Raw genomic sequence first — 56858 nt, 5'->3', positions numbered from 1 at the left:
GTCGAATCCGTCGGCGCCGAGCGACGCGCTCGCGACATCCCCCGACTGGATGACGACGCCGTATCGCTCCACCTCCTCACGGCCGGCGGCGAGCAGGTCGAAGGGTGACCAGCCGTCGCGACCCAGGACGCCGTGCATGTGAGGCGCGAAGCGATTCCGCGGCTCGCCCGCGTCGAGCACGAGGACCTGACGCCGGGCGCGGCCCAGCATGAGTGCTGCGCTGAGTCCGGCGCTGCCGCCGCCGATGATGATGACGTCCCACGTGGTGTTGTGCATGGTCCGACTCTGCGGCTAACCTGCCACTAAGGCAACTCGAGTTGCCGGAACGGCAAAAGGAGCGACCGGATGCCCGATGAACTCGACCGCGTGCTCGACGGGGTCGCGCCGCGCCTGCGAGCCCTACGTGCCCGCCGCGGCCTCACCCTCGCCGAGCTCTCGGAGCAGACCGGGATCTCGGTGAGCACGCTGTCGCGGCTCGAGTCCGGCGGTCGCCGGCCCACGCTCGACCTGCTCATCCGCCTCGCGGGCGTGTACGGCGCCAGCCTCGACGACCTCGTCGGCGCCCCGCAGATCGCCGACCCCCGGGTGCATCCGAAGCCGTTCTACCGCGGCGGGCGCGCCATCATCCCGCTCACCCGCGACAACCCCGACGTGCACGCCTACAAGATGGTGCTCCCGGGGCATCCGCCCGAGGCGCCCGTCGCTCAGCGTGCCCACGAGGGCTACGACTGGATCTACGTGCTCAGCGGCCGCGTGCGGCTCGCACTCGGCGACGACGAGATCGTGCTCGAAGCGGGCGAGGCCGCCGAGTTCGACACCCGCGTGCCGCACGGCCACGCGAGCGCCTCGCTCGAGCCCGCGGAGATCCTCAACCTGCTCAGCCGCCAGGGCGAGCGCGTGCACCTGCGCGAGACCGGGTCGGCCTGAGCCACGGATGCCCCGGCACGGCGTCGATGGACGCCCGCGTCCCCGCCGCCCGCGGTCAGCGCTCCTCGGGGTCGGCGCCGCGCGCAGCGCGGCCCCCGTCGACCGGGATCACCGCGCCGGTGATGAAGCTCGAGGCATCCGAGAGCAGGAACGCCACGGTGCGCGCGACGTCGTCGGGCTCACCGGGCCGACCGAGCGGATGCAGCCGCCGCACCTCCGCCTCGAACGCGGCGCGGCTCCGGACGCCGAGTTCGGCGAGGTGGCTCGTGTATCGCTCGGTCACGATCGAGCCGAGCGCGACGCAGTTGCAGCGGATGCCGCGACTGCCGTAGTCCACCGCGATCGCACGCGTGAGGCCCTCGATCGCGGCCTTCGCCGTGGCGTAGGGCAGGGCGCCCCGGACGGCGCGCTGCGCCAGGTGCGACGACACGTTCACGATCGCACCCGGGACGCCGCTGCGCAGGAACTCGTCGACCGCGGCAGCGGCGCCGCAGAGCACAGGCCGCAGGTTCGCCTCGACGAGGCCGAGGGTCGCCGGGCCGCCCGCCTCGTGCAGCCACGCGTCGCGGAACACCGCGGCGTTGTTCACCCAGCCGCGCAGCTCGCCGAGCGAACGGGCGCGGTCGACCGCTCGCTCGAGCACCTCGAGGTCGCCGGCGTCGCCCACGATCGAGGCGCCCGCGGCATCCGCGAGCCAGTCGGCGGGCCGCACGTCGACCACGACGACCGCCGCGTGCTCGGCGAGCAGCACCTCGGCGATCCGCCGGCCGATCCCGCCGGCGGCGCCGGTGACGATGTGGACGCGCTCGTGCACCGCCATGCCGTCATCGTAGGACGCGCGCAGAGCCGCGGCATCCGGAAGCCGGACGACGACCGCCGAATTCGCGATCCGTCGGTGCGGCGGCGGGAAGGAATCCCTAGGCTGAACCCCGATCGGGTGCGTCGCCGTGACCGCAGCTCACCGGGGAAGGGGGCGGAATGTTGACCGACTGGTTCTACTCCACCGAGATCTGGATCACGTTACCGCTGTTCGTCGGCGGCTTCGTGGCGCTCTCGTGCCTGGTCGTCATCGGCCTGCGCCCCGTGATACGGAAGCTCGTCGACGACCCGCGGGAGTGGGATCACGCGCTCGCGCACGTGATCGGCACGTTCGGCGTGTTCTTCGGTATCCTGCTCGCGCTCGTGGCGGTGTCGGTGTACGAGAACTTCGCCGACACCCGTGTGTCGACGCTCGAGGAAGCCGCCCAGCTCACCGCCCTCTACCGGGGCACCACCGGCCTGCCGCAAGACGCCGGCGCACCCATGCGCGAGACGATCCAGGAGTACGTGCACACGGTCGTCGACCAGGACTTCCCGTCGCAGCGGCGCGGCATCCTGCCCGAGGGCAGTGCCGTGCTGGTGGACGACCTGGAGCGACTGCTGCACGACTACGAGCCGGCCGACCTCCAACAGCAGGCCGAGTTCATCCAGCTGCTCGCGACCTTCGACGACTTCATCGAGTCCCGACGCGCCCGCATCGATGCGACCTCGCTCGAGCTTCCGCCGCCGTTCTGGCTGGTCATCTGGGTCGGCGCCGCGGTGAACGCGGTGCTGATCGGGTTCATCCACGTGAAGAAGGTCGGCTTGCACCTGCTGATCGCCGGGCTGCTCGCGCTCTTCGTCGGCCTCGTGATCTTCGTCACGGCCGACATGGATCACCCGTACCAGGGCTCCATCTCGGTCGGGCCCGGCGCGTTCGAGCGCGTGCTGCAGCAGACGATCGACCGGCTCGGCAGCGAACCCTAGGTGGCGCGCCGTCGATCGACACGCGCGCGGGCGGCGTCGTGCGCGGCGCGCAGCAGCTGCACGACCGTGTCGGTGGTCTTCTCGGCGGGGTTGACGACGGCGATCCAGCCGAGTGCGCCGTAGACCGGGTGTGGATTCACCACGTCCGCGGTTGCGAAGTCGCGAGGTTGAGTGAGGCTGCGGGGTTCCTCCCCGGTGAGCTCCAGGAACGTGGCGCGGTCGACGTGGATGTTCACGCGCCAGCGGCCCGGACGGTCGAGGTCGGAGCCGGTTTCGTCGGGGTAGTCCTTGGTGACGATCGTCCCGTAGGGCTGGACGTGCTGAGGCATCCGGCCGTCTGGCGCGTAGTAGAAGAACGCGTCGCCCCACGCGATCTCGGGAACGTCGTCGCCCGGCTCCGGGGCGACCACGAACGCGCCGTCGAAACCTCGCACGGTCGCGATGATCTGTTCCATACTCATGGTTCAAGCATCACCTTCAAGTGCATCTGTGGGGTTGGATGATGGACGAGTCCGCGAGCGATTCGCAACCGGCGCCGCTCCGGACGGTCGACGTCGCCAGAGCATCGGGGTACTCGGCGCAACAGGTCCGGGACCTCGAACGGCTGGGGGTCATTCCGCCGGCTGCCCGCTCGGCGAACGGATACCGCTCCTACACGTCGATCCACGTGCACGCGCTCCGTGCCTATCGAGGACTCGCAGGTGCAGTCGGGCCGGTGGCAGCCCGGCAGCTGCTCGCGGAGCTGCGAACGGCCACGCTCGCCGAGGCGGCCGCGGCGATCAGCGCGGTGCACGTCGGTCTCGCGCGGGAACGGGACGAGGCGTTACGGGCCCAGGACGCGCTGCGTGCGATCCAAGCTGAAGCGACCGTAGGCGAGCAGGAGCGTGACGCGATGACGATCACCGAGCTCGCCGGAGCACTCAACGTGCGCCCGTCGACCCTGCGGTTCTGGGAACAGGAAGGGCTGGTCCTCCCCGAGCGGGTGACCTCGCTTCGGGCACGTCGGTACGGTCTTTCAGCCATCCGGGAGGCTCGAATCGTGGCAGCCCTCCGCAACAGCGGCTACGGCATCGCCGCCGTGCGTGACCTCATGGGCTCCCTCGGCAGCCTCGACGGGCTCGGCGAGACTCGGCGCATCCTCCAGCAACGCCTCGATCGGCTCGCCACACGGACGGTGGCGCTGCTTCGAGCCGGTTCAGACCTGGCGGCCGTCGTCATGGCGGCCGGGCAATGAGGACCGCCTGGCTCGATGCGCCGACTCATCCGCGCACCGAGACCCCGGCACTTCGGCACTCCGGCACTTCGGCGCCGGTCGAGTCAGAGGTCGACGGTCAGTCGCACGTCGACCGGGTCGCCCACGTCGAGCCCCTCGGCCTCGCGCACCCAGGCCTTCACCGGCACGATGTATCCGCCGTCCTTCGGCCAGAGCGACGTCGCCCAGTCGCTGCGGCCGATGCGCACCGTGACCGGGATCATCCCCCAGCCGTAGGTGACGGCCGGCGAGATGGCCTCGAGTGCGACGGCCTCATCGTGGGGAACCGTCACGAAGTGCCAGGGCGCGGGACCCCGCCAGAACCACAGCTCACCGCTGAACGCGAGTTCCATCGGCTCAGTCGGCGTCGGTCGCGCGGCCGGCGTCGGCCGCGCCGGCCGCGTCGGACTTCGGCGTGATCGAGTCCACGAAGGCGTAGGCGTCCGCGGCGACCGAACGCCAGCGATCGGCTCCGTCGTCGAACGGCACGACCGCCCACTCGCGCATCGGACTGCCGCGCATCACCATGTTGTCGAGCCCGAGCTCCTCGATGAGCTCGGCCGAGAGCTTCACCGTGAGCCGCCCGTCCTTCGCGACGAACGCGAACATCTTGCCGCGTACGGAGTAGCCCTCGGACCCGAACATGCGGCCGACCTCGACATCCGGCCGAGCCGTCAGCGCACTCGCGACCTCGGCCAGTCGCTCGCGCCCGCGCGTGCGATCATCCATGGGTCGACGCTACGACGGTGCCGTGTCGTGCGGCAAGCGTGCCGCCTTCCTCACCCACGGCGCCTGCACCCCGCCATGCGTCGAGGATGCGGTGCCGCAGCGCGTTCGACCGCTCGGCGAACCCGCGCTGCCGGCGCACGTACTCGGCCTTGCCCTCGCCCGTCTCGATGCGCACAGGGGCGCCGCCCCACTCCCGCATGTCGTAGGGCGAGGCCTGCATGTCGAGATACCGGATGTCCCGGGCCAGTTCGAACGCGTCGAGCAGCAGCTCGCTCGTCGCCAGCATCGGCGCCTTCTCGCGCTCCATCGCGGCGCGGTCGACGATGAGCCCGCGGGCCGTCGCACCAGGCGCGTACCAGCGCCAGTCCGCGCGAGGCGTGCCCGCGGCATCCGCCAGCTCGACGCCCGCGCCGGGGTGCCACCGGCGCAGCAGGCTCGGCGAGTAGGGGTAGTACGTGAACAGGAAGTCCTCGATCGGATGCCGCTCGCCCCGCGTCGCGCGGGCGCGATGCGCCGCGGTGAGCGCATCCGCCCGCTCCGCATGCGCCTCCTCGCGGGCGCGCCAGTCGCGTGCGTCGAGCACGACGGTTGCGGCGGTGGAGATGGCGGAGGGCACCCCTCGAGGATAGGTCGCCACGCGATCGAGAGGACGGGATTCGGCGGTGTCGGCGGTGGCGAAACGCCGAACCCGTCCTCTCGCCGGGGACGCCCGCGAGATCGGCAGATTTCCTCTAGCGCGCTCGGGCGCCGCCCTGTTAGCGTTCACATGTTAGCGCTCACAACGCACACGGCGCCGCATGACAGGCCGCAGACCCTCCGCGCCGTGGCGCGCACGAGCGCGCCCACTCGAAGACGAGAGAGAGGTCGATGATGACCAGGTCCAGCAGCACTGCTCCACCGTCGGTGGCCGAGCACCCGCCCCGGCGTCGAAGGATCGGCAGGCGCTCGGGCGTCGCGCTGTGCGCGGCGCTCACGCTCGCCCTGCTCGCCCCTGCGGGCGCCGTCGGATCGCCCTTCGCCTCACCGGCCGCCGCCGCGCCTGCAGACATCGCCGCGAGCGACGCGGCAGGCGTGGCGATCCCGAACCTCGACGACGTTCGCGGCAACATCACGCTCCCGGCGACGGGAGCCGGCGGCTCGTCGCTCACGTGGACCTCGAGCGACCCGGCCGTCGTCTCCACCGATGGACTCGTCGAGCGCCCGGCGCCCGAGTCGGATCCGGCCACCGTCACCCTCGAGGCGACCGCGACCTTCGACGGCGCCGTCGCGACGCACGACTACGTGGCCACGGTGACCCCGTCGCCGGTCGACGAGCCGCTCGCCGCCTACTTCTTCCCCCACTTCGTCGGCGAGTCCACCGCCGACGGTGAGGAGATCTACTTCGCCGCGAGCGTCGGCAACGACCCCGAGGAATGGATGAGCCTCAATGACGGCGAGTCCGTGCTCGCCTCGACGCTCGGCGAGCAGGGCCTGCGCGACCCGTTCCTCATCCGCTCACCCGAGGGCGACCGGTTCTTCCTGCTCGCCACCGACCTGAAGATATACGGCGGCGGCGACTTCGGCACGGCCCAGGAGACCGGCAGCCGCTCGATCATGGTGTGGGAGTCCGACGACCTCGTCACCTGGTCGGAGCAGCGCGAGATCGTGGTCTCGCCAGAGAAGGCCGGAAACACGTGGGCGCCCGAGGCGTACTGGGATGCCGCGAACGAGGAGTACGTCGTCTACTGGGCCTCGGCGCTCTACCCCGAGGACGTCCCCGCAGACCAGCGCGACATCGCGACGAGCTACCAGCGCATGATGTACGCGACCACGCGCGACTTCGTCACCTTCTCGGAGCCCCAGGTCTGGATCGACGAGCCCCAGGGAGCCGGTCGCGGCATGATCGACTCGACCGTCGCCTTCGAGAACGGCGCCTACTACCGCTTCACCAAGGACGAGTCCGACTTCACCGTCCGCGAGGAGAAGTCGACCGATCTGCGCCGCACGCAGGGCGTCGTCGACGGCGACGGCTGGGACCTCATCGCCGAGCAGGTCGGCGTGGGTCAGCCCAACCCCTGGGGCGGCACCTTCACCAACGGCGAGGGGCCCTCGGTCTTCAAGTCCAACACGGATGCCACGTGGTACCTGCTGCAGGACCAACCCTCGTACCACGGCGGCGAAGGCTACATGCTCTTCGAGAGCCCCGACCTCGCGAGCGGCGAGTGGACGGCGGTGCCCGAGGCGCAGCTCCCCGAGAGCCCGCGCCACGGCACCGTGCTGCCCGTGACGGCGAGTGAGTACCAGCGCCTCCTCGAGACCTACCAGCCCGACGCACTCGTCGAGGGCGTGACCGTGACGCCGGACTCGGCGACGCTGGCAGCGGGCGAGGCCGCCGGCTTCGAGGCATCCGTCACGCCCGTGACCGCTGAGGACCGCAGCGTCGCATGGAGCTCGAGCGACGAGGCCGTCGCGACGGTCGACGCCGCCGGTGTCGTGACCGCCGTCGCCGACGGGACCGCGACGATCACCGCACGATCGGTGCGCGGCACCGAGGGCACCGCCACCGTCACGGTCGAGACCCCCGCTGCACCCGAACTGCCCGCCGACGCGTGGGTCGACGAGTTCGACGGCGACACACTAGACGGCCGATGGGCGATCGAGGGTGAGGTGCCAGATGCGTGGTCGCTCACCGAGAACCCCGGCTCGCTCACCCTGCACTCGCAGAGCGGCGACACCTATCAGACCGCCAACACGGCGAAGAACGTGTTCCTCGTCGACGTGCCGGCGGGCGACTTCACGGCGTTCACCTCGGTGAGCGGCGCGGTCAGCCGCGACTTCCAGGGCGCGGGACTCTTCGTCATGAAGGACTTCGACAACTACGTGCGAGCGGGCCTGACGAACGTCAGCTTCGCGGCCGGCGGCCCGACGATCATCGAGAACGGCGTCGAGCAGAACGCGGTCTACGGCTCGACCTTCACCTCCCGCCCCGGCTCCACGCACGAGTACCTCCGCGTGCAGCGCACCGGTGACGAGGTCGTGACGAGCTACTGGACGGGCCACGACTGGGCCGAGGCCGCGCGCGCGACCGTCGGCTTCGACGCCGCCCGCATCGGCCTGTACGCGCTGGCGGCCGGCTCCGCGCCGAGCCACGAGGTGACCTTCGACTCCTTCGCACTCGTCGCGCCCGAGGGTGCCGACATCGTGCCAGAGGGCACGTTCACGTTCGAGGGCTCCGGCGACGAGCGGTACCTCACCGCCGGCGACGGCGGCACGGTCCGGCTCGACGGCACCCGGCCGCTCGAGCAGCTCGCGCTGATCGCCGACGAGGTCGACGCGGGCGAGGCCGGCGCCGAGGCATCCGCTGCCCGGCCCGTCGTGATCCGCGACTCGGGGAGCGATCGCCTGCTCGTCATCGACGGCGACCGCCTCGCGCTCGCCGCAGACGGCGCGGAGGCGACCGTGTTCCGGCTGACCGACGTCGGCGGCGGCAAGGCCGCCCTGCACACCATCGACGACCGGTACCTCGTGCTCGGTGAAGGCGGCGCGCTCGTCGTCGGCGACCAGGCGGACGCGGCTCGGCTCACGGTCGTGCCGGTCGAGATCACCGAGCACTCGATCGAGATCGACACCGACGCGCCCCGCACCGACATGAGCGACGACCTCTACGGCATCTTCTACGAGGACATCAACTACGCCGCAGACGGCGGGCTCTACGCGGAGCTCGTGCGAAACCGCTCGTTCGAGTTCAACACCGCCGACAACCGGGCGTTCACCGGACTCACGGCGTGGGAGGAGGTCGAGCGGGGCGCCACCGGCTCCATCGCCGTGGGCGCCGACCGGGCGCGCTGGCTGAACGACTCGAACCGGTTCTCGCTCACCGTGCAATCCGATGGCGCGGGCGTCGGCGTGCGCAACACCGGGTTCGATCGCGGCATCGCCGTGGAGGAGGGCGCGAGCTACGACTTCTCGGTCTGGGCGCGGTCGGCGACGGCGCAGCAGCTCACCGTGACCGTCGAGAACAGCACAGGCACCGAGCAGTATGCGCTCGGCACGGTCGACGTCGCCGGCGACGACACGTGGCGGAAGTACGACGTGCGGGTCACCTCGAACGCGACCACGGATGCCGGGCGCCTCGTGGTGCTCGGCGGTGCTGCGGGTTCGCTGCAGCTCGACATGGTCTCGCTGTTCCCGGTCGACACCTGGGTCGGTCCCGTGAACGGGCCGAGTGTGCTCCGCAAGGACCTCGCCGAGAAGGTCGCGGCACTCGAGCCGTCGTTCCTGCGTTTCCCCGGTGGGTGCGTCACGAACGTCGGAACCTTCAACACCTACCTCGAGTCGGACGGCCAGGACCGCCGGCGCACCTACCAGTGGAAGGAGACCATCGGACCGGTCGAGGAGCGGCCGGCCAACTGGAACTTCTGGGGGTACAACCAGTCGTACGGCATCGGCTACCTCGAGTACCTGAAGTGGGCCGAGGATCTCGGCGCGACGCCGCTTCCCGTGGTGTCCGTCGGCGCCAACGGCTGCGGCAGCAGCATCCCCGAGATGACCGACCAGGCGCGCATCGACCGGTGGGTGCAGGACACGGTCGACCTCATCGAGTTCGCGAACGGCGACGTGACGACCGAGTGGGGCGCGAAGCGCGCCGAGCTCGGACATCCCGAGCCCTTCGACCTGCGCTACATCGGGCTCGGCAACGAGGAGAACACCGACACGTTCCAGGCGAACTTCCCGAAGTTCCGCGATGCGGTCGAGGCGGCGTGGCCCGAGGTCACGATCATCTCGAACTCCGGACCGGATGACACGGGCGCGCGCTTCGACGAGCTGTGGGAGTTCAACCGTGCGCAGGGCGTCGACATGGTCGACGAGCACTACTACAACGACCCGTCGTGGTTCCTGCAGAACTCGGAGCGGTACGACGCGTACGACCGCGAGGGACCGCACGTGTTCCTCGGCGAGTACGCCTCGCGTGGCAACACGTTCGGGAACGCCCTCGCCGAGGCCGCCTACATGACGGGGCTCGAGCGCAACTCGGATGTCGTGGAGCTCGCCTCGTACGCGCCGATGTTCGCGAACGAGAACCACGTGCAGTGGGCGCCCGACATGATGTGGTTCGACAACGACGAGTCGTGGGGGTCGGTGAACTACTACACGCAGCAGATGTTCATGACGAACGTCGGCGACGAGGTGGTGCCCAGCAGCCACACGGAGGCCGACCGGGCGTCCGATCTCGACGGCGGCGTGTTCCTCTCGACGTGGCGCACGAGTGCGGCCTACGACGAGGTGCGGGTCACCGACAACGCGACGAGCGACGTGCTCTACGCCGAGTCGTTCGAGGGCCCGGATGCGACGTGGTCGCCCGTTGCCGGGTCATGGGCGCTCGCCGGCGGGGAGTACGTGCAGTCGTCGACCTCGGTCCAGGACGCGCGCTCGCTGGCTCCCGACGCCTATGCGCGGGACTGGTCGAATTACACGCTCGAACTCGACGCACGCAAGATCTCCGGGTCCGAGGGCTTCCTGATCGGCTTCGCGGCCGGGGCGCCCAACGACTTCTACTGGTGGAACCTCGGAGGGTGGAACAATACCCGCATGGCCCTCCAGCACGCCGCCGGTGGATCGGCGAACGAGGTCGCCGCCGTGGAGGGACGGAGCATTGAGACCGGGCGCGACTACCACGTGAAGATCGTGGTGGACGGCTCGACGATCGAGCTCTACCTCGACGGGGTGCTGCAGCTCAGCTACACCGAGCCGTCGGCCAAGGGGCTCTACCAGGTGGTCACGCGCGATACGGAGACCGGTGAGCTCGTGCTCAAGGTCGTCAACCCGACCGGGTCGACCGCCCGCACCGACGTGGCGGTCACCGGGGGGCTCACGATCGACGGCGACGTCGCGGTCACCGAGATGGTGGGCGCACCGGGCGACGTGAACACGAAGGCCGACCCCGAGCACCTCGTCCCCGTGGATCGGGAGTGGTCGGGCGGCGGCAACGAGTTCAGCTACGACTTCCCGGCGTACTCGATCACCTTCCTCACCCTCACCGAGGAGCCGCAGCCGCGCTGCGAGGTGACCTACGTGATCAACGGCGCGTCGAAGCAGTCCTTCTCAGCGGACCTCACCATCACCAACACCGGGGATGCGCCGTACACGGCGTGGGAGCTCGGCTTCGAGTTCCCCGGCACGCAGACGCTGCGCGCCGGCCACGACGCGTGGTGGCACCAGGACGGTGCAGCGGTGACGGCGGGCAACCTGCCGTGGAACGGCACGATCGAGCCGGGCCAGACGGTCGAGCTCGGATTCAACGGCAGGGTGAACGGGGGTGGGAATCTCGAACCCGGTTCGTTCAGCGTGAACGGCGATGCCTGCACGGTGAAGTAGCGGGTGAGCGCACGGCCCCGGGCGGAACGCCGCTCGGGGCCGTGTGCTCGCGCCTCGGCTGGCCGGGCGGAGATTATTGTGCGCGGGCAGCCGTCGCATCGAACGGTCGCACATCGTGCGTTGCACCCGCGATATGCGACGGTTCGGTGTGAGAGGCCGCCGGGGAACCAAGGCGCGAGGTGAGCGGATGCCGCGTCCGCGCGTCAAGGCCGCGCATCGGGATCTCGAGTTGCGGCTGGCTCGCCCGTCGCTCCTCGGCGGGCGGGGCTCAGTGGTAGCGGCCGCTGTACGCGTTGATGGCCGGCTGCCCGCCGAGGTGCGCGAAGAGCACGTTCGAATCGTGGGAGATCTTGCCGCTCGACACGAGGTCGATGAGGCCCGCCATGGACTTGCCCTCGTACACCGGGTCGAGGATGATGCCCTCGAGCCGGCCGGTGAGGTAGATCGCCTCGTCGGTCGACTCGACGGGGATGCCGTAGAAGTCGCCCGCCCAGCCGTCGAGCACGGTGATCTCGTCGTCGCGCAGTTCGCGGCCGACCTCGATGAGCGCCGCCGTGTTGCGGGCGACGCGCGCGACCTGGTCGCGGGTCTCGTCGATCTTCGCGGACGCGTCGATGCCGAGTACCCGCCGCGGCCGGCCGCCGAAGTTCTGCTCGAGGTCGGCGAAGCCGGCGATCATGCCGGCGTGCGTGGAGCCGGTGACCGAGCACACCACGATCGTGTCGAAGAACACGCCGAGCTCGCGCTCCTGTGCGGCGACCTCATGCGCCCAGTTGGCGAAGCCGAGGCCGCCGAGCGGATGGTCGGAGGCGCCCGCCGGGATGGCGTAGGGCGTGCCGCCGGATGCCTCGACATCGGCGAGGGCCTGACGCCACGACTCCTTGAAGCCGATGCCGAACCCGGCGGGGGAGAGCCGCACGTCGGCGCCCATGAGCCGCGACAGCAGGATGTTGCCGACCCGGTCGTGCACGGCATCCGGCCAGTCGACCCAGTGCTCCTGCACGAGCACGCACTTCATGCCGAGGTGCGCCGCGACCGCGGCGACCTGGCGAGTGTGGTTGGACTGCACGGCGCCGATCGAGACGAGCGTGTCGGCGCCCTTCGCGATCGCATCGGGCACGAGGTACTCGAGCTTGCGTACCTTGTTGCCGCCGAAGGCGAGGCCGCTCGAGACGTCCTCCCGCTTCATCCAGATGCGGGCGCCGCCGAGATGGTCGCTCAGTCGGTCCACCGGATGCACGGGACTCGGCCCGAATGTGAGCGAGTGACGGGGGAAGTCGGTGAGTGCCATGATGCGCTCCTCTCAGTGATACCGCGGCGGAAACCCCGTCACGGCGTTTCGGTCACGGATGCCGCACCGGCCTCCGCGTCCGCGTCGGCGTCGCGCTGCGGTTCGAGCTGCAGCAGACGCCCGAGGGTCGACCAGTTCTCGCGGGCTGCGACGCCGGCCTCGTCGGCGAGGCCGGCGCCGCACAGCGCGATGATGCGGTCGTGGTCGGCCACGGAGCCGCGGCCGGCGAGTGAGCCGAACCGCGCCCGCTCGACCCGGCGCAGCAGCGGCGTGACCTGTTCGAGCAGGCCCGGCAGCAGCGGGTTCGCGCTCGCGCGCACGGCGACGCCGTGGAAATCGTCGTCGGCCGCAATCGCGGCCTCGACATCGTGCGCCTGCAACGCGGCCGCGAACCTGGTGTTCGCCTCGCGCATGGCGTCGAGGTCGGCCTCGGTGAGTTGCGGCACCGCGTCGCGTACCGCGAGCTCGTGAAGGGCCGCGGCGATGCGCTGCGCCGCGAGCGTCGAGCGGGTGTCGAACGGCGCGACGAACGTCTGCTTCGCCCGCTCGGTGCGCACGAGACCGGCGATCTCGAGGCGTGCAATTGCTTCGCGAATCGGGGTGCGGCTGACACCGAGCCACTGCTCGAGCTCGGGGTCGCGCAGGCGCTCGCCGGGGGCGAGCTCGCCGCTGACGATCGCATCGCGCAACTCGCGATAGGCGTAGTCGCGCAGCGAGCTCGGGCGCTCCGCGCGGGACGGATTCAGCGGCATGCAATATATTGCACGTTACTAGGGTCCGGATGTCAAGGGCACCTGGTCCATTCGTCCCGAGTCGCGCCGCGTTCGCCCGACCCGAGTCGTGCCGCCTACGCGCGCCGGCGCCCGCTCGTGACGGGCAGCGCCGCCACCACGCGGTGGACGGTCGCCGGAATGAACTCGCCTCCGTCGTGGGCGATCCAGCGTTCGGCCACGAGGTCGGTCGGGTAGAGGAGCATCTTCGACCTGGGCTCGTGCAGGGCGAGCTCCGTACGGTGCCCGTCGTCGGCGATCATCCACCGCAGCTGCGTCCTCAGCACGAGGTGCTCACCCAACGCCGATCCGATCGCGTTGATCATCGGATGGGGATCCACTCGCTCCGGGGGATTCACCCGATGCCACTGGGTGACGGACTTCTCGTACAGGTCCCGGATCTGGCCGACGTCGCCGATGTCGGTGCCGGTGTCGGCGACGATGGCGATGAGGCTGTCGATCCACTCCTGCTCCACGTCGGTGAGCTCGCTCAACCGGGGCGGCGGCGAGGCCGCGTCGGTGCGCGCCGAACGCCGGGAGAAGAGAGCCATGCGAGACATTCTTCCGTGAGCGGGATGCGCACGTGACATCCGCTCATCCCGATTTCGGGGGACATGTCGATGAGGGGTGTCGCCGTTCGGAGCATGGGGGGAGGATCGGACTCGGAGAGGACGCAACCATGGGCCGCATCATCGCCACATTCCAGATGACGCTCGACGGCGTGTTCGACCACGTCGACGAGTGGTACGTCTCGGCCGATGACGAGCAGCGAGCGTCGCACGAGTTGTTGTTCGCCAGCGATGCGCTGCTGCTCGGCCGAGAGACCTACGAGGGCCTGTCGGCGTACTGGATGCGGCAGCACGACGCGCTCGGCTTCGCCGACCGGCTGAACGCGATCCCGAAGTTCGTCGTCTCGCGAACGCGCACCGGCCCGCTGGAGTGGAACGCCACCCTGATCGAGGGTGACGTCGAGGCGGCCGTCTGCGACCTGAAGGGCCGGTTCGACACGATCGTGTCGTACGGGTTCGGCGAGCTCGGCGCGTTCCTCGTCGAGCACGGGCTGCTCGACGAGCTGCGGGTCGGCGTGTTTCCGCACATCCACGGCGGCAGCGGCCTGCGATTGACGTCCCCCCGGCCGATCGGCCTGCGCGCGGCCGGCATGCACGTGCTCGCCTCGGGCATCACGATCCTCAGCTACGTGCCGCGCAGGACGTGAGCGCGGCCGCCTCATCCGCGACGGTGTCGGGAAACGGCCGGCGCGGGGACTACCCCCATCGCCGGCCGCCGTCAGGGCGAGCCGGGACTCAGCGGTCGAAACGGGCGCCGGCGGGACTGCTCGGCAGGGCGAGCAGGACGATCACGATGATGGGGCCGACGAATGGGATGAAGGCGAGGAAGTAATACCCACCCGAGCGATTCGTGTCATGCAGGCGCCGCCAGAAGATCGCGAGGAACGGTACGAGGAGCGCGAGGGTCACGATCAGGCTGATGGTCCAGACGGTCCAGTAGCCGGGCCCGTATACGATCTGGTAGTCCGCCGTCACGGTCACGTTCGTGATGCCGACGGCGCTCAGCGGGATCATGATCGCGACGCCCACGACCACGTAGGCGAGGTAGACCCACCAGAACTCGCTGCGGCTCGCGCGGCCCGAGAAGGTCGCGTACTTCCCGAAGAACCGCGCGATGGCCTGGCCGATCGTCGCGCCGTACAGCGGCTGGGACAGGGCGGCGGCCTTGGCGGGCTGGGAATCGACGGTCGGGGACTCGACGGCCATGGGGCTCCTCGGATTGGTGTGAAGGGGACGGATCGGGGGAGATCCGGACGCCATCATGGCGGTCGCGTGCCCGCTCGTGCAAGAGGGCATCCTGATGCGCCCCGGTGTCGGATGCCGGTGGCAGACTGGCCCCGTGCTGCTCGACGAGCTCGTGACCACGGCCGATGCCGTCGCTTCGACGCGATCGCGGCTGGCGAAGGTCGATGCGCTCGCCGGGCTGCTCGTGCGGCTCGAGCCCGACGAGATCGCGCCCGCCGTGGGCTTCCTCGTGGGCAAGCCGCGGCAGGGGCGCGTCGGGGTCGGATGGCGCGGGGTCGCCGCCGCGATGGGCGAGCCGGCCGAGTCGCCGACGCTCACCATCGCCGAGCTCGACGAGCTGCTCGACCGGCTGGCCGTGACCTCCGGAGCTGGGTCGGCGGCCGAGCGTGCCCGCGCGCTCCGCGAACTCACCGCCCGCGCGACCGAGCGGGAGCAGGGCTTCCTCGGGCGGGTGCTCCTGGGCGACATGCGCACCGGTGCCCTCGAGGGCGTGCTCACCGACGCGATCGCTCGCGCCGCCGACCGTCCGGGCGACATCGTGCGTCGCGCCGCGATGCTGTCGGGCGACCTCGGCGAGACCGCCCGGCTCGCGCTCACCGGCGACCCGGCAGAGCTCGACGCGGTCGGACTGGTCGTCGGCCGCCCGGTGCTCCCGATGCTCGCCGCGACCGCCCCGAGCGCGGCCGACGCGGTCACGACGACGGGCGAGGCATCCGTCGAATACAAGCTCGACGGTGCGCGCATCCAGGTGCATCGCTCGGGCGACGACGTGCGCGTGTTCACCCGCAACCTCGCCGACATCACGCATCGCCTGCCCGAGGTCGTCGACGTCGTGCGGCGGATGCCGGTGCGCGACGTGATCCTCGACGGGGAGACGCTGTCGCTCGACGAAGACGGTGGGCCGCGGCCCTTCCAGGAGACGATGTCGCGGTTCGGCGCCGAGACCGCGCGCGAGACGCTGCTGCATCCGTGGTTCTTCGACGTGCTGCACGTCGACGGGCGCGACCTGCTCGACGAGCCGCTCGCGACCCGCCTCGGCGAGCTCGAGCGCATCGCCGGCGAGCACCGCATCCCCGGCGAGGTGACGGCAGATCCCGAGGTCGCCGAGCGCGTCTCGCGCGACGCGCTCGCCGCCGGCCAGGAGGGCATCGTGGTCAAGGCGATCGGCTCGCCCTACGCGGCCGGCCGCCGGGGATCGAGCTGGATCAAGGTGAAGCCCGTGCACACCTACGACCTCGTGGTGCTCGCCTGCGAATGGGGGTACGGACGGCGCGAGGGCTGGCTGTCGAACCTGCACCTCGGCGCGCTCGACCCGACGGGCGAGTTCGGTGAGCCGGGCGACTACGTGATGGTCGGCAAGACGTTCAAGGGGCTCACCGACGAGCTGCTGCGGTGGCAGACCGAGTACTTCCAGCAGATCGAGGTGCGGCGCACCGGCAACACCGTGTGGGTCGCTCCGACCACGGTCGTCGAGATCGCGATCGACGGGGTGCAGCGGTCGACCCGCTATCCGGGCGGCATCGCACTGCGGTTCGCGCGGGTCAAGCGCTACCGCGACGACAAGCGCCCCGAAGACGCCGACACGATCCAGACGCTGCGGGGGATGCTGCGTGAGTAGTGCGTGTGCTCGACAGCGTGACCGTCAGGCCGTGACGGTCGCCCCGGGGCCCGGCACAGCGACGACATCCTCTGGGTCGAGCTCACCGCCCTCGCCGTCGAGGAACGCGAGCCGCACGGGGGCACCCGTCTCGCGCTCGGTGTAGATGGCCGCGGGGCCGAAGCCGCTCGGGCGGTACTCGTCGCCCCATGCGCTGATCGCGGCGAGCACGGGCTTGAGCGCCCAGCCTGCTTCGGTGAGCACGTACTCCACGCGCTCTCGTTCGCCGGCCTCGCGATAGGGTCTGCGCTCGAGGATGCCGGCCTCGACCAGCCGGGCGAGCCGGTCGGTGAGCACATCTGGTGCGACACCCAGTTCCGCGCGGAACTCGGCGAAGCGGGTGCGGCCGCGGAGGATCGCCTCGCGCAGGACGAGCACCGACCACTTCTGGCCGAGCACCTCCAGGCTGCGCGCGATGGAGCATCGCTCTGCGGTCTCCGCATTCTGTCGCATGACTCGATCATACCAACTGAGTTGGAGAATCCAACTCAGCCTGCTAGCTTGGTGATTCCAAGTCAGCTGCGAAAGGCAACACACCATGACCAATCTCCACCACGCCGTCGTCCTCATCACCGGAGCCAACGGCGGGCTCGGCACGGAGTTCGTGCGCCAGGCCCTCGAGCGCGGCGCCGCGAAGGTGTACGCCACGGCCCGCAACCCGCGCGAGTGGGGCGACGACCGCGTCGTGCCGCTCGCGCTCGACGTGACCGACGAGGCGTCCGTCGCCGCAGCGGCGGCCGCGGCATCCGACACCACCGTGGTGGTGAACAACGCGGGCGCCATCGGCGGTCAGCCGATGCTCAGCGTCGGTCTCGACGACGTGCGTTCGCTCTTCGAGACGAACGTGTTCGGTCCCTTGGCGGTGGCGCAGGCGTTCGCGCCGGTCCTCGTGGCGAACGGCGGAGGTGCCCTCGTCGACATCCACTCCGCGCTCAGCTGGCACGCCGGCGGCAATGCGTACAGCGCATCGAAGGCGGCGTTCTGGTCGATCACCAACTCGCTGCGGCTCGAGCTGGCGGGGCAGGGCACACAGGTCGTCGGTGCACATCTCGGGTACACCGACACTCCGATGATCGCGGACCTCGACGTGCCGAAGGAGCGCCCCGAGGTCATCGTCGCGGCCATCTACGACGGTCTCGAGGCCGGTGCGCACGAGGTGCTCGCCGACGACACGAGCGTGTACGTCAAGTCCGCGCTCTCGGGGGAGCTGGTCGGCCTCTATCCCGAGCTCGCCGTGCGGCGCTGACCCCGGGCGAGCCGGCGGCTCCGACACAGGGCGGATGCCGAGCCTCACACGCGGCATCCGCCCTCCCGCCCGATCTCGGAAGGGGCTTGCGTTGTCGAACCGGTTCGATTACCGTACAGTCTCGTACACACGGATTCAAGCCGCTCGTTCGACAGATCAACACGTAATGTTCGCGTTCGACCACACGAAACGGGCGAGAATCCGGAATAATCCGCAGAGAATCATCGAATCGGTTCGAAGAAGAACGGGACGACGTGGCAACGATCGGCGATGTAGCCAAGGCGGCGGGGGTCTCCCGCAGCACCGTGTCGTACGCCCTCTCGGGCAAGCGGACCATCTCCAGCGAGACGCGTGAGCGCATCGAATCCGCCATCCGCCAGCTCGGCTTCACCCCGAATGCCGGAGCACGAGCGCTCGCGACCTCGCAGACCAAGGTCATCGGCCTCTTCGTGCAGTTCTTCCGCGACGAGTTCTCGCCTGCCATGCTGCAGTACGTGCTGCCGATCTCGGATGCCGCGCGCGAGGCCGGCTACGACATCCTCATGGTCACCGAAGACGACGGCCCACGGGCGCTGCGCCGGATCACGGACTCCGACATGGTCGACGGCGTCATCCTCCTGAACGTCGCGCACGACGACGAGCGGGTCCCGCCACTGCGCGCCGCGCGGCAGCCAGGGGCGCTCGTCGGCCTCCCGAAGGACACCGAGGGACTCGACGTGTTCGACCTGGACTTCGGCGAGGCCGCGCGGATGCTCGTCGACCACCTCTATGAGCTCGGCCACCGCGAGATCATCCTGATCTCGCCGAACGAGCATGTGATCACCCGCGGCGGCGCCTACGCCTGGCGCTTCCGCGACGCCGCGCTCGAGCGCGCCGCGCGCTACGGACTGCGCATCCACCCCTTCTACGGCGAGACCCAACAGCCGGCGGTCACCGAGTCGCTCAACGCGATCCTCGACCAGCGGCCGACCGCAACGGCGATCATCGTGCACAACGACGCGATGATCGCCGGCCTGCCCCCCGTGCTCAACGCCCGCGGCGTTCGCGTCCCCGACGACCTCTCGGTCGTCGGCATCTACTCGGAAGACTTCGGTCGACTCTTCTCGCTGCCGTACACGGCCATCGAGACGTCGCCGGACAAGCTGGGCCGCGCAGCGGTCCAGGCGCTCGTGCAGCGAATGCAGGATCCGGACGGCGCCGGTGCGCCAGTGGTCCGATTCATCGCACCCGAACTGACGGATCGAGGCAGTACCCGCTGACCCCGTCCCGCATCCTGGCGGGACATCCGTCGGCTTGCGAGTCGAACCGGTTCGACAGACACCAAGAAGCACCACCCGCATCATTCAAGGAGGAATACCGTGGCAATTCAGCACAGGGCGCGCGTCTTCGGCGCCGCCATCATCACCGTCGGCGTGGCAGCAGCCGCGCTCACCGGATGCTCGACCTCGGGCGAGAGCTCGTCGGCGTCGACCGAGTTCACGCTGTGGGACCCGTACCCCGATCGCGATGCCGAGTCGACCTGGGCCAAGGCCATCGACGCCTGCGCCGCCGACCTCGACATCACGATCGAGCGCAACGCCGGCAACACCGGCGACACCGTCAAGGACCTCACCACGGCCGCAGGCAACCTGCCCGACGTCGCCATGGTCGACAACCCGAAGGTCTCGACGCTCGCGGATGCCGGCCTGCTCACGACGACCGATGACAACGGGTTCGACGTCTCGAACATCGAGGCGAACATCCTCAGCGCCGGCGAGATCGACGGCAAGGTCTACGGCGTGCCCGTCGGGGCGAACACCCTCGGCCTCTACTACAACCCGACCGTGCTCGAGGCCGCGGGCGTCGACATCGCCTCGGTGACCGACTACGCCTCGCTCACCGCGGCCCTCGAGAAGGTCGTCGCGTCGGGCAAGAAGGGCATCACGTTCTCCGCCGTCGGCACCGAGGAGGGTTCGTTCCAGTTCCTCCCGTGGTTCTGGGGAGCCGGAGCCGACCTCACGGAGCTCGACTCCGCCCAGGCTGAGAGCGCCCTCCAGCTGTGGACCGACTGGCTGAACAACGGCCTCGCCCCGAACTCCGTGATCTCGAACACCCAGGGCACCAGCTGGGACGAGTTCATGACCGGTGAGTACGCCTTCGCCGAGAACGGCTCGTGGTTCAAGTCCGCGGCCGACGAGGCCGGCTACCTGTCCGTCCAGATCCCGGGCATCGACGGCGGGGTCGCCCCCGCCCCGACCGGTGGCGAGTTCATCACGATCCCGGTCCAGAAGGACACCTCGCGCTACGAGACATCCGCTGCGATCGTCGAATGCCTGAGCTCCGGCGACACGGGCGCGACCGCGCTCGGGTACGTCGCGCCGACGGCCGACGGGCAGGCCGCCCAGCTCGCCGCCGACTCGTCGCTCGAGTTCTGGATCGGCGCCGTGGGTGACGCGAAGCCCCGCACGGCCGACAACCTCGGCATCTCGTACGGCGTCATCTCGGAGCAGCTCTACACCGCCGTGCAGAACGCCCTGAGCGGAGCGGCCTCGCCGGCCGACGCGCTCGCCGAGGCACAGGCTGCGGCGGCCGACAAGCTCAAGTAGCCGACAGCACACCCGCACCGCCCTTCGATGGAGAGAGAGTCAGATGACCGCGACGCAGACCACATCCAGGGTGGCGGTGCGCGACGACGCGGGGGAGGTGGCGCCGTCCATCGGCGCCATCTCCCCGGCTCGTCCGCTTCGCAGCCGACGGCGCCTTCGGGCGCAGCTGACGGCGTGGGCGTTCATCGCGCCCGTCGTCGTCTACCTCGTCGTCTTCTACGCGTATCCGCTCTACCGGAACCTCGACCTGAGCTTCCGCGACTACACCCTCCGTTCCTTCATCGACGGAACGGCGCCGTTCGTCTGGTTCGACAACTACGTCGAGGTCATCCAGAGCTCGACGTTCACGCCGGCGCTCATCAACACGGCGGTGTTCACGCTTGTGTCGATCGTGTTCCAGTTCGCGATCGGCCTCGCGCTCGCGGTGTTCTTCTTCAAGCGGTTCCCGCTTGCGGCCACCCTGCGCGCACTCTTCCTGGTGCCATGGCTGCTGCCGCTGCTCGTCTCCGCGTCGATCTGGGCGTGGATGCTCAACAGCGAGTCGGGCATCGTCAACGCGGGCCTCGAGGCCGTCGGCCTCACCCAGGTGAACTGGCTGACCTCGCCGCAGTGGGCCATGGTGTCGGTGCTCATCGCGAACATCTGGATCGGCATCCCGTTCAACCTCGTGATCCTCTACAGCGGCCTGCAGAACATCCCCGGCGAGGTCTACGAGGCCGCGGCGCTCGATGGCGCCAGCAGCTGGCAGACGTTCTGGCGCATCACCTTCCCGCTCCTCCGTCCGGTGTCGGCGATCACGATCCTCCTGGGTCTCGTCTACACGCTGAAGGTCTTCGACATCATCTGGATCATGACGCGCGGGGGCCCCGGCAACTCGTCGACCACGTTCGCGATCTGGTCGTACCGGCTCGGGTTCGGCGGCGGGTCGCCCGAGCTGAGCCCGGCTGCCGCGGTGGGCAACCTGCTCATCGTGCTCGCGTTCGTCTTCGGCCTCATCTACATCCGCACCCAGCGTCGATTGGAGCGCGCATGACCTCGACGAGGAGGATCGGGAACACCGTGCTCGGCGTGATCTTCACCGCGCTGATGCTCTTCCCGCTCTATTGGATGATCAACGTCTCGCTGACGCAGCCGACGGACCTGCGCAAGGACCCGCCGAACCTCTTCCCCGTGAACCCGACGTTCGACGGCTACTCGCGGGTGCTCAGCGAGCAGCTGCCCTACCTCGGGACGAGCCTCGTCATCGGGCTCGGTACCGTGGTCCTCACGCTCGTGCTGTCTGCGCCGGCCGCCTTCGCGCTCGCGAAGCTCCGCCCGCGCGGCGGCATGGTGCTCGACTTCGTGCTGCTCATCGCCCAGATGATCCCGGGCATCATCATGGCGATGGGGTTCTACCTGATCTTCTTCAACTGGGGCATCCTCGACACGATCCCCGGGCTGATCCTCGCCGACTCCACCCTCGCACTGCCGTTCGGGGTGCTCATCTTCACCGCGTTCATGGCGGGCATCCCTGATGAGCTGATGTCGGCCGCGAAGATCGACGGGGCGGGGCCGTGGCGCACGTTCCGCTCGATCGTCATGCCGATCAGCCGCAACTCCATCGTCACGGTGTCGCTGTTCACGTTCCTGTGGGCCTGGTCGGACTTCATCTTCGCCTCGACCCTGAACCGCGGCGGCGACCTGCAGCCCATCACCATGGGCATCTACAAGTACATCGGGAACAACACGCAGGACTGGAACGCCATCATGGCCACCGCGGTGGTGGCGTCGATCCCTGCGGCGGTGCTGCTCGTCGTCGCGCAGCGCTACGTCGCGGCCGGTGTCACGGCGGGGGCGGTCAAGGACTGATGCCGACCCTCGAATTCGCCCTCGACGAGGTGCCCTTCAGCATGCGCGGCTCGTGGTTGTCGGTGTCGCGCGTGGTCGGGCTGCATCGCTCGGCCGAGCTCGTCCACCTCGTCTCCCATCAGACCGGCATGCATCCCGTGCTCTCCTTCCAGCCACTGGCCCACGGTGCCGCCGTGGAGGCGACCGAGGTCGCCGCACCCGAGCGGCTCCGCTGGGTCGGGAGGGGCGGCGAGTTCACGGCCGTCTTCGCCGACGTCGACACCGTTCGGGTGCGCGGCTCAGGACTCGGCCTTCGCCTCGGGGATGCCGCTCGCGCACTGACCTCGTTCACGGGCACGTTCCTCTTCCGGGCGCCCCAGGATGGCGCCGCGGTGCTCACCTCCTACGAGACCGGACGGCGCTACCGCATCACCCCGCTCGCCGGCGAGTTGTCGGTCATCGGCGCCGAACGGCTCGGGGCGGGGGAACGGGCGATCGAGGTCGGCGGCGACGGAGGCGAGTGGGAGATCGCCATCGAGGAGGTGTTCTCGGAACCCCGCCCCGTTCGACCGTCTCGGGACTTCCACGCGGTGGTCGCGGAACGGGCCGCGGAGTTCACCGCGTTCGCCGACGCCGTCGCGCCGTGGCGCGACGAGCACCCGGGGGCGACGCTCGCGGCGTACGTGATCTGGTCGGCCACGGTGCGTCCGCTCGGGTTCGTGACCCGCGAGACCGTGCTGATGTCGAAGCACTGGATGGACAAGGTGTGGAGCTGGGATCACTGCTTCAACGCCCTGGCCCTCGCGCCGTCGCATCCCGAGCTCGCGATCGACCAGTTCCTCGTCGTGTTCGACCATCAGGTCGCGACGGGTGCCCTGCCGGATTCGATCACGCACTCGGAAGTGCTCTACAACTTCGTCAAGCCGCCGGTGCACGGGTGGATGTGGTCGGAGCTGCGACGGCGGCTCCCCGACGCCGTGCCTGCCGAGGTGCTTCGTGAGGTCTACCGACGGCTCGCCGCATGGACGCGCTACTGGCTGGACCATCGCCGTGGCACCGATGCCGTGCTGCCCTTCTATGAGCACGGCAACGACAGCGGATGGGACAACTCGACCGTGTTCGACCTCGACCGGGTCGTCGAGTCACCAGACCTCGCCGCGTTCCTCGTGCTGCAGCTCGACGAGCTCGCCCGCTTGGCCGACGAGGTCGCGCCCGGCGAAGCCGAGGGCTGGCGGCGGGAAGGGGAGCACCTGCTCGGAGCGCTGATCGGTGAGCTCTGGGACGGCCACCAGTTCATCGCGCGCTCCGTCGCCGGACGGCGAGCCGGAAGCACCTCGAGCCTGCTCACGGCGCTGCCGATCATCGCGAGCCATCGGCTCCCCGACGGGATGGCCGAACGGCTGGCCGAGAAGGTCACGGCGCACCTCACGGCGTTCGGACCGGCGACCGAGCTTCCCGATTCACCGCACTACGAAGCCGACGGCTACTGGCGCGGCCCCATCTGGGCGCCGTCGACGGTCATCGTCGAGGCCGGCCTCCGTGCGGCCGGCTACGACCGGCTCGCGGATGACGTCAGCGTTCGGTTCCGTCGCCTCTGCGAGCGCAGCGGCTTCGCCGAGAACTTCGACGCGCGCACCGGAGCGGGGCTCCGCGATCGCGCCTACACCTGGACGGCGAGCGCCTACCTGCTGCTTGCAGGCCAGGCATCCGATCGTTCGATGGTGAGCGACACGGCCGGGGGGACATAACAGGAACCGCGAGTAGAGCAGACCGCGCCCTCGAAGAGGAGCGCGGCGCACCGGTGTGCTCGAGCGCATGAAAAGCCCTGATCAGAAGCGATTTATTGTCCACTTTGCCCTTGACCTCGCCGGATGCTCCCCGCTACATTCGGCGTTCGAACCGGTTCGACAACGTCCGTCGATCGGCCCGAAGCGGGATGCGAGGAGGCAGACCATGAACCCTTCCAGTCGACGAAGCGGCGCCGTGCGGCGCGCGGCCATGGGAATGGGGGTGACGATCGCGGTCATCGGCTCGGGGCTCGCGCTGGGCGCGGCGCCGGCGACGGCCGCGGCATCCGACATCCCAGACGGACACCAGGTGGTGCACTACGCGTTCGACGACGCCGCCGGAAGCAGCGTGGTGGTCGACAGCTCAGGGAACAACCGGAACGCTACGCTGGTGAACCCCGCGACCGCGACCTCGGTCGAAGGCACCGACGGCACCAGGGCGCTCGGGCTCCCTGGCGGCGCATCCAATGCAGCGGTCGCCTACGTCGACCTGCCGGCGTCCATCCTGCAGGACCGCACGGACCTGACGGTCTCCACCCGGGTGAACTGGACGTCGTCGAACGCCGCCTGGCAGTGGATGTACGCGCTCGGCACCAACACGACCCGCTACCTCTTCAGCACCCCGCGCAACGGCGACGGCTTCCTGCGCTCCGCGATCACGACGAACGGCGGCGGCTCCGCCGAGAACATCGTCACGGGATCGGCCGTGCTTCCCGGTGGCGCCTGGAAGACCCTCACGGTCACCCTCGACACCACCGCCGACCGCCTGGCGACCTATCTCGACGGCGTCGCGATCGGCTCGGTGACCACTCCCATCACCGCCTCGAGCCTGCTCACCACGACCACGCGCTCTGGCTACATCGGTCGTTCCTTCTACCCCGACCCGTACTTCGCCGGCGCGGTCGATGACTTCGCCGTCTACGACCTCGCGCTCACGCCGGAGCAGGTCGCGGGACTGGTGGCATCGGTTCCGACGGTCACGGGAGTCGCCGACGACTCCCTCGAGGTGCGCACCGCGGTCGGCACCGCGCCCGCACTGCCGGCGACGACGCTCGCCCACTTCACCGACGGCTACGACCGCCCGGCACCCGTCGTGTGGGATGCCGTCGACCCGTCGGCCTACGCGCAGCGCGGCACCTTCGTCGTGAACGGCGTCGCGGCCGGTCAGACGGTCACCGCGACGGTCACCGTGTACGTCCCGAACGAGATCACGGTCGACCTCGGCAGTGACACGGGAGCGTTCCACGGCGGGGCATCCGGAACCCTCTACGGCGTCTACGGCGAGGACATCCCCTCGGACAACCTGCTCGAGGGCATCGACCTGCGCACCGTCTCGACGAAGGCCCAGGACGGGCCGCAGCACCCCGGTGCCGACGCGCTCGAGGTGGTGAAGCCGCTCGCCGACGCGACCGACGGCGACGTCTACATCTACATGACCGACATCCACCGCGGCTTCCCGTACGAGTGGGAGGGATCGACCCCCGAGGAGAAGCTTGCGATCTACTCCGACAAGCTCGCGAAGCAGGTCGACCAGGTGCTCGAGCTGCCGGCGGAGTACCAGGACAACATCGTCTTCGTGCCGTTCAACGAGCCCGAGGGCAACATGTTCGGAACCGGCACCTGGAGCCTCAACGGCGTGAGCTGGCTCAGCGACCCGACGCAGTACTTCGCCGCGTGGGACAGCGCCTACGACCTCATCAAGGGCAAGCTCCCGTCGGCCCGCATCGCAGGTCCGAACACGAGCGTGCTCTACACGCAGGTGAAGGGATTCCTGCAGCATGCCGTCGCCGCGAACACCGTGCCCGACGTCATCACGTGGCACGAGCTCAGCAATCCGGCACAGGTGCGCTCGAGCGTCGCGAAGTACCGCGGCTGGGAGGCCGAGGTCTTCGCCGGGACCGCGTTCGAGGGCGAGTCGCTGCCGATCAACGTCAACGAGTACGCGTTCAACTACCACACCTCGGTGCCCGGCCAGATGATCCAGTGGATCTCGGCCATCGAGGAGTCGAAGATCGACGCCGACATCGCCTACTGGAACATCGACGGCAACCTCAGCGACTCCGCGGTGCAGGCCAACCGTGGCAACGGCCAGTGGTGGCTGCTGAACGCCTACGCCCAGATGTCGGGGCACACCGTGTCGGTGACCCCGCCGTCGCCGAACACGAGCTACACCCTGCAGGGCGTCGCCACGCTCGACGAGGACAAGCGGCAGAGCCGGGTGATCATCGGCGGATCGACCGGCAACGCGTCCCTCGCCGTGACGAACGTGCCAGAGAGCGTCTTCGGCTCGACCGCGCACGCGCTCGTCAGGGAGATCCCGTGGACCGGTCAGCTCGGTGACTCCGCGGAGCCCGAGGTCATCGCCGAGGCCGACATCGCGGTCGAGGGCGGGACCGTCGACTTCGGATTCGGCTCGTCGCTGCCGCAGCTGAAGGAGAGCTCGGCGTACGAGATCATCCTCACGCCGGGCGGGCACTCCACCTCGCCGTCGGTCGCGACCAAGCTCTGGTCCGCCACCTCCGAGGCGGAGAACGCCACGCACTCGGGCTCCGTCTACTTCAGGAACGGCCCGGAGGGCACTCCGTCGAACGTGAGCAGGTTCTACACGTCGGGTCAGTACAACGTGGGCGGCCTTCGCACCGGCTCCGACACGGTGCTCGACTTCCCGATCACCGTTCCACAGGACGGCACCTACGACCTCTCCGTGTTCGCGAGCTCCCTCAACACGTTCGCGACCAACGCCGAGCAGGGGCCGACGAACGTCTTCCTCAGGGTCGACGGCGGAGCCGAGCAGGAGCTGTTCCTGACCCTCGGGTACAAGTGGGTGGTCTGGGATCACACCGACACCACGGTGGACCTCACCGCTGGCGCGCACACGATCAGCCTCGCGGCCCAGAGCCTCGACGGCGTCGGCGCCACCAAGGGCGACGCCATCATCGACAAGATCGACCTGTCGCTGGCCAACCCGGCCTCGGCGCCGATCTACGAGGCGGAGTACGCCGACCTGAGCGGCACCGTGCCGAGTTACGACCACGACGGGGCATCCGGTTCCGGCGCGGTGGCTCTGGGCGACGGCGACACGGCGACGCTCTGGGTGTACTCGCACGACGACGCTCCGGCCACGCTCGAGGTGCAGAGCCTCGGTGGCGGCACGGCGTCACTGGCGGTCAACGGCGTGGACGTGACGGATGTCGCGGCGACGACGCAGGTGCCGGTGTTCCTGTCGGGCGGCGTCAACAAGATCGTCCTCACGGGTGTCGATGGAACCGCGCTCATCGACCGCGTCGGCGTCGGCACGTCCGACGGCGTGCTCACGACGCAGCGCTACGAGGCGGAGGACGGCGTGCTCGCCGGCACGGCCCAGGTCAGCCCGCGGTCGCTGGCATCGGGTGGCGCGGCCGTCACCGGCGTCGGCGGTGAACCCGGCAACGGGAACACCCTGACGTTCGACGACGTCCAGGTCGCGAAGGACGGCACGTACGCGCTGACGTTCCGCTACTCCAACGAGGAGCAGTCGCCCGCGTCGCACTACAACCCCGACCCGCTCGCCCGTCACGCCGAGGTCGCCATCAACGGCGAGACGACTCGGGTGTGGTTCCCGCACTCGTTCCACCAGAACAACTTCTGGGAGCTCAGCGTGCCGGTGGAGCTCGCGGCGGGATCGAACACCATCGAGATCGCCTCGAGCGAGCTGCCGAACTTCGACGGCGAGACCTACATCTCGCAGACGTTCCCCGACGTGCTGCTCCGTTCGAAGCTCGCGCCGAACCTGGACTGGATCTCCGTGACCCCGTTCACCGCGACGGCGCCGACGGCGCCGGATGCCCCGACCGCCGCCAAGGCCACGGCGACCTCGATCGCCGTGCACTGGGCGGCGCCGGCCGATGACGGCGGCAGCGCCCTCACCGGCTACCGGGTGTACGAGAACGGCGGAACGGTGCCGGTCTGCGACGTCGCGGCATCCGTCACCGACTGCACCGTCGAGGGGCTCGCCCTCGCGACCAGCCACGCGTACCGGGTCGCGGCGGTCAACGCCGTCGGCGAAGGTGCGCGCTCCGACACCTCTGCGGTGGTGACGCTGCCGGAGGTTCCGGACGACGGCGCCGTCGCAGTGCCCGGCAAGGCGGTGCTGTCGGCGAGCAACGGCCCGAAGGACGGTGACTTCACGGTCGACATGAGCCTCAAGAGGGGCGAGAACGGCTCGCTGTTCAAGCTCTACGAGAACGGCGTGCTCGTGGCGACGCAGTGGCTCACGCCATCGAGCCCGAACCCGCAGAGCGCATCGGTCCATATCTCGGGGCTGCAGAACGGCGTGTACCAGTACGTCGGCGTCCTCGTGAACTCGAAGGGCCAGACCGAGACGAAGCCGCTGAAGGTGACGGTGACGAACGCCGGGTAGGAAACCGGGTCGCCGAGCGGCAGGTGGGGGTCCGTGGTCGAGCCGGCCACGGACCCCCGCCCGTGGGCGGTCGGGTGGGCGCCGCGTCAGGCGCGGAACCACTGGTGCTACAATGTAGAACATGAGTGAGGTCGGAATTCGCGCGTTGAAGCAGAACGCCTCAGCGGTCGTGGCATCGGTCGCCGAGGGGCGCATCGTGACCATCACCGATCGCGGGCGCCCGGTCGCGCAGCTCTCGCCGCTTCCCGCCGGCCGACTCGCGAGCCTGCTCGCAGCCGGGCGGGCGCGGGCACCCCGGCGTGAGCTCGTCGACCTCCCGCTCCCTTCGGTGTCCCCACACGGGGAAGCCGCGCTCAGCGACGAGCTGCACGAGGCTCGCGACGGCGAGCGCTACTGAGGTGGCGCACTACCTCGACACCTCGGCGCTCGTGAAACTCGTCGTCGCCGAGGCGGAATCGTCGGCGCTGCGCCAGTGGCTCCTTGCGCCGGGGCGCGAACCCGTGACATCCGACCTCGCACGCACCGAGCTCCTGCGTGCGGTGCGCCGGACGGCGCCCGACCGGGCGGTCGTCGCTCACGAAGTGCTCGAGGCGATGGTCGTGCTGACCCTCTCGACCGAGACCTTCGAGGCGGCGGCTCGTCTCGATCCGCCGGTCCTGCGCGCACTCGACGCGCTCCACCTGGCGGTCGCACTCGAACTGGGCGATGACCTCGACGGCATCGTGGTGTACGACGAGCGGCTCGCGGACGCCGCGAACGCGTACGGCATCCGCACGATCGCCCCTGCCTGAGGGCGGGTCAGCGACGCACCTCGAGGCCCAGCCACGACCCGAGTTGCTCCACCTCGTGGTCGACATCGCGGCGCACCTGCTGCGTGAACGGCACGTCCTCGTGGATCGCGTGCACGGCCAGCACGCCGCCCTTCCGGTCGGCCGCCGCATCGAGCTTGCCGACCAGCCGGTCGCCGTGCAGGATCGGCAGCGCGAAGTAGCCCCAGCGGCGCTTCGCGGCGGGCTTGTACATCTCGAGCGTGTAGTCGTAATCGAACAGCTCCACGGCGCGCGTGCGATTGTGCACGAGCCGGTCGAACGGTGAGAGCAGCGCGGTGCGGCCTTCGAACGGCTGTCCGAGCAGCGACGGGTCGACGCGCCACTCGCCGGCGACGCCCTCGACCACGGCGGGTTCGCCGGCGGCGCCGACATCCGCCGGCTCCATCGGCATCACCGGGGTCTTCGCGCGCGCGATGCCGAGCGACCGGAGACGACGTTCATCACGGATACGGCGGGCCTCGTCGGCCGGCACCGTGACGAGGTCGGCGGGGAAGACGCGTTCGGCGAGGTCCCACACGCGCTCGCGCCTGCGACGCGCGACGATGGCCACCTCGCCCCGCAGCCCCAGGTACTCGAGCATCTGCGTGACGTTGCGATTGCCGGTCCAGCCCGACGATGCCCACGGCACGACGCTCGTGTCGGGGATGTCGCGGGACGTGACGGGACCAGCCTCGCGCAGTCGATCGAGCACGTCGCGGCGGAAGGAGTCGTTGTCGCGAAGCCACTTGCGTGAGCGCGGATACTCGGGTGAGTTCGCCATGTCGGCGCGGTAGAGGCTGAGGTCCTCCATCGGCCGGATGAGCGCGTTGAGCTCGATGAGCGTGCGGTCCTCCTCGAGGGCGCGCACGAGATCGGCTGGCGCGTAGGCCGGCCCGAGCCGGCTCCAGGCCACGAGATCGGCGCTCGGCGCGATCGCCGCGGTCGGGTCGATCTGCAGGAACGTGAGGTGCCGCACCGCAGCGACCAGGTCAGTCGGGCGGTGCGCGTCGAGCAGCTGGGCACGGATGGCGATGCGTCGCGCCTGTGCGCGATCGAGGCGATGCGGCTCCACGCGTCCACGTTAGCGACGCGGCGAGGCCGTCATCCCATTGCGCGAACCCATCCCACGGGCACGGTCAGCGGCGGGTGGGTGCATGCAGCGCCGCCTCGAGCATCGTCACCAGCCACGTCCGGTACTCGTTGTGCGACCAGCCGCGCGAGGTGACAAGCGCGTCGTAATTGGCCTGCGCGCAGATCGTCCAGATCAGGTCGGCGGCGCGATCCACCGTGAGGCCGGGTGCGAGGTCGCCGCGCTCGAGCAGCAGTCCCGCGAGCCCCCGGAGCCCGACGAGCCGCTGGGCGTCGAGCTCCTCCCGGAGCGCGACGAGCGAGGCGTCGCTGTCGCCCGCGTCGGCGAGCACCCGCAGCAGCGGCCCGACCCGCGACCACACGCCGGGCTGCGTGGCGGCGTAGGCGACGAGGCGAGCGTGCGGCGAATCCGCCTCGATGACCCGTCGGATGCCGGGGCGCTCCGTGACCGGGACCTGCGCACGTTCCACGCCCCCGGCGAGCGCCGCCTGCACGGCGGTCGCGAGCAGCCCGGCCTTCCCGTCCGCTGCGCGGTAGACCGTCTCGACGGCGACGCCGGCGCCGGCGGCGATGCGGGGAATCGTCGCGTCGACGTACCCGTGCTCGAGGAACATCCGCTGCGCGCACTCGATGATCCGCGCCTTCGTGGTCTCGGCCTTGCGGCGGCGGTTGGTCGCGTCGTATCGACGGGTGGGTCTTGCGGTCTCTGACATTAAGTAGAATGATACTGTCATGAATTTGAGATGAGCGCCGACACGCCCACCTCCCAGCCCTGAGGAGGGACATCATGACCACCAACGCTCCAATCCCCGTCACCGAGACCGAAGACATCACCGCGGCGGCGCGCCGGGTGCTCGAGGAGATCTTCCCGGCCGACGACGAAGCGGCCATGCGAGCCGCCGTGACCGACGACTTCGTCAATCACGAATCACCCGAGGGCACGCCACCGGGGCCAGGCGGGGTGCTGTTCTACATGCACGCGCTCGCACGCGCGTTCTCCGACCAGCGATGGACCATCCATCGCACCGTGACCGAGGGCGACACCGTCGTCGTGTACTGCACCCACAGCGGCCGGCACACCGGCGACTTCTTCGGGCTCTCGGCGACCGGGCGTCCGTTCTCCTACAAGCAGGTGCACATCCTCCGCATGGTCGGAGATCGAGGCGCCGAGCACTGGGCGGTGCGCGACGACGCCACCATGATGCGGCAGCTCGGCGCGGAGCCTCGGCCCGCGGGGGTCCCGGTCGCTGCCGGCGGGTGACGGATGCCGCGGGCAGGTTGCGCCCGCGCCCGTTGCCTCGTTCCCGGACCCAATACAGGACGAGCCGGCCGGTGACGGATGCCGCGGGCAGGTCGCGCGCCCCCCGTTGCCTCGTTCCCCGGTCGAATGTAGGAAGACACGCCGTGGCGGCATCCGAAACAGGGTGGTGCGACGGCATGTCGCGTGAAAGTTCCTGCAGACGGGGCGGGGAGGTGTGCGCAGGCGGCGACGAGGTGCGCGCTGCGGCACGTCGCGCGCCCGCGCCCGGTGCCTCGTTCCGGGTCGAATGCAGGAAGACACGCCGTGGCGGCATCCGAAACAGGGTGGTGCGACGGCATGTCGCGTGAAAGTTCCTGCAGACGGGGCGGGGAGGTGTGCGCAGGAGGCCACAAGGTGCGGGCAGGTGTGCGCGGGAGGCGACAAGGGCGCGGGCCGCGGCACGGCGCGCCTGATGCCTCGTTCCGCCGGTCGCGGCGGCTCCCTCTTCCCAATGTTGACGTCAACATGTAAGGTCTATGCGGGGCGTGTTGACGTCAACATGCCCGCCTGACCGAAACGATCTCTCAACGGCGAAAGAGGACGACGTCAATGACGATGCACGGCAGACGGTTCAGACGGCTCACGCGGGTCACGGCACTGCTGACGGGCGGAGTGCTCGCGGGCGGTGCGCTCCTGGCGGCGCCGATCGGCGCGGCGGCCCCGGCGTCCGCGGCGGACGGCCTCACCATCACGCCGAACCCCGCCTACCAGGGCGAGGCGTTCGAGGGCTGGGGCACGAGCCTCGTCTGGTTCGCGAACGCGACCGGCGGCTACCCCGAGGAGCTTCGCGAGGAGCTCTACCAGGCCGTGTTCGGGGAGAACGGCCTCGACCTCAACATCGCGCGCTACAACATCGGCGGCGGCAACGCCTCGGACGTGCAGGACTACCTGCGTCCCGGCGGAACGGTCGAGGGCTGGTGGGCGGCGAACCCCGACGGCGACGCCGGCACCTACGGCGGGGTCGCGACGAACTACGCCGACCGGAATGCGCTGCTCGCCGAATGGGACGCCGACGACCCTGCGTCGTACGACTGGTCGGCCGACGAGACCCAGCGCTGGTGGGTCGAGCGCCTCGCCGCCGACGCGCAGATCACGCACTGGGAGACCTTCGCCAACTCCGCCCCTTACTTCATGACCGAGAGCGGCTACGTCTCGGGTGGCTTCAACTCGTCGGCCGAGCAGCTCAAGCCCGCCGCCGAGGCGCAGTTCGCGACGTACCTCGTGCGCGTGACCGAGCACCTCGAGGACCAGTACGGCATCGACGTCGACACCATCGACCCGTTCAACGAGCCGAACACCGGCTACTGGGGCACCACGCTGGTGAACGGCACACCCGTCGGCGGCCGCCAGGAGGGCATGCACATGGGCGCGGCCCGGCAGGTGTCGCTCATCGACGACGTACGCGCCGAGCTCGACGACCCCGCGACGACGACCGACGCCGGACTCTCGGCCATGGACGAGACCAACCCGAGCCGCTTCGCGACGAACTGGGCCGGCTATCCGGCCGCGACGCGCGACAAGGTCGACCGCATGAACGTGCACACCTACAGCACCTCGGGTCGGCTCATCGTGCGCGACCTCGCCAAGCAGGCCGACACCGACCTGTGGATGAGCGAGATCGAGGGCAACTGGGTCAGCGGGTTCAATCCGGTGAACATCGAGAACGGCCTCGGCATCGCCGGGCGCATCATGGACGACCTGCGCGAGCTGGAGCCGAATGCGTGGGTGCTCTGGCAGCCCGTCGAGGACCTCTACAACATGGAGCCGCAAGGCGAGAACCTGAACTGGGGCTCGATCTTCATCGACCTCGACTGCAAGCCCTACGAGGAGGCGGGCGGCACCGTGTGGAAGTCCGAGCGTCGCGTCGAGGACGCGGGCGACGACTCCACCGCCGTCGAGGAGTGCGGCGTCCAGGTCAACTCGAAGTTCAACACGATCCGCAACTTCACGAAGTCCATCCACGAGGGCGACCACCTGATGGCGGTCGACGACGGGTCGAGCACGGCGGCCGTGCGTGCGGACGGCACGGGGGCGTCCATCGTGCACCGCAACACCGCGGCATCCGAGCGGCAGGTCACGCTCGACCTCTCGAACTTCGGCGACATCGCCGAGGGCGCGACGGTCACTCCGGTCGTCACGACCCAGGCCGACTCGGCGGATGCCCCGACCGCGAACGCGCTCGTCACGGGGACGCCGGTGGCGATCGACCGCGAGGCGCGCACCGCCACCCTCACGGTGCCGGCGAAGTCCGTGACCACGTTCGTCATCGACGGCGTCTCGGGCGTCGCAGCCGACGCCCCCGCCCTGCGCGACGGCCACCGTTACCAGCTCGTCGGCTCGCAGAGCGGCAAGGCGCTCACCGCGAGCGGCACGGGTGCCGCAACGAAGATCACGACCCTGGGCACGGATGCCGCGGCCGCCGCTCCGCAGACGTGGACCGTGCATGAGGTGGCGGCGGGCAACCGCGAGGCCACCGAGCGCGCGGTGCTCGAGGCATCCGACGGCCGCGTGCTCGGCGCGACGAGCGCCGGCACCGACCTGCGCTCGGTGGGCGTCGACGCCGCAGCCGGCGACCCGGCCACGCGCTGGATCGTGAGCACCACCGACGGCCGCGCGTACACGCTCGTGAACGAGGCACTCGGGCTCTCGCTCGACGTGGGCGGCCAGTCGACCGCGGACGGCGCGACCGTCGGCGTCTACGGATCGAACGGCGGCGCGAACCAGTCGTGGGATCCGCGCGACCTCGCGCTGCTCGACGGCCAGACCATCGCGGCCCGTACGCAGGCGGGCGTCAGCCCCGTGCTCCCCGAGACGATCGTGCCGCGTTACACGTGGGGCGCGGGCGTGCCGGTGCCTGTCGCGTGGCAGCTGCCGGACGACACCTCGTGGGCGCAGACGGGGCGCGTCGAGGTGCCGGGCTCGGCGACCGACGTGTTCGGGCAGGCCGTCGCCGTGACCGCCCTCGTCGACGTCGGCGGGCTCACCGCGACCGACCCCGTGTCGGTCACCGTGGCCGTCGGCGCCTCGCTCGGCGGGGTGCAGTCGGCCGCGCCGATCGTCGTGCCGGCTCGCCTCGGCGCCTCGGAGAACGCGTTCGACGTACCCGTGACCTGGGACTGGTCGGGCATCACGGATGCCGCGTTCGACGAGGTCGGCGTCGTGCAGGTGCCCGGCGCGGCATCCGCCGACGGCGCCGAACTGCCCGCTCAGCTCGCGGTGCTCGTGACGGAGGGGACCCTGCGCAACTTCAACCCCGACGCCGGCACGACCGCGTCGGCGAGCTCGACCGAGTCGGGCTACCCGGTCGACCGCACCCGCAACGGCGTGCAGGGCGACAAGGGCTGGTCGAACTGGGTGTCGACGAACAAGCCGGCGCAGAGCACGCTGACGTACCTGTACGCGGTGCCGCACCAGGTGGAGAAGGTGTCGGTGCAGTTCTACCGCGACGGCACCACCAGCTGGGCGCAGACCATGCAGGTGCAGGTGCGCGGCACCGACGGCGCCTGGGTCGCGGCGCCGGGCTGGGAGACCGCGCAGCCCGTGGCCTCGCCCGCCGACGGCACCGCGCCGACGGTCGTGGCCGAGTTCGCCCCGGTGACGGCGACCGGAGTGCGGGTGATCATGAACGCCTACCCGAACACGCACCTCATCGTGTCGGAGGTCGGGGTGTTCGAGGCGATGGCGTCGCCGGCCGCCGTGGCCGACCTCGCGGTGCTCCGGCTCGACGGCGAGACGATCGACGGATTCGACCCGGCGCGCCACGACTACGAGGTCGACGTCGACGGCGGCCGCCTGCCGGTGGTCGACGCGATCGCGGTGGACTCGGCGGCGACGGTTCGGGTCACCCAGCCGTCGACGGAGAACGGAGGCGTCGCCAAGATCGTCGTGACGTCGGCGGATGCCACTGCGAAGGCCGAGTACGCGGTGACGATCCGGCGGCACGTGGTGATCGACGGGCTCGAACTCGCCGACCGTCCGCGCGTCGGCACGCCGGCGTCGGCGACGGGCACGCTCGACCCGAGCGATGGCGACATCTCCTGGCAGTGGCTCACCAACGGCGAGGAGATCGACGGCGCCACCGGGGCGATCTACACGCCCGTCACGAGCGACGCCGGCAAGCTGCTGAGCGTGCGGGTCACGGTGTCGGCCGACGGCGTCGCGCCCGCGACCGCCGAGACCGAGGCGCAGCGCATCCTCGCAGCGAACGCCGCGAAGCCGTGACGGCCGAGGCCCCGGGGTTCTTCCCTGGGGCCTCGCCTCACTCGACCGGAGCGGGTCCGCCGCGGCGCCGGTACCGATGCTCGGGACGCCCCGTCGTGCCGTAGCGGAGGGACACCTCGACGAGGCCCCGCTCGACGAGGGCGGCGAGGTGGCGCTGCGCGGTCGCGCGGGAGATGCCTGCGCGCTGGGCGGCCTCCGCCGCGGAGCACTCCGTGTCGGCGAGCTGGTCGAGCAGGAGCTCCTCGGTCGGTGAGCGCATCGCGGAGGGCGACGCACTCCCGTGCAGGATGCGGATGGCCCGATCGACCGTCTCCTGCTCGACCGGCTGGTCGCGGCGGAGCAGGTTGCGATACCGCACGAACGCGTCGACGCGCTCGGCGAGCTGCGCCGGCGGGAACGGCTTGATGAGGTAGCCGTGCGCGCCGGCACGCATCGCGCGGCGCACCGTGGCGGAATCCGTCGCCGCCGTGATGACGAACGCGTCGACGTCGAGCTCCCGCACGAGGCCGATGCCGTCGCCGTCGGGGAGGTACACGTCGGCGAGCAGGAGATCGGGGGCGTGATCGCGCGCCGCGGCGCGCGCCGCCGCGGCCGTGTGCACGGGCTCCAGCGTCTCGACGCCTGCCCGCCCGGCGACGATCTCACGGTGCAGCCCTGCCACGCGGAAGTCGTCGTCGATGATGAGCACGCGCAGTGGATCGCTCATGGTTCCTCCATCGGTGACATCACACCCGGCAGTCGTGCGCAGAAGGTCGCGCCGCTGGAGGTGCCGCCTGGATCGGCCAGCCAGACGTCGCCGCCGCGTCGTCGCGCGAGGTCGCGGCTGAGCGGCAGCCCGATGCCGTGGCCGTGCACCGCGTCGACCGGCTCGCCGCCGGACGGAGCCGCCTCGCCACCGGAGAACAGCCGGCCCGGCTCGGCCACGCCCGCACCAGAGTCGGCGACGGTGATCGCCAGCACATCGTCGTCGTCGAGCAGCTCGATCTCGACCCGCCTGGGCTCGCGATCGCCCGCGAGCGCGGCGCGCACTGCGTTGTCGATGAGGTTCCCCAGTACAGCGCCCACGTCCTCGGGAGCCGCCAGGCGGCCCCGGACGAACGTGCCCTCCGCAACCACGACCTGCACGCCGCGCTCGGCGGCCTCGATCGCCTTCGCGCCGACGATCGCCTGCAGCAGCGGCTCGTCGAGCCGCTCGACGTGTCCTCCGGGAGCGGCGATCGGACCACGACTGCGGAGCTCGTCGAGGAACGACCGCGCGTCCGCGATCCTGCCCGCATCGATGAGGCCCGCCGCCACGTGCACGCGATTGGCGAACTCGTGCCGTTGCGCACGAAGGGCATTCGCCATGGAGCCGACGGCGTCGAGGCGTTGCGACAGCGTCATCAGGTCGGTGCGGTCGCGCAGCACCGCGACGACCCCGAGGTCCCGACCGTGACGGCGAACCCAGCGGCGGTCGACGTAGAGGATCCGCTCGCCCGACGAGAACGCCGCCGACGGCTCGGGTGGCGGCGCGGAGGCGTCGAGCGCGGCGGTGAGCTCGGGCGACAGGCCCAGGGCCGAGATCCGTTCGCCGACCGGATCGGCGACCCCGAGCATCCGCTCGGCCGCGGTGTTGCAGACGCGGATGACGCCGTCGGGCGTGATCCCGACGACGCCGTCACCCACGCCGTCGAGCACCGCTGCCTGCTGCTGCACGAGGGCGGTGAGCTCCTCGGGCTGCAGGCCGAGGGTGAGTCGCTCCAGCCGCCGCCGCAGGAGTGCGGCGGCGAGGATGCCGATCGACAGGGCGGCGACGGCAGCGAGGGCCACGCCGGCCAGCAGCGTGGGAAGGTCGTCGAACACGCTCGCCGGCGCGAACCCGACGCTGACCTCGCCCACCGGACGCTCGGTGCCCGGTGCGAAGATCGGCACCTTCGCACGGGCGGACTCGCCGAGCGTCCCGCGCTCCCACGACACGGTCTCCTCGCCGCGGAGCGCCGCAGCGAAGGGCGTGCTGACGCGCTCGCCGATGCGGTCGGGGTCGGGATGCGCGAGGCGGATGCCGCGGTCGTCGGTGAGGACCACGAAGAGCGCGCCCGTGCGCGACTCCACGGCGGCGGCCGACACCGCCATCGGCCCACCGCGGAGCTCGGCGCCCGTCGGCGCGGCCGGGGCGGCGGAGTACGCGGCGACGGCTGCGCGCACGTCGGGGTTCTCGGCCACCGTGCGGGCGATGCTCAGCGCCTCGCCCTGCGCCTCCGCACGCAGCTGCTGCACGCCGAGCCACGCGAAGACGGCCAGGCACACCGCGACGACGGCCACGACGCATCCGAGGAGCAGCAGCAGCATCGAGTCGGCGAAGCGCACGTCGACCTCCGTCGGTCACCCCGCGGTCTTCGCGGGCCTGCCACCACGCTACGCCCGGATGCCGCATCCGAAGCCGTGTCGTCCCGGTGCGCAGAATGCGCAGAACCCGGGCAATGCGCAGAACCGGAGGCAATGCACGATACCCATCGCAGGGCCCATCCGGAGACTAGCGTGCCGCGTATTCGTACCCCCCCGACAAACCCGACAAAGGAGTCGACATGCTCGTCATACTCGGATTCGCCATGATCCTCACCTTCATGGCGCTGATCATGACCAAGCGGCTCACCCCGATGGTCGCCCTCATCGTCGTGCCGACGATCTTCGGGCTGTTCGCCGGCGCGGGCCTCGGCATCGGCGACATGGTGCTCGAGTCCATCGGCAGCCTCGCGCCGACCGCGGCCCTGCTCATGTTCGCCATCATGTTCTTCGGCATCATGATCGACGTCGGGTTGTTCGACCCGCTCATCCGCTTCATCACGCGCCTGCTCGGCAACGACCCCGCGAAGGTCGTGCTCGGCACGGCGCTGCTCGCCGGCGCGGTCTCGCTCGACGGCGACGGCTCGACGACCTTCATCATCACGACCTCGGCGATGCTGCCGATCTACCTGCGCCTCGGCATGAGCCCCGTCGTGCTCACGTGCGTCGCGGGCCTCATGAACGGCACCCTCAACATCGTGCCGTGGGGCGGCCCGACCGTGCGTGCCGCCTCGGCGCTGCAGGTTTCGCCGACCGAGATCTTCGTGCCGATGCTGCCCTCGCTCGCGGTCGGGCTCGCCGTCTCGCTCGGCTTCGCCTGGATGCTCGGCCTCGCGGAGCGCAAGCGACTCGGGTCGCTGGCGACGAGCGAGCTCATGGTCGACGAGTGGGCGGGTGCGGCGGAGTCGGATGCCGCCACCGAGCGCCGAGCGTCCGGCGGCGGCATCCGCGCGCGCCTCTCGCGGATGCGCGGGGCGCAGGCCTCGGTCGGCGCACGTGCCACCCTGTCGACGACGAACGTCATGACGATCAACGCCGTCGGGGGACCCGCCGCACCGGTCACCCTCGACGAGGACGAGCACGACACCGTCATGGCCGACACCGTGCTCGACCCCAACCGTGCGACGCTGCGTCCGAAGCTGATCTGGTTCAACCTCGCGCTCACCGTCGCCGTGATGGTGCTGCTGGTCATCGACGTGGTGCCGCTGCCGTTCGTGTTCATGATCGGCTCCGCGCTCGCGCTCATCGTGAACTTCCCGAAGGTGCGCAGCCAGGCCGACGAGATCGTCGCCCATGCGCCGAGCATCGTCGGCGTCGTCTCGATGGTGCTCGCCGCGGGCGTACTCGTCGGCGTGCTGAACGGCACCGGGATGGTGACCGCGATGGCCGACTGGGTCGTCGACGTCGTGCCCGCGGCGCTCGGCCCGTACCTCGCCGTGATCACCGGCGTCCTGTCGATCCCGATGACGTTCTTCATGTCGAACGACGCGTTCTACTTCGGCATCCTGCCGGTGCTCGCCGAGAGCGCCGCGACGTACGGCATCGACCCTGTCGAGATGGCCCGCGCCTCGATCACCGGCCAGCCGGTGCACCTGCAGAGCCCGCTGGTTCCCGCGATCCTGCTGCTCGTGTCGCTCGCCGGGGTGAACCTCGGCGACCACCACAAGAAAGTGCTCTGGCGGGCCGTCATCGTCTCACTCGTGATGCTCGTCGTCGGCGTGGTCGTGGGGGCGATCCCGTTCGGATGACGCGAACGCGACGGGCGCGGCGCGTCCGCCAGGCTCAGGCAGGCGGGCGCGCCGTGCTCTCGCGCACGATCAGCTCGGTCGCCACGAGCGTGCTGCCGCCGCGCTCGCCGGACTCCACCTCTTGCAGCAGCTCCTCGACCGACAGGCGGCCGACCTCGCCGAAGAACTGGCGCACGGTGGTGAGCGGCGGCCAGAAGCTGCGGGACTCCTCCATGTCGTCGAAGCCGACGACGCTCACCTCGCCGGGCACAGCGCGGCCTGCCTCGTGCAATGCACGAAGCACGCCCAGAGCCATCTGGTCGTTCGCCGTGAAGATCGCGGTGACGTCGGGGTTGCGGGCGAGCTCGAGGCCGACCTCGTGGCCCGATTCACTCGACCAGTCACCGACGAGCACGGGCGGCACGTCGGCGCCGTGTGCGCGTAGCGTCGACTCCCACGCCTCGCGACGGTGGGTCGCCGAGTACGAGCGCTCAGGGCCGGCGACGTGCCACACGGTGCGATGCCCGAGCGAGAGGAGATGCTCGGTGGCGAGCCGGGCGCCGTGAGCCTGGTCGGTGTCGACCATGGGGTAGCGGTCGGCCGCGGTCGAGTCGACCACCACGACGGGCAGGCCCGCCGGCAGCACCACATCGCTCTCGTCGAGCAGGTGCGCCTCGACGATGATGATCACCCCGTCGACGGCCTCCTCGCTCAGGCGGTCGAACGCCACCGAGACCTCGCCCAGCGTCGGATGGGGCACCGGGATGAGCGTGATGGAGTAGCCCGCGTCGGCGGCCGCGATGGCGATCGCGTCGAGCGTGCGCATGTTGCCGAAGCTCGAGAGCGTGAACATGATCACGCCGATGCTGTGGAAGCGGCCGGTGCGCAGGGCACGAGCGGCGCTGTTCGGCCGGTAGCCGAGCTTGTGCATCGCGGCCAGCACCCGCTCGCGGGTCTCGGCGTCGACGTTGTCGCGGCCGTTCGACACGCGCGACACGGTCTGGCCCGAGACGTGCGCCTCCCGGGCGACATCCGCCATCGAGGGACCGCGCCGCCGTGCTGCGGTGACCTCTGTCGAAGTGGTGGTTGTCATCTCTGGCTCCCCTCGCGGCCGCCGAACATGCACAGACTGGCGCATGTTCACGTAAACATGCTACGGTACTCGGACTGCATGTTGACGTGAACATGCAGACCCGATTGGAAATTGCGAATGACAACGACGTCCCCTGTGGCACCCGCGGCGGTGGTTTCCGGGCCGCCCCTCCGGCGCACGCGAGTGCGGAATCGCAGCGAGTGGAAGGGCCTCGCGTTCGTCGCCCCGTTCCTCATCGTCTTCCTCCTGGTGTTCATCGCGCCGGTCGTCTACTCGATCTACCTCAGCCTCTTCCGCGAGCAGCTCGTGGGCGGCAACGCGTTCGTGGGCGTCGAGAACTTCGTCGCCCTGTTCGGCGACGCCCAGTTCTGGGAGGGCTTCGGCCGGGTGGTGCTCTTCCTCCTCGTGCAGGTGCCCATCATGCTCGCGCTCGCGCTCTTCGCGGCCCTCGCCATCGACAGCGCGCGCCTGCACGCCTCGGGCTTCTTCCGCATCGTGATCTTCCTGCCGTACGCCGTGCCCGCGGTCGTCGCCGTGCTCATGTGGGGGTTCATCTACGGCCCCGACTTCGGCCTCGCGGCCAACGTCAACGACTGGCTCGGCAGCGAAGTCATCACCCCGTTCGCGCGGAACTGGATCCTCGCCTCGATCGGCAACATCGTCACCTGGGAGTTCGTGGGCTACAACATGCTCATCTTCTACTCGGCGCTGCGGACGATCCCGACCGATCTCTACGAGGCCGCCGAGCTCGACGGCGCGGGACCCATGCGCGTCGTCACGGGCATCAAGCTCCCGGCGCTGCGCGGGGCGATCGTCATCGCCACGATCTTCTCGATCATCGGCAGCTTCCAGCTCTTCAACGAGCCGAACATCCTGCGCACGCTGGCGCCGAACATCATCACCACGTTCTTCACGCCGAACATGTACGCCTACAACCTCTCGTTCCAAGGCCAGCAGTACAACTACTCGGCCACGGTCGCGATCGTCATGGGCGTGATCACCGCGGTGATCGCCTACGTCGTGCAACTCCGCGGCTCGCGGAAGGAGGAGCGATGAGCACCACGACCGAACACGCCGACGCGGCATCCGCCCGACCCGAAGACGCCACGACAACCGCCCGCGCGGCCGGCACGCGCGGCACCCGTACCAACCGCGCATCCGGCGGCTCCCGCCGACGCCACTCACCGCTGCATCCGCGCAAGTCGGTGGCCTTCACGCTGCTGATGTCGATCTTCGTCATCTACAGCCTCGTGCCGCTCGCCTGGCTCGTGATCAACGCCACGAAGACCCAGAGCGGGCTGTTCTCGAGCTTCGGACTCTGGTTCGACGACGACTTCGTGCTGTTCCAGAACATCTGGGAGACGCTCACCTACCGCGACGGCATCTTCGTGCGCTGGCTCGGCAACACCCTGCTCTACGTCATCCTCGGGGCGGGCGGCGCGACGTTGCTCGCGACCCTCGCCGGCTACGGGCTCGCCAAGTTCCGCTTCACCGGTCGCCGCGCGGTGTTCGCGGTCGTGCTCGGCGCGATCGCGGTGCCCGGCACCGCCCTCGCGGTGCCGACGTTCCTCATGTTCAGCCAGCTCGGCCTCACGAACACGCCGTGGGCGATCATCATCCCGTCGCTCATCAGCCCGTTCGGCCTCTACCTGATCTGGGTGTACGCGGTCGACTCGGTGCCGACCGAGCTCCTCGAGGCGGCCCGAATGGACGGAGCGGGCGAGTTCCGCACGTTCTTCACCATCTCGATCCGCCTGCTCGCGCCGGGCATCGTCACGGTGCTGCTGTTCACCGTGGTCGCGACGTGGAACAACTACTTCCTGCCGCTCATCATGCTGAGCGATCCCACGTGGTACCCGCTGACCGTCGGCCTCAACCAGTGGAACGCGCAGGCCACCGGCGCGGCCGCGCAGCCCATCTACAACCTGGTGATCACGGGCTCGCTCCTCACGATCATCCCCATCGTCGTCGCGTTCCTCGGGCTGCAGCGGTTCTGGCAGTCGGGGCTCAGCGCCGGAAGCGTCAAGCAGTGACCGAGCGGCACCGCATGTCGAACCCCATCCCCACCGCTCACCCGGAGCGTCCTGCCCCGGAACACACATGGCACAACGAAGTGAAGGGAAGCATCACATGACCATCGCCCGTACCGCCCTTCGGCGGACCCTGACGGTCGCCGCGACCGCCGCACTCGCGGTCGGCTCGCTCGCCGCCTGTTCAGCAGCCGGAGGCACCGAGAGCGGCAGCACCACCGACCTCGACGCCGCGCTCGAGGCCGGCGGCAAGATCACCTACTGGAGCTGGACCCCGAGCGCCGAGGCCCAGGTCGCCGCGTTCGAGGAGGAATACCCGAACGTCGACGTCGAGCTGGTGAACGCCGGCACCAACACCGAGGAGTACACGAAGCTCCAGAACGCGATCAAGGCCGGCTCGGGTGCGCCCGATGTCGTGCAGATCGAGTACTACGCCATCCCCCAGTTCGCGCTCTCCGACTCGCTCGCCGACCTCACCGAGTTCGGCCTCGACGAGCTGGAAGACCAGTACAGCGCCTCGACTTGGGGCGCCGTGAACGTCGACGGCAAGCTCGTCGGCCTGCCGCAGGACTCCGGCCCCATGGCGCTGTTCTACAACAAGGCCGTGTTCGACCAGAACGGCATCACCGTGCCGACCACGTGGGACGAGTACGTTCAGGCCGCCCGTGACCTGCACACCGCCGACCCGACGAAGTACATCACCTCCGACACCGGCGACGCCGGCTTCACGACGAGCATGATCTGGCAGGCCGGCGGCCGTCCGTTCCAGATCGACGGCACCGACATCACGGTGGACCTCGCCGACGAAGGCACGCAGAAGTGGACCGGCGTCTGGAACCAGCTCGTCGAGGAGGACCTGCTCTCGACCACCCCCGGGTGGAGCGACGAGTGGTTCAAGGGCCTCGCCGACGGGTCGATCGCGTCGCTCGTCACCGGCGCCTGGATGCCCGGCGTGCTCGAGTCCAGCGTCGCGGATGCCGCGGGCGACTGGGCCGTCGCGCCGATCCCGACCTACGACGGCACCCCGGTGAGCGCCGAGAACGGCGGTGGCGGACAGTCCGTCACGACGCAGAGCAAGAACCCGGCGCTCGCCGCCGCGTTCCTCCGCTGGCTGAACAGCGACCCCGCGTCGATCGAGATCTTCCTCGAGAGCGGCGGCTTCCCGTCGACCACGGCCGACCTCGAGGACCCCGAGTTCGTCGGCTCCGAGTCGGAGTACTTCGGCGGCCAGAAGATCAACGAGGTGCTCACGCAGGCCTCGAAGGACGTGGCATCCGGCTGGTCGTACCTGCCCTACCAGGTGTACGCGAACAGCATCTTCGGCGACACTGTCGGCCAGTCCTACGCGAACAAGGTCGACCTCAACGAGGGTCTCGCCGACTGGCAGAGCAAGCTCGTCGAGTACGGCAACGAGCAGGGCTTCACGGTCAGCGAGTAGCCCCGCAGCACCGCAACGAGGCCGGTCGGGCGCTCCCGGCCGGCCTCGTTCGTCCAGAACCTCTCCGACAGATCAGAACCACCAGAACGGATGCCCGTGACCGCCCACTCCCGCTTCGCCATCGGCACGACCGACTTCGAGCTCGACGGGCGGCCGCACCGCATCCTCGCGGGTGCGCTGCACTACTTCCGCGTGCACCCCGACCTGTGGGCCGACCGCATCCGCAAAGCCCGGCTCATGGGGCTCAACACCATCGAGACCTACGTCGCGTGGAACGCGCACGAACCGCGGCGCGGCGACTGGCGCGCCGACGACGGACTCGACCTGGGCCGGTTCCTCGACCTCGTGGCCGCCGAGGGCATGCACGCGATCGTGCGGCCGGGGCCGTACATCTGCGCCGAGTGGGACAACGGCGGGCTGCCCGCGTGGCTGTTCCGCGATCCCGACGTGGGCGTGCGCCGCTCCGAGCCGCGCTACCTGGCCGCGGTGAGCGAGTACCTGCGCCGCGTCTACGACATCGTCGCGCCCCGGCAGATCGACGCGGGCGGGCCCGTGATCCTCGTGCAGATCGAGAACGAGTACGGGGCCTACGGGGCCGACAAGGACTACCTCGCCGAGCTCGTGCGAGTGACGCGCGACGCCGGCATCACCGTGCCCCTCACCACGATCGACCAGCCGACGCCGCAGATGCTCGCCGATGGCAGCCTGCCGGGGCTGCACCTCACGGCGTCGTTCGGCTCGCGCGCCGCCGAGCGGTTCGCGACGTTGCGCGAGTTCCAGCCGACCGGCCCGCTCATGTGCATGGAGTTCTGGTGCGGGTGGTTCGACGACTGGGGGTCGCACCATCACACGACGGATGCCGCGGCATCCGCTGCGGAGCTCGACGCGCTGCTCGCCGCTGGCGGCTCGGTCAACGTGTACATGTTCCACGGCGGCACCAACTTCGGGCTCACCAACGGCGCGAACGACAAGGGACGGTACGCGCCGATCACGACGAGCTACGACTACGACGCCCCGCTCGACGAGAGCGGGCACCCGACGGCGAAGTACTGGGCGTTCCGCGACATGATCGCGAAGTACGCCGACGTGCCCGACGAGGTGCCCGGCGAGCGTCCGGACGCACCGCAGCTCGTCGCCCCGCTCGATGTCGGTCCCGCGCTGCTCGAGGTCGCAGCGCGCCTCGGCGACGAGACCCGCCACGACCGCGTGCCGACATTCGACGAGCTCGGCCACGACCGCGGCATCGTGCTGTTCGCCACTCGGCTCCGCCGCGGCGGCACGGGCGTGCTCACCGTGGGCGAGGAAGTGCGCGACCGCGCATGGGTGCTGCTCGACGGCGTGCCGGTGGGCGTGCTGTCGCGCGACGCGCACGAGCGATCCGTCGTGCTGACCGAGACCCGCGGCGAGCTCGTGATCCTCGTCGAGGACCAGGGCCGCGTCGATTACGGCTCGCGGATCGGCGAGCGCAAGGGCCTCATCGGCGGCGTCGCACTCGACGGCGTCGAGCTCACGGACTGGTCCGTGCGGCCCGTCGACCTCGACCGCGTGCCCGAGCTCGCCTCGCACGGTCGAGCCGAGGGCCTGCCCGCCGGCCCCACGCTCGCGCGGGGCGAGTTGCGGCTCGACGAGCCTGCCGACCTCTTCCTCGACACGCTGCACTGGGGCAAGGGCCTCGTGTGGGTGAACGGATTCCTGCTCGGTCGCTATTGGCGGCGCGGCCCCCAGCGCACGCTCATCGTCCCGGCGCCGGTCACGCGTGCGGGTGCGAACGAGGTCGTGGTGCTCGAGTTCGAGGCGATGGCGGCAGAGGTCCGCACGCTCGCCGGGCCCGACCTGGGCCACACCGAGATCTGACGGGCGCGCCCAGCCGCAGGCGTCGCCCGCTACGCCTGCTGCTGCGAGATGTCGACGCCCGTGATCGGCGCGCCCGCGCGCTCGTAGACGAGCGAGATCGCCCCCTTCGGGAACGCCTTGGGCGGCTCCGCGAATCGGAACGCCGCCGGCACGCCGGTGCCGTCTGCGAAGAGCCGCTTGCCCGATCCGAACGTGAGCGGGTAGAGGTAGAGGTTCAGCCGGTCGACGAGGTCGGCCTCGAGCAGCGACCGCGCGAGGTCACCGCTGCCGATGACGTGGATGTCGTCGAACCGGTCCTTCAATGCGGCCACCTCCGTGACATCCGACAGCGCCGTGGCGCCCTCCCACGCCGGGTCGGTCAGCGAGCGCGACACGACGAACTTCGGCAGGGCGTTGAACGTCACCGCGATCGGGTCGTCGCCCTGGTTCGGCCAGTACGCCGCGAAGATGTCGTAGGTCTTGCGACCGAGCAGCAGCGCGTCCATACGGTCGATGCCGGCGCCGATCGCCTCACCGGTCTCGTCGTCGAAGTACGCCCCCTGCCAGCCGCCGAACTCGAAGCCGCCCTCGCGGTCCTCGTCGGGACCGCCCGGTGCCTGGTACACCCCGTCGAGGGTGATGAAGAGGTCGACCGAGATGATTCCCATGATGTGCTCCTTCGCGTGAACGGCGACCGGATGCCGCCTCACCGTGTGCGTCGAACGGGATCGTGCGGAATCGACATCCACTCATGCCACGCTAGCGACGGAGGCCGCGCCGGTCGAGGGCGATCAGGAGCTGCTGGCGAGCACTCGCTCCGCCTCGCGTTCCGTATCGGCCGTGTTGTTCACGAGCCCTCGGGAACCCCGGAGCTTCGCCTCGATGTGCTCGCCGATCGTGATCGGACCGTAGAGCTCGGTCTCGCCCTCTGCGACGCACCCCGGCAGCGTGGAGATCACCGCGTCGACATTGCCGTCGAAGAAGTACGCCGCCGAGCGGCGTCGCTTGATGCGACCGTCGATCACGGGCGGCTTCACACGGTGCAGCGTCGACTTCCAGCGCTCGTTCGTCCACCGCGCCGTCACGTCGCCGAGGTTCACGAGCAGGGCGCCGGGCAGGGGTGAGACATCGTTCCAGCCGCCGTCGGCATCCAGAACCTGGAGGCCCTTCACGTCGTCCGCCCAGAGCAGCGTCACGATGCCGAAGTCGGTGTGCTCGCCCATGCCGATGAGATCGCCGTCCAGTTCGACCCGCTCGCCCTCGGGCAGGGCGTAGTTGTTCATGCGCAGCACGTTGAGGGAGTGGTCGGTGTAGGCGTCGAAGTACCCGACGGGCAGGCCGAGTGCGTCGGCGAAGATCCGCATCATGACCTTCGCGACGGCGGTCGCGTGCGACATCCACAGCTCCACGTCGTCGCGGAAGGTGTCGGCCTCGGCGGGCCAGATGTTCTCGGAGTACATGTCGGGATCGACGTTCGCGTGTGCGTAATCGGCGGCCGTCGCACCCACGTTGAACGCCTCGAAGAAGTCGTTCATGCGTTCGGCCTTCTCGACGCCGAGGCTGAGGCTGAGCCGTTCGGACTTCGGCGGGCTGTACCCGCGGTTGACGCCGGCCGGGGCGCGGTGCCGCTTCTTCACGTCGAGCGGCAATTCGAAGAACCGATCGCTCGCGCGTCCGAGGCGCGCCCATGCCTCGAGGGGGATGCCGTGACCGAGGATCTGCATGAAGCCGACGGTGCGGGCCGTGTCATCGATGCGGCGAGCGACGTCGGCTCGCTCGACGTCGGTGCCGCCGATGACGTAGGGGGCGATGTCGATCGCCGGGACTTGGAATGCAGCGCTCACGCCGGTCTCCCTCGGTGTTCGGATAGGTTCGACCTGTTCCATGTCCCGATTCCGGGCCAAGTGATAGGTATTGGTTATCAGTATGGTTGGCGATCCCGCTGCTCGGGTGAACACGGTGTTACAGGATCCGGATGCCGCAGCCGACGTCAGTGCGGCGGTCGGCCGGGCCATCCGTGAGGCGCGCCAAGCCGCAGGACTCTCGATGCGCGCGCTCGCGCGCATGGCCGAGATGAGCCAGCCGTTCCTGAGCCACGTCGAGAAGGGAACGGCGAGCCCATCGCTGTCCAGCCTGTACCGGCTCGCCCACGCGCTCGGACTGCCGCCGAGCGAACTCATGCCCACCGTCGGCGCGCCGCGCGACGTGAACGTGCTGCGGCGCGGGGAGGGTCGCGAGCTGCCGGTCTCGGAGGCGCCCGGGGCCGCGTACGGACGCCTCCTCTCCGCCGGCGCCGGTCACGTGCTCGAGGTGGTGGAATACCGCGTCGCTTCCGGTGCCGACCTCGGCGATTGGTTCGAGTCCGACGGTGAGATGACCGTCTACGTCGCAGACGGCACGATCGAGGTCACCCTCGAGGGCCAGGGCTCCTGGCAGCTCGGCGCCGGCGAGGCGATCAGCCACCCGGCCGACATCCGGCACCGTTGGGCCGTGGTGGGCGACGGGCCGGCCCGGGTGCTGCTCTCCGTCGCGCACGCCCGACCCGCTTCAGCGCCCCGGTAGGCTGAGCGGCGCGATGCGGGAGAGGGGGAGCGGCGTGCGGGCAGTCGATCCCACGGCGATGCGCGAGCTGAACTCCTCGCTGACGCTCCGTTCGCTGTACCTCGCGAGCGCGCCGCTCACGATGACCGAGCTGAACCGCGCGACCGGGCTGTCGCGCCGGACCATCGAACTGATCCTCGCCGACCTCGTCGCCGAAGGCTGGGTCGAGCCGATCGAGCCCGGTCCCGCGACGGGCGCGGGGCGCCCGCCGAGGCTCTACGAGTTCCGCCCGGAGCGCGCGCTCGTCGGCGCCGTGCAGATCGACACCCATTCGACCGAGGCGATCGTGGCGGACCTCGGCGGCACGGTGCTCGGCCGTTCGCGCCGTACGCTCACGAACTCGACGAATCCCGACCTCACGCTCGCCGAGGCCAGGGCCGCGCTCCTCGCAGCGGCCGACGAGTCGAGCACGCCAGTGGAGGCCTTCCGCGCCGTCGGTGTGGCGACCGGTGGTGCGGTCGACGACGACGGAACAGTCGTCACGCTCGTCCATGCACCCCGCTGGGCGGGCGTCCGGGCGGGGGAGGGGCTCGGGCTTCCCGCCGGCGTCCACGTCATCGTCGACAACGACGCCAACCTCGCCGCGCTGGCCGAGCGCGCGCTCGGCGTCGCGAACGATTACGAGAGCTTCACCTGGCTGTTCGCCGGCAACCGCACGGGCTCGGGAATCATCATCGACGGTCGAATCCACCGTGGTTTCCGCGGGGCGGCGGGCGAGATCGTCGAGGCGAACCTCCTCGGCACGCAGGCGATGGAACAGAACCGGTTCGGCCTGCTCACGTCGCCCGACCCGGTGGAGCGGGCGGTCGGCGACGCGGTCGCCGAGGGCGTGCGCCGCGGGGAGCCCGAGGCGATCGCGGAGCTCGACGCCTTCGTCGCGCCGTTCGCACAGCTGCTCGCGGTGTTCGCGTGGACGATCGCGCCGCCCCTCATCGTGGTGGGCGGCGGCCTCGAAGCCGGTGCCGACGTGCTCATCCCGAGACTGCGGACCGCCCTCGAGGCGGCGGGTGCGCCCGCGATGGAGCTGCGCGCCTCCGCCCTCGGCCGCGGAGGCATGCTGCAAGGGGCCCTGCGCGTCGCGATCATGAGCGTCGAGAGGGAGCTCTTCGGCTCCGCGTGAAGCGAGTCGGCAGATTCCCGCGGGTTTCAGAGCGGAAGGGGCCGGTCCTCGACGACGCTCTTCATGACCAGGGTGGAACTGAGGCGTTGGACGCCGGGGAGCGTGGCGATGCGTTCGTCGTAGAGCTTCTGGAAGGACGGGAGGTCCTTGGCGATGATGCGGAGCAGGTAGTCGGGGTCACCGAAGAGTCGTTGCGCCTGCAGGATGTGAGAGATGTCGGCGACGGCCTGCTCGAACGCGTCGACGGTCTCGCGGTCGGCGGCCCTCATGGTGACGAACACGAGCGTCTCGAAGCCCAGCCCGAGCACGTGCGGATCGAGGTGGGCGCGATAGGTGCTGATCACTCCGTCCTGCTCGAGGGCCTTCAGCCGTCTGTGGCATGGGGAGACGCTGAGCCGTACCCGCTCGGCGAGCTCGGTGACCGTAAGTCGCCCGTCCATCTGCAGTTCGGCAAGAATCCGCCGGTCAACATCGTCCATGCGAACATTCTTCCCCCAAAGCGACGACTCGGCGGGAAGATCTGGGAACACCTTCCGTCGGATCGCGCATAGCCTCTCTGCGGGCCGTGAACGATCGACATCCGGGAGGTGGAACGGCCGTGCAGATGAGCTCACTCGCCGCATTCTGGGTGCTCTCGTTCCTCTTCGTGATCACGCCAGGAGCAGACTGGGCCTATGCGATCTCGGCGGGCCTGCGCGGTCGGGTCACACCGGCGATCGTCGGCATGTTGTTCGGGCACTTGGCGGCCACCGCCGTCGTCGCAGCCGGGGTCGGCACCCTCCTTGCCGGAGCACCGGTTGCGTTGACCGTGCTCACGGTCGCCGGCGCTACGTACCTGGTCTGGCTCGGCGTCGGCACGCTTCGCAAGCCGTCTGCACCCATCGCCGGCGAAGATCCTGCTGCGAGGTCATGGGCGCGTTGGGCGGCGAAGGGGGCCGGGGTGAGCGGGCTGAACCCGAAGGTGTTCCTGCTGTTCCTGGCGCTGCTGCCGCAGTTCACGGATCCGAGCGCGAGCTGGCCGCTGTGGTGGCAGATCGGCGTCCTCGGGTCCGTGCACACGGCAAGCTGCGCGGTGGTCTACACGATCGTCGGCGTCGGTGCCCGGACGGTGCTGGGCGCCCGGCCGCGAGCGGCGAGGATAGTGACGCGACTCTCGGGTGCGGCGATGATCGGTATCGGCGCGTTCCTGCTGGTGGAGCAGCTGATCCACGTCACGCGGCCGGCCGGAGCCTAGGAACCGAGGAAGCATATGAGCGAGCAACCGGCACCCCACGTGGGCGACGACGGGTCGGCGTCGACCCGGAAGCGGGTCCGCGTGCATCACCTGCAGGAGATGAAGCAGGGCGGGCAGAGGTGGGCGATGCTGACCGCGTACGACATGTACACCGCCCGCACGTTCGACGAGGCCGGCATCCCGGTGATCACGACAGCCATCGGCATCCCTACCGTGGGAATCGGCGCGGGTCCAGGCTGCGACGCGCAGGTGCTTGTCTGGCAGAACATGGCCGGGCTGCGCACCGGCCGGCTTCCGCGCTTCGTGAAGCAGTATGCCGACCTGCACGGCACACTCACGAACGCGGCGAAGGAATACGCTGCCGAGGTCGAGGCCGGCACCTTCCCCGCACCAGAGCACACCTTCCAACCACGAGAGCAGGACGATGGCCGCACCGGGCTACTACTTCGAGCGAGTCGACGAACACCGCTTCCAACCGACGAACCATGCCGGCGGCGGGTGGGACCCGACCGAGCTGCACTTCAGCCCACTCGGTGGCCTCATCGTCCATGCAGTGGAACAGCACATGGCCGGCCGCTCGGAGTCCGGCTTGCTACTCGGCCGAATCAGCTTCGACATCCTCGGGCGCCTCGGCCTGGAGGAATGCGAGATCACGGTCGACACCGCACGCCGGGGCCTGACCATCGAGCTCATCACCGCAACCGTGCGCATCGCCGGCCGAACCGTCGTCCACGCTCACGCCTGGTACCTGACCACGGTGGACACGACCGCTGTCGCCGGCGGCGGGTCAGGCCCGCTGCCCCCACCGGACACGCTCCCGTCGTGGCCGATGACCTCCATCTGGCCCGGCGGATTCGTTGCGTCCCTGGACGTGCGCCCGATCGCCCCACCGGAACCCGGCCACACCGTCGCGTGGGTGACGACCGACATCGAGCTCGTCGACGGCGAGGACGTGAGCGCCCTCGCGGCCTTCATCGCGCTCGTCGACATCGCGAACGGCCTCGCCGCCCGGGAGACCCCCACCGAATGGATGTACCCCAACACCGACCTGACCATCCACCTCCACCGACAGCCACACGGACACTGGGTCGGCCTGGACACCACGGTGGTCTTCGGCCCCACCGGTCAAGGCGTCACCAGCACCACGCTTCACGACGGCTCCGGCCCAGTCGGCTACGCACACCAGATCCTCACGGTCCGACCCGCACCGCCACGGTGATTGCGGCACGGTACAAGTACCCGTGGAATTGGACAGGTTGCACCCGGTGCACGCTACGCCCAGGGGGTCGACGGCTTGGACTCCGTTCTTCGCGAACACTTCGGCGCGGAAATCGAGGAGCTGTTCGACGAGACGGACTTCCGGGAGGAACCCCGGCGGCCGGATGAGATCGTGACTGCTGAGCAGGAACTCTTCGATCGCATTCGGTATCACCGGTCGCTCCAGCAGGAGTACCGACTGGAAGACGCCGCATGCGAACGGAAAGCTCTCCGCTTTCCGCTGGGTTCTCGGGAGCGAGTGGGACTTCCTCGACACTTGACGCCGCCAGGCGCTCGCGCGCCGCAGTTACGCGGTTATACACGGATGACGATGCGCATCTGACGCGTGGTTACCCGATGAAGGCCAGCGGCATCCCCAGGTCTTCCCGTTCCTAGTCGCGCCGCGGAACATGGGATGGCGTTGGGGCGAGGAGTGGATCTGGTCGAAGCCGCACGCGATACCCAGCGAGTTCGAGGGCCGTCAGCTGGCGGGGTCGTACTGGAACGCGCGCACCTCCTGCGCGCATCGGCAGGCAACCGCGATCTTCGCGGCCCATTCCAGTGCCGCCTCGCGAGAGGGCAGCTCCAGCACCGTGTAGCCGCCTTCGAGTTGCTTCGTCTGCGTGTACGTGCCCTCGGTCACGGTCTCATCGCCATCGACCATGACAGGCGGAATGCTCTCGTCGATGCCGCCGCCGAACACCCAAACCCCGGCGTCCTTCGCCTCCTGCACGACCACGTGCGACGCATCCGAGACTGCCTGCAGATCATCGTCGGGAAAGACCATGGCGGCACTCGGGAACGAGATCAGGTACTTCGTCATCGCGTCGACTCCTTCTTCGCGCCACAGGGACCGGACCATCCTCACCGATGCGGCTGAGCTGCGCATCAGACTCNGGAACGAGATCAGGTACTTCGTCATCGCGTCGACTCCTTCTTCGCGCCACAGGGACCGGACCATCCTCACCGATGCGGCTGAGCTGCGCATCAGACTCGGCGGTCCCACAGCGAGACCGGGCCTGCTCGAGGATCCTCGATAGCGCAGGCCCGGCTCGAGGCGTCGATTGCTCCGCGATCGCCGCGTCGATCAGTTGTCGAGAAGTGCTATGGGGGCCCAGGTCAGTACATTGGATCCATTGCCACACCCGCGGGGCTGGAAGGACGCTAGGAATGTCGTACGTCGTTGACTTCACCAACGTGTCGCCGATCGGCCTGGAGTCATCTTCGGTCGCCAATTCACTTGCGGGACTCCGCGCGAACGAGGCGCGCTACTTCAAGAACAAGTACGACCACGTCTTCACCGTCAAGCCTGCGAGCCAAGCGAAGGAGACGATCGACTGGGTGCACGGCATCCTGAAGGAAGAACGCGACATCGTCATCGCCTCCCCTCCGCTGGAAGCCACCGAGTTCGAGGTTGAGGGAATCCGGATGGCATACATCTTCTATGCCAGCGGCCTCTCGATCAACGTGATGTACACCCTCGACGATGTAGGTAAGCGCGCCGTCGGATTCAAGCTGTCCGACGGAATGGAGATCCCGGAAGAACTCGCCACAAGGTTCAAGTTTGCGCGCCAGAAATCAAAGCTCGCCGGCACCATCCGTGGCTCGTACTTCACGATCAAGAACCCGCACTGACCCTCGTTGTGAGACGCCCATACGGCGGCTCACCCCCCAAATGTCGCGTGCTGTAATTGCCCTCTAGGGTCCGGTTGTCACTGGACGTCCGCAGGAGGATCGTCATCCGGCGCCGGGCGGCGGGGCGCCGGATGACGATCCGTGCACGCTCAGGTTTGTTGCGCGTAGTGGCGCACTCTGTTGTCCCGTTCCACAAGGTACCTATCGTCTTCGGGATAGAACACGGCGCGCTCAAGATCCGGACCGGCGAATTCGGCGATGGCTTCGAGTGATTCCCACCGAGAGACGGTGGTGACCTCGGTGCGACCGTCACCAAGGTCGCGGGTGAGGAGCCACGCGTCGAGGTTGCCCTTCGTCGCCCGATAGGCATCCATCCCTGTGCGTTCGATGTAGTTCACGTACGCGTCCCGGTCTTCCGTGCGCACGACGCCCGTCCACATGCGCACCACCGCTCGTTGCTCAGTCATGAACCCAGAATGCTCCCGTCACTCGCACGAGATCACGCGTTTCCTGCCAGGCATCGGCACCCGACCGACATCATCGCCGCGCTGCTATTAGCGGATGAGGGATACCAATCAGGGATCCGTCTGTGGGCGCATCTCGAGCGCAAGAGGATGATGGATCCATGCCCGCTGCCCACCGTCCCGGTCTTCGGGTCGACTCCGGACTCACGATCCCCGAGTCTGAGCTGTCTTGGCGGTTCTCNCAAGAGGATGATGGATCCATGCCCGCTGCCCACCGTCCCGGTCTTCGGGTCGACTCCGGACTCACGATCCCCGAGTCTGAGCTGTCTTGGCGGTTCTCGCGGTCATCCGGTCCCGGCGGGCAAGGTGTGAACACTGCCGACTCCCGAGCGGAACTCGTCTGGGATGTGGCAGGCTCGGCCGTCCTCTCTCCGCTCCAGCGGGAGCGACTCCTCGAGCGTCTGAGCAGTCGCGTTGTCGACGGAGTACTGACGATCACAGCATCCGAGCACCGCGCGCAATTGCGCAACAGGAATGCTGCGCGCGCTCGGCTAGCCGCCGTCGTGGCCGACGCTCTGCGGCCGCCGTCACCGTCGCGACGACCGACGAGTCCGAGTCGCGGTGCCAAGGAAAGGCGCTTGGAAGCGAAGAAGCGGCGCACCGACGTCAAGCGGGGACTTTCCGGATGANCAACAGGAATGCTGCGCGCGCTCGGCTAGCCGCCGTCGTGGCCGACGCTCTGCGGCCGCCGTCACCGTCGCGACGACCGACGAGTCCGAGTCGCGGTGTCAAGGAAAGGCGCTTGGAAGCGAAGAAGCGGCGCACCGACGTCAAGCGACTGCGTCGCCCACCCCACGACTGACCACCGAGGTGGCACCCCTGGACGGGAGGACGCCGTCGACCTGAGCGGGGCTTCGCCCGTTTGGGATCGAGTTGCGGGATGGACGGCCGGGTGGTCGGCCGACGACGACCATCAGGCATCGGCAACACCCGCCATTTCGTTCAGCCGTCAAGCAGCTCGGTGAGGGCTTGGGCTGCACCCTGGGTGGCGGCCATCTTGGTCTCGGCCTGGAAAACGGCGTAACACCGCGATGCTCGGTCGACGGCCAGTACAGTCCACGGACCGGCGCCATCCTCGCCGCTCAACTCGATGTACAGGCGTGCCCGGTCGTGCTCGACGCGAAGGCGGTGCGCTTCGTTGCCGTCTTCGTGCAGGATGCGGCGATGCTCGGGGTCGGCTACGAAGGACGTCCATCGCCTTCCACGCATCTCCTAAGGTAACCACAGACAGATCCGCAGAGAGTCGAGCCGCTCGGGGATCCAGCTCCGCATCGTCGTCTCGTTGATTCCGGGGCAACTCACCGACCTCCTCATGAGCAGCGCGCTGCGAGAGATATCGCCCTCGACGGCGCACAGCCACCTGCAGCTTCNCGTCGTCTCGTTGATTCCGGGGCAACTCACCGACCTCCTCATGAGCAGCGCGCTGCGAGAGATATCGCCCTCGACGGCGCACAGCCACCTGCAGCTTCCTGCTCATCCAGCCAGGGAACACCACTAACGCGGACATTCTCATTTGAGGCACGCGCACCCGTTCCCGGGACATCACCCGTCGGTCCCGACGATCCCGTCTTCCTCCAGGACCCGGCGGGCCAGGGCCGGAGGGGCGACCATCGTGTACGAGGTCCGTACCCATTCGGTGACCTGCACCCAGTCGGGCGCCGCGCCGAGATGGATCGACACCCAGCCGTGCCGGCCGAGTCCATAGCCGGTCGGCTCGGCCCCGGACACGGTTGCCACGACGGCCGCGGCTTCCTCCTTTGGCAGCTTCACGCTGATCCCGGTGGCGTCCCGATCCGTGAACACGAAATTCTTCGTGCGAACCCGGAACGTGGGCTCGCCGTCCCACCTCTCGATGTCCACTCGCGTCGATTCGGGCAGGGCGAGGGCTATGGCTTCGAGCCGTTCCATGTTCCCCATGCCACCAGTCTCTGGTCGGAGCGGGCCCGACGGAAGCGCACGGTTTGCTGAAGGGGTTGGGCGATCTCGAGCAGGGACCGGCGCCACGCAGCATCCGCAACTCGCTCTTCGAGGCAAAGGCCTATACGCCGCCGGAGGTTGCACGACACCGGCCATGACGACCTCGCCGCCCTCCACGCCGACCTCGGACAGGCACTGGACCGTCAACGGCTGACCGATTCGACCACACGAGGCGGCGTCATGCGCAGGTGCGCTCAGCGCGCCCGGCGCATCGCCTGCACGCCG

General features: G+C 69.6%; 51 protein-coding genes and 1 pseudogene (1 of these 52 running past the window's edge). 29 read left to right on the top strand and 23 right to left on the bottom strand.

Features of this window, described 5'->3' with window-relative positions; all coding sequences use genetic code 11:
• Positions 1-276, bottom strand: the 5' end (the start) of a protein-coding gene (locus ASG80_RS04505) for an NAD(P)/FAD-dependent oxidoreductase (protein ID WP_056728968.1). The gene continues 672 nt to the left of window position 1, outside the view; 276 of the gene's 948 nt are visible here — the first part of the coding sequence; its start codon is at positions 274-276; the stop codon falls past the left edge of the window.
• A 69-nt stretch (positions 277-345) separates the two neighbouring features.
• Between ASG80_RS04505 and ASG80_RS04500 the strand changes: the two genes are divergently transcribed.
• Positions 346-927 (top strand): helix-turn-helix domain-containing protein, encoded by a 582-nt coding sequence (locus tag ASG80_RS04500; RefSeq protein ID WP_056728966.1) that lies wholly within the window; start codon positions 346-348, stop codon positions 925-927.
• A 55-nt stretch (positions 928-982) separates the two neighbouring features.
• Here the strand turns inward: ASG80_RS04500 and ASG80_RS04495 are convergent, their stop codons facing one another.
• The gene (locus tag ASG80_RS04495) at positions 983-1747 is read right to left on the bottom strand and encodes an SDR family NAD(P)-dependent oxidoreductase (RefSeq protein WP_056728964.1); all 765 of its coding nucleotides are present in this window, start codon (positions 1745-1747) and stop codon (positions 983-985) included.
• 158 nt (positions 1748-1905) lie between these two features.
• On the opposite strand from ASG80_RS04495, the gene ASG80_RS04490 reads away from it, so the two are divergent.
• Positions 1906-2712, top strand: a complete 807-nt coding sequence (locus ASG80_RS04490) for a DUF4239 domain-containing protein (protein WP_056728962.1) — start codon at positions 1906-1908, stop codon at positions 2710-2712.
• On the opposite strand, the gene ASG80_RS04485 is transcribed toward ASG80_RS04490, so the two are convergent.
• The gene (locus tag ASG80_RS04485; protein WP_200952492.1) at positions 2709-3173 is read right to left on the bottom strand and encodes a DUF6194 family protein; all 465 of its coding nucleotides are present in this window, start codon (positions 3171-3173) and stop codon (positions 2709-2711) included. The genes ASG80_RS04490 and ASG80_RS04485 overlap by 4 nt on opposite strands.
• Before the next feature lie 41 nt (positions 3174-3214).
• Between ASG80_RS04485 and ASG80_RS04480 the strand changes: the two genes are divergently transcribed.
• Complete coding sequence (locus tag ASG80_RS04480) at positions 3215-3946, top strand: MerR family transcriptional regulator (protein ID WP_056728958.1); 732 nt, start codon at positions 3215-3217, stop codon at positions 3944-3946.
• Positions 3947-4029: 83 nt separating this feature from the next.
• Here ASG80_RS04480 and ASG80_RS04475 read toward each other — a convergent pair whose 3' ends face one another.
• From ASG80_RS04475 to ASG80_RS04465, 3 genes are read right to left on the bottom strand one after another with little or no spacing between them, the layout of a single operon-like run.
• On the bottom strand, positions 4030-4317 hold the full coding sequence (locus tag ASG80_RS04475; protein WP_056728956.1) for a DUF1905 domain-containing protein: 288 nt from the start codon (positions 4315-4317) through the stop codon (positions 4030-4032).
• Positions 4318-4321: 4 nt separating this feature from the next.
• Positions 4322-4693, bottom strand: coding sequence for a TfoX/Sxy family protein (locus tag ASG80_RS04470; protein WP_056728954.1), 372 nt, complete (start codon positions 4691-4693; stop codon positions 4322-4324).
• Complete coding sequence (locus ASG80_RS04465) at positions 4686-5309, bottom strand: hypothetical protein (RefSeq protein WP_056728953.1); 624 nt, start codon at positions 5307-5309, stop codon at positions 4686-4688. The genes ASG80_RS04470 and ASG80_RS04465 overlap by 8 nt, the downstream gene beginning before the upstream one ends.
• 254 nt (positions 5310-5563) lie before the next feature.
• On the opposite strand from ASG80_RS04465, the gene ASG80_RS04460 reads away from it, so the two are divergent.
• Positions 5564-11047, top strand: coding sequence for an alpha-L-arabinofuranosidase C-terminal domain-containing protein (locus tag ASG80_RS04460; protein WP_156401643.1), 5484 nt, complete (start codon positions 5564-5566; stop codon positions 11045-11047).
• Positions 11048-11315: 268 nt separating this feature from the next.
• Here ASG80_RS04460 and ASG80_RS04455 read toward each other — a convergent pair whose 3' ends face one another.
• From ASG80_RS04455 to ASG80_RS04445, 3 genes are all read right to left on the bottom strand, one after another.
• Positions 11316-12338 carry a 1-aminocyclopropane-1-carboxylate deaminase gene (locus tag ASG80_RS04455; RefSeq protein ID WP_056728950.1) on the bottom strand — a complete coding sequence of 341 codons (1023 nt, stop codon included), beginning with the start codon at positions 12336-12338 and terminating at the stop codon, positions 11316-11318.
• Between the two features lie 38 nt (positions 12339-12376).
• Positions 12377-13090, bottom strand: a complete 714-nt coding sequence (locus ASG80_RS04450) for a GntR family transcriptional regulator (protein ID WP_056728948.1) — start codon at positions 13088-13090, stop codon at positions 12377-12379.
• 95 nt (positions 13091-13185) lie between these two features.
• Complete coding sequence (locus tag ASG80_RS04445) at positions 13186-13659, bottom strand: DUF3806 domain-containing protein (protein ID WP_056728946.1); 474 nt, start codon at positions 13657-13659, stop codon at positions 13186-13188.
• Between the two features lie 128 nt (positions 13660-13787).
• On the opposite strand from ASG80_RS04445, the gene ASG80_RS04440 reads away from it, so the two are divergent.
• On the top strand, positions 13788-14324 hold the full coding sequence (locus tag ASG80_RS04440; protein WP_056728944.1) for a dihydrofolate reductase family protein: 537 nt from the start codon (positions 13788-13790) through the stop codon (positions 14322-14324).
• A gap of 88 nt (positions 14325-14412) precedes the next feature.
• Here the strand turns inward: ASG80_RS04440 and ASG80_RS04435 are convergent, their stop codons facing one another.
• The gene (locus tag ASG80_RS04435; protein WP_056728941.1) at positions 14413-14883 is read right to left on the bottom strand and encodes a DUF805 domain-containing protein; all 471 of its coding nucleotides are present in this window, start codon (positions 14881-14883) and stop codon (positions 14413-14415) included.
• A gap of 133 nt (positions 14884-15016) precedes the next feature.
• Between ASG80_RS04435 and ASG80_RS04430 the strand changes: the two genes are divergently transcribed.
• A complete protein-coding gene (locus ASG80_RS04430; protein WP_056729177.1) occupies positions 15017-16540 on the top strand; it encodes an ATP-dependent DNA ligase in 1524 nt (507 codons plus the stop codon).
• 24 nt (positions 16541-16564) lie between these two features.
• Here the strand turns inward: ASG80_RS04430 and ASG80_RS04425 are convergent, their stop codons facing one another.
• Entirely contained in the window at positions 16565-17032 is a 468-nt protein-coding gene (locus tag ASG80_RS04425) for a helix-turn-helix domain-containing protein (protein ID WP_056728939.1), read from the bottom strand.
• Positions 17033-17117: 85 nt separating this feature from the next.
• Between ASG80_RS04425 and ASG80_RS04420 the strand changes: the two genes are divergently transcribed.
• From ASG80_RS04420 to ASG80_RS04380, 9 genes are all read left to right on the top strand, one after another.
• Positions 17118-17825, top strand: coding sequence for an SDR family oxidoreductase (locus tag ASG80_RS04420; protein ID WP_056728937.1), 708 nt, complete (start codon positions 17118-17120; stop codon positions 17823-17825).
• Positions 17826-18079: 254 nt separating this feature from the next.
• On the top strand, positions 18080-19084 hold the full coding sequence (locus ASG80_RS04415) for a LacI family DNA-binding transcriptional regulator (RefSeq protein ID WP_056728935.1): 1005 nt from the start codon (positions 18080-18082) through the stop codon (positions 19082-19084).
• Positions 19085-19183: 99 nt separating this feature from the next.
• On the top strand, positions 19184-20410 hold the full coding sequence (locus tag ASG80_RS04410) for an extracellular solute-binding protein (RefSeq protein WP_056728933.1): 1227 nt from the start codon (positions 19184-19186) through the stop codon (positions 20408-20410).
• Positions 20411-20453: 43 nt separating this feature from the next.
• Positions 20454-21443 (top strand): carbohydrate ABC transporter permease, encoded by a 990-nt coding sequence (locus ASG80_RS04405; protein ID WP_056728931.1) that lies wholly within the window; start codon positions 20454-20456, stop codon positions 21441-21443.
• Positions 21440-22258 (top strand): carbohydrate ABC transporter permease, encoded by an 819-nt coding sequence (locus ASG80_RS04400; protein WP_056728929.1) that lies wholly within the window; start codon positions 21440-21442, stop codon positions 22256-22258. The genes ASG80_RS04405 and ASG80_RS04400 overlap by 4 nt, the downstream gene beginning before the upstream one ends.
• Positions 22258-23985: an amylo-alpha-1,6-glucosidase gene (locus tag ASG80_RS04395; protein ID WP_056728927.1), complete on the top strand. Its 1728-nt coding sequence runs from the start codon at positions 22258-22260 to the stop codon at positions 23983-23985. The genes ASG80_RS04400 and ASG80_RS04395 overlap by 1 nt, the downstream gene beginning before the upstream one ends.
• 205 nt (positions 23986-24190) lie before the next feature.
• Positions 24191-28423, top strand: coding sequence for a LamG-like jellyroll fold domain-containing protein (locus ASG80_RS04390; protein ID WP_156401641.1), 4233 nt, complete (start codon positions 24191-24193; stop codon positions 28421-28423).
• A gap of 121 nt (positions 28424-28544) precedes the next feature.
• The gene (locus ASG80_RS04385) at positions 28545-28820 is read left to right on the top strand and encodes a type II toxin-antitoxin system Phd/YefM family antitoxin (protein WP_056728925.1); all 276 of its coding nucleotides are present in this window, start codon (positions 28545-28547) and stop codon (positions 28818-28820) included.
• A 1-nt stretch (position 28821) separates the two neighbouring features.
• A complete protein-coding gene (locus tag ASG80_RS04380) occupies positions 28822-29214 on the top strand; it encodes a type II toxin-antitoxin system VapC family toxin (RefSeq protein WP_056728922.1) in 393 nt (130 codons plus the stop codon).
• A 7-nt stretch (positions 29215-29221) separates the two neighbouring features.
• Here ASG80_RS04380 and ASG80_RS04375 read toward each other — a convergent pair whose 3' ends face one another.
• Both ASG80_RS04375 and ASG80_RS04370 read right to left on the bottom strand, forming a co-directional pair.
• Complete coding sequence (locus ASG80_RS04375) at positions 29222-30304, bottom strand: DNA glycosylase AlkZ-like family protein (protein ID WP_056728920.1); 1083 nt, start codon at positions 30302-30304, stop codon at positions 29222-29224.
• A gap of 64 nt (positions 30305-30368) precedes the next feature.
• Positions 30369-31034, bottom strand: a complete 666-nt coding sequence (locus tag ASG80_RS04370) for a TetR/AcrR family transcriptional regulator (protein WP_056728918.1) — start codon at positions 31032-31034, stop codon at positions 30369-30371.
• A gap of 74 nt (positions 31035-31108) precedes the next feature.
• On the opposite strand from ASG80_RS04370, the gene ASG80_RS04365 reads away from it, so the two are divergent.
• The gene (locus ASG80_RS04365) at positions 31109-31582 is read left to right on the top strand and encodes an ester cyclase (protein WP_056728916.1); all 474 of its coding nucleotides are present in this window, start codon (positions 31109-31111) and stop codon (positions 31580-31582) included.
• Between the two features lie 588 nt (positions 31583-32170).
• Positions 32171-35842, top strand: a complete 3672-nt coding sequence (locus ASG80_RS04360; protein WP_056728914.1) for an RICIN domain-containing protein — start codon at positions 32171-32173, stop codon at positions 35840-35842.
• Between the two features lie 37 nt (positions 35843-35879).
• On the opposite strand, the gene ASG80_RS04355 is transcribed toward ASG80_RS04360, so the two are convergent.
• Both ASG80_RS04355 and ASG80_RS04350 read right to left on the bottom strand, forming a co-directional pair.
• Entirely contained in the window at positions 35880-36548 is a 669-nt protein-coding gene (locus tag ASG80_RS04355) for a response regulator (RefSeq protein WP_056728912.1), read from the bottom strand.
• Positions 36545-38188, bottom strand: a complete 1644-nt coding sequence (locus ASG80_RS04350; protein WP_369816211.1) for an ATP-binding protein — start codon at positions 38186-38188, stop codon at positions 36545-36547. Before ASG80_RS04350 ends, ASG80_RS04355 begins: the two co-directional genes overlap by 4 nt.
• Before the next feature lie 218 nt (positions 38189-38406).
• Here ASG80_RS04350 and ASG80_RS04345 point away from each other — a divergent pair, with 218 nt between their 5' ends.
• The gene (locus tag ASG80_RS04345) at positions 38407-39912 is read left to right on the top strand and encodes a CitMHS family transporter (protein ID WP_056728910.1); all 1506 of its coding nucleotides are present in this window, start codon (positions 38407-38409) and stop codon (positions 39910-39912) included.
• A gap of 34 nt (positions 39913-39946) precedes the next feature.
• Here ASG80_RS04345 and ASG80_RS04340 read toward each other — a convergent pair whose 3' ends face one another.
• Positions 39947-40984, bottom strand: a complete 1038-nt coding sequence (locus tag ASG80_RS04340; protein WP_056728908.1) for a LacI family DNA-binding transcriptional regulator — start codon at positions 40982-40984, stop codon at positions 39947-39949.
• A gap of 117 nt (positions 40985-41101) precedes the next feature.
• Between ASG80_RS04340 and ASG80_RS04335 the strand changes: the two genes are divergently transcribed.
• The 4 genes from ASG80_RS04335 (at position 41102) to ASG80_RS04320 (ending at position 46306) form a co-directional block, all read left to right on the top strand.
• Complete coding sequence (locus tag ASG80_RS04335; protein WP_056728906.1) at positions 41102-42040, top strand: carbohydrate ABC transporter permease; 939 nt, start codon at positions 41102-41104, stop codon at positions 42038-42040.
• Entirely contained in the window at positions 42037-43017 is a 981-nt protein-coding gene (locus ASG80_RS04330; RefSeq protein ID WP_082589757.1) for a carbohydrate ABC transporter permease, read from the top strand. Before ASG80_RS04335 ends, ASG80_RS04330 begins: the two co-directional genes overlap by 4 nt.
• Positions 43018-43114: 97 nt before the next feature.
• A complete protein-coding gene (locus tag ASG80_RS04325) occupies positions 43115-44452 on the top strand; it encodes a sugar ABC transporter substrate-binding protein (protein WP_056728904.1) in 1338 nt (445 codons plus the stop codon).
• A gap of 90 nt (positions 44453-44542) precedes the next feature.
• On the top strand, positions 44543-46306 hold the full coding sequence (locus ASG80_RS04320; RefSeq protein WP_056728902.1) for a beta-galactosidase family protein: 1764 nt from the start codon (positions 44543-44545) through the stop codon (positions 46304-46306).
• Between the two features lie 29 nt (positions 46307-46335).
• On the opposite strand, the gene ASG80_RS04315 is transcribed toward ASG80_RS04320, so the two are convergent.
• A complete protein-coding gene (locus ASG80_RS04315) occupies positions 46336-46953 on the bottom strand; it encodes a dihydrofolate reductase family protein (RefSeq protein ID WP_056728899.1) in 618 nt (205 codons plus the stop codon).
• 123 nt (positions 46954-47076) lie between these two features.
• A complete protein-coding gene (locus tag ASG80_RS04310) occupies positions 47077-48129 on the bottom strand; it encodes an isopenicillin N synthase family oxygenase (RefSeq protein ID WP_235508163.1) in 1053 nt (350 codons plus the stop codon).
• A 106-nt stretch (positions 48130-48235) separates the two neighbouring features.
• Here ASG80_RS04310 and ASG80_RS04305 point away from each other — a divergent pair, with 106 nt between their 5' ends.
• The gene (locus ASG80_RS04305) at positions 48236-48847 is read left to right on the top strand and encodes a helix-turn-helix domain-containing protein (RefSeq protein ID WP_162256594.1); all 612 of its coding nucleotides are present in this window, start codon (positions 48236-48238) and stop codon (positions 48845-48847) included.
• A 34-nt stretch (positions 48848-48881) separates the two neighbouring features.
• Entirely contained in the window at positions 48882-50006 is a 1125-nt protein-coding gene (locus ASG80_RS04300) for an ROK family protein (protein ID WP_162256593.1), read from the top strand.
• A gap of 26 nt (positions 50007-50032) precedes the next feature.
• On the opposite strand, the gene ASG80_RS04295 is transcribed toward ASG80_RS04300, so the two are convergent.
• Positions 50033-50485, bottom strand: a complete 453-nt coding sequence (locus ASG80_RS04295; RefSeq protein ID WP_056728891.1) for an Lrp/AsnC family transcriptional regulator — start codon at positions 50483-50485, stop codon at positions 50033-50035.
• A gap of 125 nt (positions 50486-50610) precedes the next feature.
• Here ASG80_RS04295 and ASG80_RS04290 point away from each other — a divergent pair, with 125 nt between their 5' ends.
• From ASG80_RS04290 to ASG80_RS04285, 3 genes and pseudogenes are all read left to right on the top strand, one after another.
• Positions 50611-51240, top strand: coding sequence for a LysE family translocator (locus ASG80_RS04290; RefSeq protein WP_235508187.1), 630 nt, complete (start codon positions 50611-50613; stop codon positions 51238-51240).
• A gap of 15 nt (positions 51241-51255) precedes the next feature.
• Positions 51256-51570: pseudogene (locus ASG80_RS24845) on the top strand (3-methyl-2-oxobutanoate hydroxymethyltransferase); the annotation flags it as partial.
• A gap of 94 nt (positions 51571-51664) precedes the next feature.
• The gene (locus ASG80_RS04285; protein WP_056728888.1) at positions 51665-52459 is read left to right on the top strand and encodes a thioesterase family protein; all 795 of its coding nucleotides are present in this window, start codon (positions 51665-51667) and stop codon (positions 52457-52459) included.
• Between the two features lie 519 nt (positions 52460-52978).
• Here the strand turns inward: ASG80_RS04285 and ASG80_RS04280 are convergent.
• Entirely contained in the window at positions 52979-53320 is a 342-nt protein-coding gene (locus ASG80_RS04280; RefSeq protein WP_056729174.1) for a YciI family protein, read from the bottom strand.
• Positions 53321-53667: 347 nt separating this feature from the next.
• Here ASG80_RS04280 and ASG80_RS04275 point away from each other — a divergent pair, with 347 nt between their 5' ends.
• On the top strand, positions 53668-54132 hold the full coding sequence (locus tag ASG80_RS04275) for a hypothetical protein (RefSeq protein ID WP_056728887.1): 465 nt from the start codon (positions 53668-53670) through the stop codon (positions 54130-54132).
• A 149-nt stretch (positions 54133-54281) separates the two neighbouring features.
• Here ASG80_RS04275 and ASG80_RS04270 read toward each other — a convergent pair whose 3' ends face one another.
• Positions 54282-54572 carry a hypothetical protein gene (locus ASG80_RS04270; protein ID WP_056729173.1) on the bottom strand — a complete coding sequence of 97 codons (291 nt, stop codon included), beginning with the start codon at positions 54570-54572 and terminating at the stop codon, positions 54282-54284.
• 284 nt (positions 54573-54856) lie between these two features.
• Here ASG80_RS04270 and arfB point away from each other — a divergent pair, with 284 nt between their 5' ends.
• Positions 54857-55285 carry an alternative ribosome rescue aminoacyl-tRNA hydrolase ArfB gene (arfB, locus tag ASG80_RS22770; protein ID WP_082589755.1) on the top strand — a complete coding sequence of 143 codons (429 nt, stop codon included), beginning with the start codon at positions 54857-54859 and terminating at the stop codon, positions 55283-55285.
• A 313-nt stretch (positions 55286-55598) separates the two neighbouring features.
• On the opposite strand, the gene ASG80_RS04265 is transcribed toward arfB, so the two are convergent.
• Both ASG80_RS04265 and ASG80_RS04255 read right to left on the bottom strand, forming a co-directional pair.
• Positions 55599-55865 carry a hypothetical protein gene (locus tag ASG80_RS04265; protein ID WP_056728885.1) on the bottom strand — a complete coding sequence of 89 codons (267 nt, stop codon included), beginning with the start codon at positions 55863-55865 and terminating at the stop codon, positions 55599-55601.
• A 333-nt stretch (positions 55866-56198) separates the two neighbouring features.
• Complete coding sequence (locus ASG80_RS04255) at positions 56199-56573, bottom strand: MmcQ/YjbR family DNA-binding protein (RefSeq protein WP_056728882.1); 375 nt, start codon at positions 56571-56573, stop codon at positions 56199-56201.
• Positions 56574-56858: the final 285 nt, after the last annotated feature.

This window comes from Agromyces sp. Soil535 (assembly GCF_001428255.1).
GTDB lineage: Bacteria > Actinomycetota > Actinomycetes > Actinomycetales > Microbacteriaceae > Agromyces.
The sequence above is the reverse complement of the archived record's forward strand: the minus strand, read 5'-3'. Positions and strand labels throughout refer to the sequence as shown.

Bases quoted from the DNA above. Each gene is read 5' to 3' on its own strand.
- ASG80_RS04500 (WP_056728966.1), top strand. From the start codon at position 346: ATGCCCGATGAACTCGACCGCGTGCTCGACGGGGTCGCGCCGCGCCTG.
- ASG80_RS04495 (WP_056728964.1), bottom strand. From the start codon at position 1,747: ATGGCGGTGCACGAGCGCGTCCACATCGTCACCGGCGCCGCCGGCGGG.
- ASG80_RS04490 (WP_056728962.1), top strand. From the start codon at position 1,906: ATGTTGACCGACTGGTTCTACTCCACCGAGATCTGGATCACGTTACCG.
- ASG80_RS04485 (WP_200952492.1), bottom strand. From the start codon at position 3,173: ATGAGTATGGAACAGATCATCGCGACCGTGCGAGGTTTCGACGGCGCG.
- ASG80_RS04480 (WP_056728958.1), top strand. From the start codon at position 3,215: ATGGACGAGTCCGCGAGCGATTCGCAACCGGCGCCGCTCCGGACGGTC.
- ASG80_RS04475 (WP_056728956.1), bottom strand. From the start codon at position 4,317: ATGGAACTCGCGTTCAGCGGTGAGCTGTGGTTCTGGCGGGGTCCCGCG.
- ASG80_RS04470 (WP_056728954.1), bottom strand. From the start codon at position 4,693: ATGGATGATCGCACGCGCGGGCGCGAGCGACTGGCCGAGGTCGCGAGT.
- ASG80_RS04460 (WP_156401643.1), top strand. From the start codon at position 5,564: ATGACCAGGTCCAGCAGCACTGCTCCACCGTCGGTGGCCGAGCACCCG.
- ASG80_RS04455 (WP_056728950.1), bottom strand. From the start codon at position 12,338: ATGGCACTCACCGACTTCCCCCGTCACTCGCTCACATTCGGGCCGAGT.
- ASG80_RS04450 (WP_056728948.1), bottom strand. From the start codon at position 13,090: ATGCCGCTGAATCCGTCCCGCGCGGAGCGCCCGAGCTCGCTGCGCGAC.
- ASG80_RS04445 (WP_056728946.1), bottom strand. From the start codon at position 13,659: ATGGCTCTCTTCTCCCGGCGTTCGGCGCGCACCGACGCGGCCTCGCCG.
- ASG80_RS04440 (WP_056728944.1), top strand. From the start codon at position 13,788: ATGGGCCGCATCATCGCCACATTCCAGATGACGCTCGACGGCGTGTTC.
- ASG80_RS04435 (WP_056728941.1), bottom strand. From the start codon at position 14,883: ATGGCCGTCGAGTCCCCGACCGTCGATTCCCAGCCCGCCAAGGCCGCC.
- ASG80_RS04425 (WP_056728939.1), bottom strand. From the start codon at position 17,032: ATGCGACAGAATGCGGAGACCGCAGAGCGATGCTCCATCGCGCGCAGC.
- ASG80_RS04420 (WP_056728937.1), top strand. From the start codon at position 17,118: ATGACCAATCTCCACCACGCCGTCGTCCTCATCACCGGAGCCAACGGC.
- ASG80_RS04405 (WP_056728931.1), top strand. From the start codon at position 20,454: ATGACCGCGACGCAGACCACATCCAGGGTGGCGGTGCGCGACGACGCG.
- ASG80_RS04400 (WP_056728929.1), top strand. From the start codon at position 21,440: ATGACCTCGACGAGGAGGATCGGGAACACCGTGCTCGGCGTGATCTTC.
- ASG80_RS04395 (WP_056728927.1), top strand. From the start codon at position 22,258: ATGCCGACCCTCGAATTCGCCCTCGACGAGGTGCCCTTCAGCATGCGC.
- ASG80_RS04390 (WP_156401641.1), top strand. From the start codon at position 24,191: ATGAACCCTTCCAGTCGACGAAGCGGCGCCGTGCGGCGCGCGGCCATG.
- ASG80_RS04385 (WP_056728925.1), top strand. From the start codon at position 28,545: ATGAGTGAGGTCGGAATTCGCGCGTTGAAGCAGAACGCCTCAGCGGTC.
- ASG80_RS04370 (WP_056728918.1), bottom strand. From the start codon at position 31,034: ATGTCAGAGACCGCAAGACCCACCCGTCGATACGACGCGACCAACCGC.
- ASG80_RS04365 (WP_056728916.1), top strand. From the start codon at position 31,109: ATGACCACCAACGCTCCAATCCCCGTCACCGAGACCGAAGACATCACC.
- ASG80_RS04360 (WP_056728914.1), top strand. From the start codon at position 32,171: ATGACGATGCACGGCAGACGGTTCAGACGGCTCACGCGGGTCACGGCA.
- ASG80_RS04355 (WP_056728912.1), bottom strand. From the start codon at position 36,548: ATGAGCGATCCACTGCGCGTGCTCATCATCGACGACGACTTCCGCGTG.
- ASG80_RS04345 (WP_056728910.1), top strand. From the start codon at position 38,407: ATGCTCGTCATACTCGGATTCGCCATGATCCTCACCTTCATGGCGCTG.
- ASG80_RS04340 (WP_056728908.1), bottom strand. From the start codon at position 40,984: ATGACAACCACCACTTCGACAGAGGTCACCGCAGCACGGCGGCGCGGT.
- ASG80_RS04335 (WP_056728906.1), top strand. From the start codon at position 41,102: ATGACAACGACGTCCCCTGTGGCACCCGCGGCGGTGGTTTCCGGGCCG.
- ASG80_RS04330 (WP_082589757.1), top strand. From the start codon at position 42,037: ATGAGCACCACGACCGAACACGCCGACGCGGCATCCGCCCGACCCGAA.
- ASG80_RS04325 (WP_056728904.1), top strand. From the start codon at position 43,115: ATGACCATCGCCCGTACCGCCCTTCGGCGGACCCTGACGGTCGCCGCG.
- ASG80_RS04320 (WP_056728902.1), top strand. From the start codon at position 44,543: ATGCCCGTGACCGCCCACTCCCGCTTCGCCATCGGCACGACCGACTTC.
- ASG80_RS04315 (WP_056728899.1), bottom strand. From the start codon at position 46,953: ATGGGAATCATCTCGGTCGACCTCTTCATCACCCTCGACGGGGTGTAC.
- ASG80_RS04295 (WP_056728891.1), bottom strand. From the start codon at position 50,485: ATGGACGATGTTGACCGGCGGATTCTTGCCGAACTGCAGATGGACGGG.
- ASG80_RS04290 (WP_235508187.1), top strand. From the start codon at position 50,611: ATGAGCTCACTCGCCGCATTCTGGGTGCTCTCGTTCCTCTTCGTGATC.
- ASG80_RS04285 (WP_056728888.1), top strand. From the start codon at position 51,665: ATGGCCGCACCGGGCTACTACTTCGAGCGAGTCGACGAACACCGCTTC.
- ASG80_RS04280 (WP_056729174.1), bottom strand. From the start codon at position 53,320: ATGACGAAGTACCTGATCTCGTTCCCGAGTGCCGCCATGGTCTTTCCC.
- ASG80_RS04275 (WP_056728887.1), top strand. From the start codon at position 53,668: ATGTCGTACGTCGTTGACTTCACCAACGTGTCGCCGATCGGCCTGGAG.
- ASG80_RS04270 (WP_056729173.1), bottom strand. From the start codon at position 54,572: ATGTGGACGGGCGTCGTGCGCACGGAAGACCGGGACGCGTACGTGAAC.
- arfB (WP_082589755.1), top strand. From the start codon at position 54,857: ATGCCCGCTGCCCACCGTCCCGGTCTTCGGGTCGACTCCGGACTCACG.
- ASG80_RS04265 (WP_056728885.1), bottom strand. From the start codon at position 55,865: ATGCGTGGAAGGCGATGGACGTCCTTCGTAGCCGACCCCGAGCATCGC.
- ASG80_RS04255 (WP_056728882.1), bottom strand. From the start codon at position 56,573: ATGGGGAACATGGAACGGCTCGAAGCCATAGCCCTCGCCCTGCCCGAA.